This window comes from Paraburkholderia ginsengiterrae (genome assembly GCF_001645125.1).
Lineage (GTDB): Bacteria > Pseudomonadota > Gammaproteobacteria > Burkholderiales > Burkholderiaceae > Paraburkholderia > Paraburkholderia ginsengiterrae.
In genome coordinates this window covers 115112-169980 of the sequence record NZ_LXKA01000033.1, presented here as the reverse complement: position 1 = coordinate 169980, position 54869 = coordinate 115112, and the positions used below count along the sequence as shown (strand labels likewise).

General features: G+C 61.0%; 50 protein-coding genes, 2 pseudogenes and 1 riboswitch (1 of these 53 cut by a window edge). Of the genes and pseudogenes, 28 read left to right on the top strand and 24 right to left on the bottom strand.

Features of this window, described 5'->3' with window-relative positions:
- Window positions 1-481 precede the first annotated feature (481 nt).
- Together A6V37_RS02830 and A6V37_RS02825 are read right to left on the bottom strand one after the other, a co-directional pair.
- A complete protein-coding gene (locus A6V37_RS02830; RefSeq protein WP_064265822.1) occupies window positions 482-907 on the bottom strand; it encodes a VOC family protein in 426 nt (141 codons plus the stop codon).
- 57 nt (window positions 908-964) lie between these two features.
- Window positions 965-2692, bottom strand: coding sequence for an alpha-keto acid decarboxylase family protein (locus tag A6V37_RS02825; RefSeq protein WP_082902586.1), 1728 nt, complete (start codon window positions 2690-2692; stop codon window positions 965-967).
- Window positions 2693-3174: 482 nt separating this feature from the next.
- Here A6V37_RS02825 and A6V37_RS02820 point away from each other — a divergent pair, with 482 nt between their 5' ends.
- From A6V37_RS02820 to merB, 7 genes are all read left to right on the top strand, one after another.
- Window positions 3175-3852: a heavy metal response regulator transcription factor gene (locus tag A6V37_RS02820; RefSeq protein ID WP_064265823.1), complete on the top strand. Its 678-nt coding sequence runs from the start codon at window positions 3175-3177 to the stop codon at window positions 3850-3852.
- Window positions 3849-5279 carry a heavy metal sensor histidine kinase gene (locus tag A6V37_RS02815; protein WP_064265824.1) on the top strand — a complete coding sequence of 477 codons (1431 nt, stop codon included), beginning with the start codon at window positions 3849-3851 and terminating at the stop codon, window positions 5277-5279. The genes A6V37_RS02820 and A6V37_RS02815 overlap by 4 nt, the downstream gene beginning before the upstream one ends.
- A gap of 503 nt (window positions 5280-5782) precedes the next feature.
- A complete protein-coding gene (locus tag A6V37_RS02810; RefSeq protein ID WP_064265946.1) occupies window positions 5783-6067 on the top strand; it encodes a hypothetical protein in 285 nt (94 codons plus the stop codon).
- A gap of 38 nt (window positions 6068-6105) precedes the next feature.
- Window positions 6106-6339 carry a DUF6723 family protein gene (locus A6V37_RS02805; RefSeq protein ID WP_100249340.1) on the top strand — a complete coding sequence of 78 codons (234 nt, stop codon included), beginning with the start codon at window positions 6106-6108 and terminating at the stop codon, window positions 6337-6339.
- A 113-nt stretch (window positions 6340-6452) separates the two neighbouring features.
- Window positions 6453-6956 carry a lipocalin-like domain-containing protein gene (locus A6V37_RS02800; RefSeq protein WP_082902587.1) on the top strand — a complete coding sequence of 168 codons (504 nt, stop codon included), beginning with the start codon at window positions 6453-6455 and terminating at the stop codon, window positions 6954-6956.
- A gap of 277 nt (window positions 6957-7233) precedes the next feature.
- On the top strand, window positions 7234-8661 hold the full coding sequence (locus A6V37_RS02795) for a cytochrome P450 (protein ID WP_064265826.1): 1428 nt from the start codon (window positions 7234-7236) through the stop codon (window positions 8659-8661).
- Window positions 8654-9376 carry an organomercurial lyase gene (gene merB, locus A6V37_RS02790; RefSeq protein WP_165614401.1) on the top strand — a complete coding sequence of 241 codons (723 nt, stop codon included), beginning with the start codon at window positions 8654-8656 and terminating at the stop codon, window positions 9374-9376. The genes A6V37_RS02795 and merB overlap by 8 nt, the downstream gene beginning before the upstream one ends.
- Window positions 9377-9411: 35 nt before the next feature.
- Here merB and A6V37_RS02785 read toward each other — a convergent pair whose 3' ends face one another.
- Window positions 9412-10365: a carbon-nitrogen hydrolase family protein gene (locus A6V37_RS02785; RefSeq protein WP_064265827.1), complete on the bottom strand. Its 954-nt coding sequence runs from the start codon at window positions 10363-10365 to the stop codon at window positions 9412-9414.
- Window positions 10366-10781: 416 nt separating this feature from the next.
- Here A6V37_RS02785 and A6V37_RS02780 point away from each other — a divergent pair, with 416 nt between their 5' ends.
- Window positions 10782-11906 carry a porin gene (locus A6V37_RS02780; RefSeq protein ID WP_064265828.1) on the top strand — a complete coding sequence of 375 codons (1125 nt, stop codon included), beginning with the start codon at window positions 10782-10784 and terminating at the stop codon, window positions 11904-11906.
- A 21-nt stretch (window positions 11907-11927) separates the two neighbouring features.
- On the top strand, window positions 11928-12305 hold the full coding sequence (locus A6V37_RS02775) for a BON domain-containing protein (protein WP_064265829.1): 378 nt from the start codon (window positions 11928-11930) through the stop codon (window positions 12303-12305).
- A 75-nt stretch (window positions 12306-12380) separates the two neighbouring features.
- On the opposite strand, the pseudogene A6V37_RS43080 reads toward A6V37_RS02775, so the two are convergent.
- A pseudogene (locus A6V37_RS43080) lies at window positions 12381-12576 on the bottom strand (helix-turn-helix domain-containing protein); the annotation flags it as partial.
- A gap of 206 nt (window positions 12577-12782) precedes the next feature.
- Here A6V37_RS43080 and A6V37_RS02770 point away from each other — a divergent pair.
- The 3 genes from A6V37_RS02770 (at window position 12783) to A6V37_RS02760 (ending at window position 17087) form a co-directional block, all read left to right on the top strand.
- Entirely contained in the window at window positions 12783-13904 is a 1122-nt protein-coding gene (locus A6V37_RS02770; protein ID WP_064285758.1) for a polyamine ABC transporter substrate-binding protein, read from the top strand.
- A gap of 105 nt (window positions 13905-14009) precedes the next feature.
- Complete coding sequence (locus A6V37_RS02765) at window positions 14010-15572, top strand: DUF3138 family protein (protein ID WP_064265831.1); 1563 nt, start codon at window positions 14010-14012, stop codon at window positions 15570-15572.
- Window positions 15573-15656: 84 nt separating this feature from the next.
- On the top strand, window positions 15657-17087 hold the full coding sequence (locus A6V37_RS02760; protein WP_064285757.1) for an amidase family protein: 1431 nt from the start codon (window positions 15657-15659) through the stop codon (window positions 17085-17087).
- 300 nt (window positions 17088-17387) lie between these two features.
- Here A6V37_RS02760 and A6V37_RS02755 read toward each other — a convergent pair whose 3' ends face one another.
- The 5 genes from A6V37_RS02755 to A6V37_RS02735 form a co-directional block, all read right to left on the bottom strand.
- Window positions 17388-17978, bottom strand: a complete 591-nt coding sequence (locus A6V37_RS02755; protein ID WP_064265833.1) for a TMEM165/GDT1 family protein — start codon at window positions 17976-17978, stop codon at window positions 17388-17390.
- A gap of 16 nt (window positions 17979-17994) precedes the next feature.
- Window positions 17995-18174: riboswitch (yybP-ykoY riboswitch) on the bottom strand.
- An 86-nt stretch (window positions 18175-18260) separates the two neighbouring features.
- A complete protein-coding gene (locus tag A6V37_RS02750; protein WP_242665727.1) occupies window positions 18261-19418 on the bottom strand; it encodes an NHL repeat-containing protein in 1158 nt (385 codons plus the stop codon).
- 344 nt (window positions 19419-19762) lie between these two features.
- A complete protein-coding gene (locus A6V37_RS02745) occupies window positions 19763-20590 on the bottom strand; it encodes a class I SAM-dependent methyltransferase (protein ID WP_064265834.1) in 828 nt (275 codons plus the stop codon).
- Window positions 20591-20885: 295 nt separating this feature from the next.
- A complete protein-coding gene (locus tag A6V37_RS02740) occupies window positions 20886-21212 on the bottom strand; it encodes an antibiotic biosynthesis monooxygenase family protein (RefSeq protein WP_064265835.1) in 327 nt (108 codons plus the stop codon).
- Window positions 21213-21357: 145 nt separating this feature from the next.
- Entirely contained in the window at window positions 21358-21996 is a 639-nt protein-coding gene (locus A6V37_RS02735) for an FMN-binding negative transcriptional regulator (RefSeq protein WP_064265836.1), read from the bottom strand.
- Between the two features lie 126 nt (window positions 21997-22122).
- Here A6V37_RS02735 and pdxR point away from each other — a divergent pair, with 126 nt between their 5' ends.
- Window positions 22123-23661, top strand: coding sequence for a MocR-like pyridoxine biosynthesis transcription factor PdxR (gene pdxR, locus A6V37_RS02730; RefSeq protein ID WP_064265837.1), 1539 nt, complete (start codon window positions 22123-22125; stop codon window positions 23659-23661).
- 30 nt (window positions 23662-23691) lie between these two features.
- Here pdxR and A6V37_RS02725 read toward each other — a convergent pair.
- Window positions 23692-23895: pseudogene (locus tag A6V37_RS02725) on the bottom strand (Lrp/AsnC ligand binding domain-containing protein); the annotation flags it as partial.
- Between the two features lie 311 nt (window positions 23896-24206).
- Here A6V37_RS02725 and A6V37_RS02720 point away from each other — a divergent pair.
- Complete coding sequence (locus A6V37_RS02720) at window positions 24207-24581, top strand: VOC family protein (protein ID WP_064265838.1); 375 nt, start codon at window positions 24207-24209, stop codon at window positions 24579-24581.
- A 251-nt stretch (window positions 24582-24832) separates the two neighbouring features.
- Window positions 24833-26818 (top strand): SMP-30/gluconolactonase/LRE family protein, encoded by a 1986-nt coding sequence (locus tag A6V37_RS02715; protein WP_064265839.1) that lies wholly within the window; start codon window positions 24833-24835, stop codon window positions 26816-26818.
- 8 nt (window positions 26819-26826) lie between these two features.
- On the opposite strand, the gene A6V37_RS02710 is transcribed toward A6V37_RS02715, so the two are convergent.
- The 3 genes from A6V37_RS02710 to A6V37_RS02700 are packed head-to-tail and all read right to left on the bottom strand — an operon-like array spanning window position 26827 to window position 30081.
- Window positions 26827-28188, bottom strand: a complete 1362-nt coding sequence (locus tag A6V37_RS02710) for an MFS transporter (RefSeq protein ID WP_064265840.1) — start codon at window positions 28186-28188, stop codon at window positions 26827-26829.
- A gap of 54 nt (window positions 28189-28242) precedes the next feature.
- Window positions 28243-29106, bottom strand: a complete 864-nt coding sequence (locus tag A6V37_RS02705; RefSeq protein WP_064265841.1) for a VOC family protein — start codon at window positions 29104-29106, stop codon at window positions 28243-28245.
- 42 nt (window positions 29107-29148) lie between these two features.
- Entirely contained in the window at window positions 29149-30081 is a 933-nt protein-coding gene (locus tag A6V37_RS02700; RefSeq protein ID WP_064265842.1) for a LysR family transcriptional regulator, read from the bottom strand.
- A 151-nt stretch (window positions 30082-30232) separates the two neighbouring features.
- On the opposite strand from A6V37_RS02700, the gene A6V37_RS02695 reads away from it, so the two are divergent.
- Window positions 30233-31264, top strand: coding sequence for an NAD(P)H-quinone oxidoreductase (locus A6V37_RS02695; protein ID WP_064265843.1), 1032 nt, complete (start codon window positions 30233-30235; stop codon window positions 31262-31264).
- A 512-nt stretch (window positions 31265-31776) separates the two neighbouring features.
- Here A6V37_RS02695 and A6V37_RS02690 read toward each other — a convergent pair.
- Together A6V37_RS02690 and A6V37_RS02685 are read right to left on the bottom strand one after the other, a co-directional pair.
- Window positions 31777-32907: a polyamine ABC transporter substrate-binding protein gene (locus A6V37_RS02690; RefSeq protein WP_064265844.1), complete on the bottom strand. Its 1131-nt coding sequence runs from the start codon at window positions 32905-32907 to the stop codon at window positions 31777-31779.
- 68 nt (window positions 32908-32975) lie between these two features.
- Window positions 32976-34280 (bottom strand): NAD(P)/FAD-dependent oxidoreductase, encoded by a 1305-nt coding sequence (locus tag A6V37_RS02685; protein WP_207547576.1) that lies wholly within the window; start codon window positions 34278-34280, stop codon window positions 32976-32978.
- 154 nt (window positions 34281-34434) lie between these two features.
- Here A6V37_RS02685 and A6V37_RS02680 point away from each other — a divergent pair, with 154 nt between their 5' ends.
- The 3 genes from A6V37_RS02680 (at window position 34435) to A6V37_RS02670 (ending at window position 37047) form a co-directional block, all read left to right on the top strand.
- On the top strand, window positions 34435-35343 hold the full coding sequence (locus A6V37_RS02680) for a LysR substrate-binding domain-containing protein (RefSeq protein ID WP_064265845.1): 909 nt from the start codon (window positions 34435-34437) through the stop codon (window positions 35341-35343).
- Between the two features lie 110 nt (window positions 35344-35453).
- Window positions 35454-36245: a hypothetical protein gene (locus A6V37_RS02675; RefSeq protein WP_064265846.1), complete on the top strand. Its 792-nt coding sequence runs from the start codon at window positions 35454-35456 to the stop codon at window positions 36243-36245.
- Between the two features lie 238 nt (window positions 36246-36483).
- Window positions 36484-37047, top strand: a complete 564-nt coding sequence (locus tag A6V37_RS02670) for a hypothetical protein (protein WP_064265847.1) — start codon at window positions 36484-36486, stop codon at window positions 37045-37047.
- 319 nt (window positions 37048-37366) lie between these two features.
- Here A6V37_RS02670 and A6V37_RS02665 read toward each other — a convergent pair whose 3' ends face one another.
- From A6V37_RS02665 to A6V37_RS02650, 6 genes are all read right to left on the bottom strand, one after another.
- Entirely contained in the window at window positions 37367-38257 is an 891-nt protein-coding gene (locus A6V37_RS02665; protein WP_082902589.1) for a LytR/AlgR family response regulator transcription factor, read from the bottom strand.
- The gene (locus A6V37_RS02660; RefSeq protein ID WP_165614402.1) at window positions 38254-39384 is read right to left on the bottom strand and encodes a sensor histidine kinase; all 1131 of its coding nucleotides are present in this window, start codon (window positions 39382-39384) and stop codon (window positions 38254-38256) included. Before A6V37_RS02660 ends, A6V37_RS02665 begins: the two co-directional genes overlap by 4 nt.
- Complete coding sequence (locus tag A6V37_RS41190; protein WP_064265848.1) at window positions 39381-39758, bottom strand: DUF2306 domain-containing protein; 378 nt, start codon at window positions 39756-39758, stop codon at window positions 39381-39383. Before A6V37_RS41190 ends, A6V37_RS02660 begins: the two co-directional genes overlap by 4 nt.
- A 407-nt stretch (window positions 39759-40165) precedes the next feature.
- Window positions 40166-40963: a DUF2971 domain-containing protein gene (locus tag A6V37_RS38690; RefSeq protein WP_082902592.1), complete on the bottom strand. Its 798-nt coding sequence runs from the start codon at window positions 40961-40963 to the stop codon at window positions 40166-40168.
- A gap of 532 nt (window positions 40964-41495) precedes the next feature.
- Window positions 41496-41798 carry a DUF4148 domain-containing protein gene (locus A6V37_RS38685; protein WP_075643397.1) on the bottom strand — a complete coding sequence of 101 codons (303 nt, stop codon included), beginning with the start codon at window positions 41796-41798 and terminating at the stop codon, window positions 41496-41498.
- Window positions 41799-42088: 290 nt separating this feature from the next.
- The gene (locus tag A6V37_RS02650; protein ID WP_064265849.1) at window positions 42089-43003 is read right to left on the bottom strand and encodes a glutaminase; all 915 of its coding nucleotides are present in this window, start codon (window positions 43001-43003) and stop codon (window positions 42089-42091) included.
- Between the two features lie 159 nt (window positions 43004-43162).
- Here A6V37_RS02650 and A6V37_RS02645 point away from each other — a divergent pair, with 159 nt between their 5' ends.
- A complete protein-coding gene (locus tag A6V37_RS02645) occupies window positions 43163-43912 on the top strand; it encodes an AraC family transcriptional regulator (RefSeq protein WP_064285764.1) in 750 nt (249 codons plus the stop codon).
- A gap of 119 nt (window positions 43913-44031) precedes the next feature.
- Here A6V37_RS02645 and A6V37_RS02640 read toward each other — a convergent pair whose 3' ends face one another.
- Window positions 44032-45555 carry a DHA2 family efflux MFS transporter permease subunit gene (locus tag A6V37_RS02640; RefSeq protein WP_075643396.1) on the bottom strand — a complete coding sequence of 508 codons (1524 nt, stop codon included), beginning with the start codon at window positions 45553-45555 and terminating at the stop codon, window positions 44032-44034.
- A gap of 350 nt (window positions 45556-45905) precedes the next feature.
- On the opposite strand from A6V37_RS02640, the gene A6V37_RS02635 reads away from it, so the two are divergent.
- The 3 genes from A6V37_RS02635 (at window position 45906) to A6V37_RS02625 (ending at window position 48897) form a co-directional block, all read left to right on the top strand.
- Window positions 45906-46565, top strand: coding sequence for an alpha/beta hydrolase (locus A6V37_RS02635; protein ID WP_064265954.1), 660 nt, complete (start codon window positions 45906-45908; stop codon window positions 46563-46565).
- A 191-nt stretch (window positions 46566-46756) separates the two neighbouring features.
- A complete protein-coding gene (gene mreB / locus A6V37_RS02630) occupies window positions 46757-47809 on the top strand; it encodes a rod shape-determining protein (RefSeq protein ID WP_064265851.1) in 1053 nt (350 codons plus the stop codon).
- A 299-nt stretch (window positions 47810-48108) separates the two neighbouring features.
- Window positions 48109-48897 (top strand): alpha/beta fold hydrolase, encoded by a 789-nt coding sequence (locus A6V37_RS02625; RefSeq protein WP_064265852.1) that lies wholly within the window; start codon window positions 48109-48111, stop codon window positions 48895-48897.
- 49 nt (window positions 48898-48946) lie between these two features.
- On the opposite strand, the gene A6V37_RS02620 is transcribed toward A6V37_RS02625, so the two are convergent.
- A complete protein-coding gene (locus tag A6V37_RS02620; RefSeq protein ID WP_064285756.1) occupies window positions 48947-49381 on the bottom strand; it encodes a hypothetical protein in 435 nt (144 codons plus the stop codon).
- 441 nt (window positions 49382-49822) lie between these two features.
- Between A6V37_RS02620 and gltA the strand changes: the two genes are divergently transcribed.
- The 5 genes from gltA (at window position 49823) to A6V37_RS38580 (ending at window position 54743) form a co-directional block, all read left to right on the top strand.
- Window positions 49823-51121, top strand: a complete 1299-nt coding sequence (gene gltA, locus A6V37_RS02615; RefSeq protein ID WP_064265854.1) for a citrate synthase — start codon at window positions 49823-49825, stop codon at window positions 51119-51121.
- Between the two features lie 223 nt (window positions 51122-51344).
- Window positions 51345-53624: an amylo-alpha-1,6-glucosidase gene (locus tag A6V37_RS02610; RefSeq protein WP_064285755.1), complete on the top strand. Its 2280-nt coding sequence runs from the start codon at window positions 51345-51347 to the stop codon at window positions 53622-53624.
- 238 nt (window positions 53625-53862) lie between these two features.
- A complete protein-coding gene (locus A6V37_RS38680) occupies window positions 53863-54138 on the top strand; it encodes a hypothetical protein (RefSeq protein WP_075643395.1) in 276 nt (91 codons plus the stop codon).
- 56 nt (window positions 54139-54194) lie between these two features.
- Window positions 54195-54557, top strand: a complete 363-nt coding sequence (locus A6V37_RS02605) for a superinfection immunity protein (RefSeq protein WP_064265955.1) — start codon at window positions 54195-54197, stop codon at window positions 54555-54557.
- Window positions 54558-54596: 39 nt separating this feature from the next.
- Window positions 54597-54743, top strand: a complete 147-nt coding sequence (locus A6V37_RS38580) for a DUF2934 domain-containing protein (RefSeq protein WP_064506451.1) — start codon at window positions 54597-54599, stop codon at window positions 54741-54743.
- 60 nt (window positions 54744-54803) lie between these two features.
- On the opposite strand, the gene A6V37_RS02600 is transcribed toward A6V37_RS38580, so the two are convergent.
- On the bottom strand, window positions 54804-54869 hold the final stretch of the coding sequence (locus A6V37_RS02600; RefSeq protein ID WP_064265856.1) for a LysR substrate-binding domain-containing protein. It continues 594 nt past the right edge of the window; the window shows 66 of its 660 coding nt (coding positions 595-660); the start codon falls outside the window, past its right edge; its stop codon occupies window positions 54804-54806.

The following is a 54869-nucleotide window of genomic DNA, read 5'->3' as shown; positions in this document are numbered from 1 at the left end:
GCATGGGGTGAGGCGCTGGTCCGAACGGCAAAGAAGCAACCCGAAGCTTCCCTACAAGTGCCGACAGTCAAACGTCGGCTTAGGCCAACAACCGGTCAGCAGGGCCAGCAGCAAACGACCGCTGTGCCTCATGACGATACGTGGCGTCGGTCGCGTCGATCCTGCCTATGCTGTGATAAGCCGCATTATCACGGCAATAGTTTCTCGACGGTAATTTGGAGCAGGAGGCGAGGGGAGCCACCTGCCCGCAGATCGGCCACAGCCCACGGTCGTGCGTCGAACCGGATATGCCGGCTTACTGCGGCTCACCGGTCGTTCGTCCAGGGCCACCGGCGAACGACCGCTACCGAGTTCAATGAATGGGTAGTTCATCGACCCGTTTCGGTCAATCGCACTTCCGCAAAGCAGGCATCTATTCGTTGCAGGATTGTCCAAATCTTGTGCGAATGGCGACAACGCCGTCGTATCAAAAGGATTCCTATTAATGTCGCTTGGGGTTCCACGCTTTGTGTACGAACTCAAGACGGTTGCCGTCGAAGTCGGCAACGTTGGCGGCGTAGTAGCCGCGAGCGAAGTAGGTGCGATCCGCAGGCTTTCCCTCGTCGATACCGCCGGCTTTGATTGCAGCCGCGTAGGCGGCGTCGACCAGTTCATTGGTGTCGCAGACGATCCCGAGGTACAGCCCGGTCTCGCCGGGCTTGCGTTGACGTAGCCAGATGCTTGATCCAACCGCCTTTCCCTTGCCGTACGTGTCGTCACCGATGCCGTAAAGATCGGGGACGCCCTCGGGGCCCGAAGCGGAGTCGTAGTTACCGAAAATGCTCCAGCCGAGTGGCTTCAAGGCTTCGGAGTAGAAGGCCAGTGACTTGTCGATGTCGGTGACTGAGATGTAAACGTGGTCGATCATTTTGACGCCTTCGATGTGGATGAGTAGTGTTTGTTCATAACTATATTAGACAGCTGACTACATTGTGCTGGACCGGAGCTGCAGGCCCTCGCGGTGCTGCGGGCCGCGAGGCCCGTAGTCGAGCTCGGCGCCCAGGTTGCTGCTCCTTGTGATCGCGGCGGGTGCGTCGCAGGGGTCCATGATCGACTCGACGAAAACCAGCCTGTCGTTCGGCGTTCCGAGGGCATCTTGCAGATCCCCACAGGTCCTGACCACGAACGATTGCGCCGTGGTACCGGGATGGAGCGCTTTCGGCAGATCGGCGTAGGCCCAGTTGGCGATATCGTTGTACGGCTCGGTCTTGCCGAGGTAGCCGCGTTCGATGGTGTATCCGCCGTTGTTGATCAGGAGGATCACCGGCTTGTGATCGTGACGCAAGATGGTCGAAAGCTCCTGTGCCGTGACCTGGAAGGAGCCATCGCCCACGAGCAAAATGTGACGACGCTCTGGCGCCGCAGTCAGGGCGCCGAGGAGGGCGCCGACCGAATAGCCGATCGATCCCCAGTTGATCGACCCGATGAAGGTGCAGTTCGGCGGGAGCTTCAGGCCGAGAATGGAAAATGACGTGCCATTGTCGACGTACACGACGTCACCGGGCCGCAGGTAGTCCTGGATGGCCTGCCAGTAGGCTGCCTGAGTCAGCGTGGCGGAACTGTCGGCCTGCGTGCCAGGCATTGCTGCGGGCACAGACCGCGGAGCTCGGTTCGTCACCTGAGGGACCGCATCGATGACGCCGCGCAGCACTTCCTTGAGCGTCACCGCCTGATAGTTGTCTTGGCCGACGTCCACTGCGTGCCCGCGGGCGTGGATCGTGCCGGCGGGCAGCGTTGCCGTGAAGTCACCCGTGGTCACCTCGATCGGTCGATAGCCAATGGCGAGCAGGCAGTCACTGCTCTCGATCGTTTCACGTACGCCAGGCTCGCTGCCCCTGCCGGCGTAAATGCCAATGTACCGGGCGAACGACTCGTCGATTACGCTTTTGGCTGCATTGATCACAGCCACTGGAGCCTGCATCTTCTGAGCCAGTTCCATGAGCAGGGGGGCGACGTCAAACCGGTCCGCGTCAGCATCCACGAGGATCGCCGGCGAAGTGGCGGCCGCCAGCCGTTGCGCGACCGCGGCGATGCACGAGCTCAGTCGCTCTGGATCACTCGGGTGCTGCGTGAGGACGAGCGGCGTCGCGGGCACCTCAATCTCGAGATAAGCGATGTCCGACGGCAACTCCATGTACACCGGGAGCTTCTCGCGCCAGGCGGTGAGAATCAGGCGATCAATCTCGATAGCCGCGTTGCGCGGGGTGATCCTGACCTGCGCGGCGGTCACCGGCACATAGGCGCGAAGGAAGTGATCAAAGTTTCCGTCGGCCATGGTGTGGTGCATCCCCAGGCCGCGATCGATGGACCTGAGCGGTATCGAACCGCAGATGCAGATGGTCGGGACATGCTCGGCGTAGGAGCCGGCGACACCGTTGAGCGCGCTCAGGGCGCCAACCCCGTTCGTGACGAGCAGCGCGCCCAGGCCATTGAGCCGTGCATAACCGTCCGCCGCATAGGAGGAGGTCAGCTCGCCGGTATTGCCGACCCATTCCAGCGCACCGCCATCCTGGAGTTGCTGCAACAGCGCGAGGTTGTAGTCGCCGGGAACGCCGAACAGGTGCCGAATGCCGGCTTCCTCGAGACGGCGAAGCAGGAAGTCGCCGATCGTCATGCGTTGTGTGAGGCTGCCCGTTGTTTGCTTGCTTTCCATGATGGACTCCTAATCTGATGCGAATGCGAGGTAACGTGCTGGACCGAACGCCGCAGAGCTGTAGGCTTTTCGATGCCTTACAACCAGGGCAGGGTTTTCTACGCAGCGGATTCATAAATGGCACTGCGTCAAGCGATTTGCGGAACAGCATGACGGCAAGTCTAGGCACCTGGATCCCACGAGGAAGTGACCCAGTCATTACAAAATAATGTCAAGCGGGTGGGGATCAGTCGGTCGTCGCCGCGTCCGTCATTTACTTGTAATGATTGGGTAACGACCGTGTTCGAGCGCGCTTCGTAGACTGCTATTCCGCTGTAGCCAAACGCTTCTTCTCGATGCCCATCGAGGTGCATCATTCATGCAGGGCCCCATCGTGTTCTTGCTCTCTTGCCCGTTCGGTCGACATCGAAGGCGCAAGTCATTCTGTAGACGAATCGCATCCAAAGGAAGCCGAGGCTCTGATATTGCATGGATTGGACGATATGAGAATCCTGGTCATCGAAGACGAAACCAAGACGGGCGAGTACCTGCAGAACGGATTGACGGAAGCCGGATATGTGGTGGACGTGGCCGCGAACGGCATCGACGGGCTCCACCTCGCGCAGGAAATGCGCTACGACCTGATCCTGCTCGACGTAATGATGCCGGCGATGGATGGCTGGACCGTCATGCAGAAGCTCGGTGGCCGCAGCCAGACGCCAGTCCTGTTTCTGAGCGCGCGCGGCACGCTCGAGGACCGGCTGAAGGGACTCGATCTTGGCGCTGACGATTACCTTGTCAAACCTTTCTCGTTCGCCGAACTGCTGGCGCGCATCCGCATCATTTTGCGCCGCGGTCAGCCTCAGAAGCAGGAGGAAGAGGTTTTCGAAGTTGGGGACCTGCGTGTCGATGTGCCAAAGCGGCGAATCGAGCGGGCCGGCGTGCGCATTACGCTCACCAACAAGGAATTCAACCTGCTGCAATTCTTCGTGCAACATCAAGGGCAGGTGCTTTCCCGTGCCTTGATCGCCTCTCGCGTGTGGGATATGAATTTCGATAGCGACAGCAACGTCGTCGATGTCGCGGTGCGCCGGTTACGGCAGAAAATCGACGACCCTTTCCCCGTTCGCCTGATCCATACGGTTCACGGCGTGGGCTACCGATTCGAGCACGAAGCATGAAGCGCCTTTCGCTCACCACGCGCCTTGCATTGCTATACGCCCTGATCGTATTTACCTCGATGGCGCTGGTCGGCACGCTCCTGTATCGAGATCTGGAGCGGGAGCTGAGCGTGCGCGACGACGGCGCACTCGTGACCCGGGTCGATCAACTTCGCACGCTGATGAAAGATGTCGACGTGCGCAAGCTCATTCATGACAAACCTCGTCTATTCGGCAACATGCTCGGCAATACGGAATCCCTGCTGATCGTGCGTTTTCCAGGTGAAGCACCACTCATTACGGTCAACCCCGGCAACCGGGTAGTACCCAACATGACGCCCGTGCCGGCGGATGCCCCGCTCACGCTCGACACTGTTCGACACACCCGCATGGCCGACGGCACTGCGTTCATCTACGTCGTCGCTGCGGCACACGACATAACTGGGCCACATGACTTGCAGATCATCTCCGGCCGTTTGATGCTCGGGCGCACACAGTTGCTGCAGCAGTACCGGAGCCAGATACTGCTTTGGTCCTCTACGGTAGCAGTCGCCGTCGCATTGCTTGCCTTCGCTCTCGCGCGCCGCAGCCTGCGACCGTTGCGGCTGCTCGCCGCGAAAACCGGGGCTATCGGCATCAGCACCCTTTCGACCCGCATCGAACAGCGCGCCACACCGCCGGAGCTCGACGCGCTGATCGCGGCATTCAACGGCATGCTCGATCGTCTCGAACGCGGCTTCACGCAATTGAAGCAGGTGTCAGCCGACATGGCCCATGACCTGCGCACGCCCATTGGCAACCTGTTAGGGCAGACCGAAGTCGGCTTGAGCCAGACGCGCGACGTCGCGTACTACCAGCGCCTTCTCGGCTCGAATTACGAGGAGCTGCAACGCATGTCGAAGATGATCGACAACATGCTGTTTCTGGCACGCACCGAACAGGCCGACAATGCCATCGAGCGCAAGGACGTGCTGCTTGCCGACGAGTTCGAACTCCTGCAGGAGTATTTCGAGGGCATAGCGGACGAGCGCAACGTCAGGCTTGAGTGGCGCGGCGAAGGCTGTGTTTCGGCGGACCCGCTGCTGCTGCGCCGCGCGTTGGGAAACCTGCTGGCGAATGCGTTGAGGTATGCGGAGCCAGGAACGGCAATTTCGACAGTGGCGGAGCAGGAACCCGATCGAACGACGCTCCATGTCGAGAATCGCGGACCGACGATCGAACCGCATCATCTCGAGCGGATCTTCGATCGGTTCTATCGGGCGGATGCATCGCGACATCGATCATCGGAGTCGAGCGGACTGGGACTCTCGATCGTGCGCAGCATCATGTCGCTCCACGGCGGAACGTGCCATGCGTCGAGCGAGAACGGCGTGACGCGCTTTACGCTCGTGTTTCCCCAGCCTGAGCCGACGGGTGCGGGTATCCGCTCAACTGTGTCGCGCTCCTAGCCCGGATTCGGTACAAACGTAACGTGATCGCTACTCGCACCCGTTAGTCTCGCCAACGCCAGAAAGAGAAGCGATAGGGGTTTGGGGCAATGCATTTGCCCCTTAAGGAAATGGAGAGAGTCGCTTTGATCTGACAAATTTTAGTTCGGCCGCACAGGGGCGGCCTGACGCTTGATAAAAAGAGCGGCCCACTACAACGCCGGGTGGTACACTCATTGCATCGCTTTCAGTATTCTTTCATGTCTGTCGTCCATCGGAGTTTGCGTTCACGGGCGGCACCCGTTTCCCGTCTACTGCCTGGCTAGCTCTCTCCCCCTTCCAGAGAAAGCGATATTCCGTCTACGGACGCCGATTCCGCCAGCTGCGCCGCTGCGATTGTTGCTCCATCCCGATCGGTGCGGCGCGCTGTGCATCGCCATTTCGTTTGCGGCCATCGCCCACTTGCCACACGCTGGGCGGTTCCCGGCTCCCTCCCGTTATGGCCCACACCTTTGGACTACATCATGAGCGAGTACGTCAGAACTTACAGAGGGTTGGAGATTTATCCCCTCGTCTATCCTCATAATCCCCGGAGTGCCACTGGATCATACGACTACGACGCCGGCTTCGACGCTGCTGTCAGGATATGCCGCCGAGGCGCCAACGACACACTGACGGCCAGCCGCGTATTTCGCGTCCCGCATCCTGCGCCGTTTGGCAAGGCGGGCGAGGCGCGCAAGGCATCGAGCAACTATGCGGAGCGGCTGATTGATGGACAAGTCGACGGGCAGACAGTGCGCGATCTCTGAGCGGGCCGCAAGACCGTGCAATCGACCAGGAGATGCAAATGCAGCAACGTAAGTTTGGGGCGGAGAACTATGAGGTCGCCGCCTCGTTTCGCCGGACGATGAGCGGCTCTGTTCCAACCTTGAAGGTGATCCGCCTTTCCGACAAGCGGGTCATTTATCCGTTTCGTGGCTGCCCAGACATGCCACTATGCGAGGATCCAGACAGCGCGAGGAACTTCGCCGAGGTCTACGGCCGGCAACTCGTCAATGGCGATATTGCGGTTCCGGAATAGTCTATTACGATCATTGCGGCGTACGCTCATCGGGCTGCATTCGCCTGTGGCCCTGACCCAGGCCGCAAAGTGCTTGTGCTCTTGCTCATTGCTGGAAGGCGGGGAGAGGTGAGATGAAAGGCACTGCTGTCGTAGCGTGTTGCATGCTGTGTGCCGCAAGCGTGCAAGCGATCGGGCAAGAGCGGCAGAACTGCACCGGCCCACAGCTAGGAACATGGTCGCTCAAATCAAACACGACCGAAGACCTGGCTACCGGCGAGAAGACCGAGTTGTTCGGCGCACATCCAAGCGGTTATATCAGCTATGGCGCCGACTGCCGGATGTCGGTCATCCTGATCAAGGAAGGGCGAAAGGCGCCTAACAGCTTTGTACCAACCGATGCCGAACGTGTCGAGCTCTACAATGGGTTAGTCGCATATGCAGGGACCTACAGCATTGAGGGTGACAAGGTTAGTCACCATATTGATGCTTCGTGGAACCAGTCATGGACCGGCACGACTCAAGTGCGTCAGTTTCGCGTTGAGGGCAATACCTTGTACATAAAGACGCTGCCCGCCAGGAACCCACTTACCGGCAAGACAAGCTCGTCGGTGTTGATCCTCGTTAAGGTCGAGTAGGCATGTATTCGCAGGCCTCGCGCATCCACAGCTGGTGGAGTGCTTGGCCCAGCTGCCGCTGGACAAGGGCGCCTCGTCAAGCGGCAACGGGGATCGGATTCCCGACCTTGGAATCCAGCTCGACGCACCAGATTTGAGCGCCTAAAGGTAGTGCTACGCGGCCAACCGCGAATATTTCATCGGGTGCATTTGCGATTGACGACTTCGATTGCAAGTCATGACCTATGCTCTACAAGAGCGTTCTTCACGTAGCGTGGCATGCGAGGCAGAGAAGCGTATGGCGGACCTTCAAGTCGACGCCAACAAGATTTTGCGCACTGTCGCAGATCTGCCATGCCCGAAAGGATTGCCCCTGCTGGGGAATCTGTTCCAGATGGCGCCGGCGAAAATTCACCTGGTTCTGGAACAATGGGCGAGGCAATTTGGTTCGCCATTCAGAGTCCAACTCGGCACGACTCCTCTAACAGTGTGGACGCAGGCGGAACTGTTCCAGACGGTCATGCGCGAACGCCCGCACCTGTATCGACGGTTTACGCCGATAGAATCTGTTATGGCAGAGCTTGGCGGAAACGGACTATTCTCAGCCGAAGGTTCGGCTTGGGAACCTCAGCGTCGGCTTGTCATGCGAGCACTGTCTTTTTCCAACATTAGGGCTTTTTATCCGACTCTGTCGACCATTACCGAGCGTTTTCTCGCTCGTCTGCAAGAGTCGGCGAGGGAGCATAGAACGCTCGAAATGACGGAAGAACTTAAGCGCTACACCGTTGACGTGACGAGTACGCTTGCCTTCGGCGAAGACCCGCATACGCTCGAGCAGGAACAGGGTGTAATCCAGGAACAGCTTGCTCTTATACCCCCGGCGCTAATGAGGCGCATCACGGCCCTCTTTCCCTACTGGCATTACGTCGCGCTTCCCCAGGACCGGAGTCTCGCGCGGGCGATGGTGGCGGTGCACAGCTATATTCAGAAAATGATTGGGCGGGCGCGCGAGCGCATGCGCCAATCGCCCGATGCACCGCCGCGCAACCTGCTTGAAGCCATGCTTGCAGCGCACGACGAACCCGATTCAACAGTTACCGATGAACAGATCTCGGCGAACGTCCTCACGCTTCTGGTTGCAGGAGAGGACACGACGGCTAATGCGATTGCGTGGGGAATCATGTACATCGCTGCGGATTCGCATCTGCAGGACCGGTTATTTGAGCAGTCGCGTACGGCATTTGGCGAGTCGAAAATCTGTCCGGACTACGACGCATTAAAGCACCTCGACCTATGTGAAGCGGTATGCAGTGAGGCGCTGCGACTGAGGCCGGTTGCTCCAATATTTATGTTCGAGCCACTGACTGACGTGTGTCTAGGAGGCGTTGCGATTCCGGCAGGGACACAGATGTTTTTTCTCACGCGTCCAAGCATGCTTGACCCCCGTCATTTCGGGCATCCAGAAACGTTTGACCCTGACCGTTGGAAGCATCCGCGGGACCCCTCGGAAGGCGCGCATGACCAGAAGGCCTACCTGACATTTGGTGCAGGGCCGAGAGTGTGCCCGGGCCGTTATCTCGCAGCGGTCGAAATGAGACTGGTTGTGTCGATGTTGATGAGGCACTTCAGGATTGAACTGGCGGTCGATCCGGCCGCGATTGAAGAGGTTTCCGCGTTCACGATGGTGCCGAACCAAATGCCTGTGAGACTTAAGCGCCGTGACTGATTTGGGCGGCATTGCCGCAACGACCATGAACCAGCAGCAATTCGATTCGCTACTTCACCACCATATCGTTACGACCTTCATTCATGAAGGCTTTGCTCCAACCAACGAGCGACTGGCACAGAAAGTTGCATCGAGCGTCGACGATGTACACGCAGGGCTGTTGCGCCTTCAGGCTTCTCACGGCGTAGTGCTTCATCCGGGCCGGTGCGACGTATGGGTGATACATCCGTTTTCGTCATCGCCTACCCACACGTGGGTGCAAGCGGGACAGAAAGGATGGTGGGCTCCGTGCATGTGGTGTGCACTGGGCATAGCGGCCCTTGTTAAGGGAAAACTGACTGTGCATACCCGGCTCGGAGGCGAAGCGGAGCCAGTACAAATAGATGTCGAAGACGCTGTTCCGCTGCAAACGGAACTGTTCGTTCATTTTGCCGAGCCGCCACGCAGGGCTTGGGACAACGTTCACCACTTTTGCGCGCGCGTTCTTCCATTTCGGTCCCCAGAAGATGTTGACGAATGGGGAAGTCGACATCAACTTCCATTAGGCGAAGTCATGCCGATTACACAATTGGCGGACTTGGCCCGGCGTTGGTATTCGCACCACGCCGACTCGGACTGGGAGAAATGGACACCAGTTCAAGCCATGGAGATATTCCGCTCGGCGGGTCTGGTGGGGGATTTTTGGAAGCTCGATACCTCGGTTGGGCGCTACTGAATGCACCGGTGATTCGCTCGATGCTGCATTGATCTTCAGGAGCCGTTGCCAAAGCCGTTTTTCTCGAACACGACGGGGGGCATCGCCGCTTCGTTGACATGCAGACGGAAGACGTCCGGGCGCGAGTAGTGACCCGCGACGTCAAAGTCATACTTCGCCCGGGCAAGGTCGTTGAGGTCGAGGTCGGCCACGAGCAATGCATCCTGCTCGAAGATCGGGCCGGCAATGAACGAGCCGAGCGGGCCGACGATGCAGCTTCCACCGCTCATCAACACGGTGGACGGATCGTTACCCTGGATGGCGGCATAGTCGATTGGACAATCCGATCGGCGCAGGTGCTGACAGGCCGATAAAACAAAGCAACGCCCCTCCAGGGCGATATGCTGCATGGAGGAAGCCCATGTCGGCCGGCTGTCAGCGGTGGGCGCGCAGTAAATCTGAACACCCTTGGCGTACATTGCCATGCGCATTAATGGCATGTAGTTTTCCCAGCAAATGACTGCGCCGAGTCTGCCGAATGGCGTGTCGAAAACCGGGAGCGTCGATCCATCGCCATAGCCCCAGATCAGCCTCTCGCCGCCGGTTGGCATCAGCTTGCGATGCTTGCCGAGCATCGTACCGTCCGGACCGTAAAACAACGCGGCGCAATACAACGTGCCGCGGTCCCGCTCGATTACGCCGATCACGATGTATTGTTTGTGGTCGGCGGCAATCTCGCCCAACCGCCGAGTGCCGGGACCTGGCACGTCGACCGCGCTGTCGTAATAGCGGCGATAGTCGTCGCGCCCGGCCGCGGTTCTTCCACCAATTGTCGAGCCGAAATCGAGCCCCTTTGGATAGGCTGACACAAACGCCTCGGGAAATACGATAAGTTGAGTGTCTTGTCGCTCGGCATCGGCGCTGATCGTCGCGACTTTATCGATAGTTCTGTCGGCATCGAAAACGACAGATCCCGATTGTGCAACCGCGGCACGTAATCTTTGTTGCATCACAATTCTCCACTAGATGTAAGGGCGTGCAATTGAAAACGCTTCAACTTGGTCGCGGGTAATGTGTCCGCTCCTTGCTAACTCAATCGCAGATCAAGGGAGCTGGTAGATTCGCGCATTGCGAATGCGGCCGGCGGGGATCGTGCCCAGCACAAGTATAGGTTCCCAAAAGGCACAACCTGATGCCTGCGCGTCGGGATTGAGCGAAGCGCCAGACGATCAGTTGCTCAGGCTTCGGCGGCAATTCTCTGTCGCGCACCCCTATTTGGTGCGATGCAGTACTGCATAGAAGTGTCCCTTTTAAATGTCACCTTCGTATGCCTTAATGGATGGCGGTACCGCAGACTTTGCCGTTTCTCTATAGCGAAGGTACAGTGCCAGGCGGGGCGGGCGTGAGGGATCGGGAGCGAGACATAATGAAACTGAAAAAGAGCAGCCTGGCTGGACTCGCAGTGCTGGCCGGCGCAGCGCACGCGCAGTCGTCGGTGACGCTGTTTGGCGCCATCGATACCGGCTTGTATTACCAGAGCACGTCTGCCGCGACCTTCGCGCCGACTGCGAAAAACACCGGGCACGTCTACGCCCTGAAGGACGCCGGCATTTATTCGAGCTTCTGGGGCATCAAGGGGACCGAGGACATCGGCGGCGGCTACAAGGTCAACTTCAGGCTGCAGGGCGTGTTCAACAGCGGCAACGGCAAGCTCGGCCTGGCTGACACGACGGGCGTCAGCGCGATCTTCAACCAGCAGTCGACAATCGGCGTATCCGGCCCGTTCGGCGCGATCGACGCGGGCCGCCAGTACACGCCGATGATTTACGCCATGGCGGAGACCGACGTCCGCGCGGCGCAGTACTTCGGCAGCATTCTGAGCGCATGGCTCGGCGCGAATCAGGCGGCCGGCTGGGCCGGCACGAATTCGAACGTGCCGATCGGCGCGCTGTACGATAGCAATGCGATCGTTTACCAGTCGCCAAAGTTCTACGGTGCGTCGGTCGCGCTGGAATACGCGCCGGGCGGCGTGCCGGGGCAGCTACAGGGCGGCACACGCGAGTCGGCGGTACTCAGGTATTCGAACTACGGCCTCAATCTTGCCGCGGTCTACTACAACGGGCACGACACGAACCTGTCCGCGACGACACCCGCAACCGGCGTCGACAACAACCGCTTCTACTACTTCGGCGCGAAGTACACGTTCCATGGCCTGTCTGCTTCGGCATCCTACGGAATCGGAAAGAATCCGGCAAACCCGAACCGCGCCGACTATGAACTCATTTCGGGCGGCCTTGGCTATCAGTTCAACCAGTTCTTCAAAGTGACGTCCGGCTATTACTACGTGAAAGACCGGAACTATTCAGCGAATCATTCGAGCGAATACGCGCTTGGCGCGGAATACGGCCTGTCCACGCGCACCTTGCTGTATGCCCAGGTTGGCTATGCCGCGAACCGCGGCACGATGAACCAGTTGATCGGCTATGGCGAGCCCGTCGCGCCAGGCGTCTCGACCACGGCCGCGATGATCGGCATTCGACACAACTTCTGACTTCGTGAAGCGGAGCTGACAATGAACAACCTACGGGTTCTCTCCATCGCCGTTGGTGTGCTGCTCGCGGCGGCGTCCGTGAGCGCATGGGCGCAGGGCGGCGGCACGGCAAGCGGATCGGCGGCGCCGGCGTTGACGGCAGCTTCCGGTGTGCCAACGGGCAAAGCGGCGAGACAGGCGAACCGCGCGCTAAGCCGCAAGGTGTACGCCGCGCTCGCGAAGCACAAGGAGATTGAAGCGGGGAACATCAGTGTTGTCGCGAGAGACGGTGCGGTGACGCTCAACGGCACGGTGACTGAAGCATCCCAGATCGACACGGTGGCCGCGATTGCGAAGGGCGTGCCCGGCGTGACCTCTGTGGCGAACCGGCTCTCGGTTCAGCGGCCCCTAGGCGAGTAGCGAGGAGCGGTCGCTGCCGGAGCGTTCGCCGTCCCGGTGGACGCAATTTCCTGCTGGAAGATTTCCGCGAGCTTTTTGTCAGTATGAAGCCGCGCGAACTGGGCAGGATTAACGATGCGCCGAGATCCTGTTCCAACTCCCGTATGGCTTTGATCACCGCAGCCTGGCTCAGGTGCAGATGGCCGGCGGCGCCACGAATGCTGCCCGTTTCGACCAGGACAAGCCAGGCGTTCAGTTGATGGTCTTCCGCGACGCGTCTACCACGAAAAATTTCGCCAGCCTACCGAGGAATCCCCGCGAAACGCCGGCGCATGCGTGGTTGGGTGTCCCGGCTTTCCGGGACAGAAGTTGTGTTTTTCGAGCGCTAGAGTGTGGCATGTAACGGCAGCGCGCCGGCAGCAAGACTGTCGATGACGACGCGCCTGCGGCAGGCGCACGACGCGGCGCCGCGAAAAAACACCCACAGGAGACTTTGCCATGCACGCCCGGATTCGCCGTCATGCTATCGCTGCCGCAACACTCGCCGTCACGATCGGACTCATGTCCCTTGCCAACCCGTCAGCCTATGCCGGGGATACGGAACTGAACGTCTACAACTGGTCGGAGTACATCGCAAAGGACACGGTGCCGAACTTCCAGAAGCTGACCGGCATTCACGTGCGCTACGACAGCTATGACAGCGACGACACGCTGCAGACCAAACTGCTGGCGGGCAGCTCGGGATACGACATCGTCGTGCCCACGTCGAACTTCATGGCCCGGCAGATTCAGGCCGGCGTCTATCAGAAGCTCGACAAATCGAAGATTCCGAACCTCGCCAACCTCGATCCGGTGCTGATGAGCAAGATCGCCGACGCGGATCCGGGCAACCAGTACGGCGTCCCATGGGCCTGGGGCACTGACGGCATAGGCTATAACATTCAGGCCATCAAGAAGCGGCTCGGCGACAACGCGCCGGTGGACAGCTGGGCGCTGCTGTTCGACCCCGAGAATCTGGCGAAGCTCAAGGGCTGCGGCGTGTCGTTCCTCGACGCGCCGGACGACGCGTTTTCGGCGGCGTTGCAGTACATGGGCCGGGACCCGAACAGCAGCAACCCCGGCGACTATCACGCGGCCTTCGAGGTGCTGAAGAAGATCCGCCCATACATCACACAGTTCAACTCGACGGCCTACGCCGACGACCTCGCGAACAACGACGTCTGCATCGCGCTCGGCTGGTCGGGCGACGTGGGTGTCGCGCGCCGGCGCACCCAGGACGCCGGGAAGTCTTATGAGATCCGCTTCGTGAACCCGAAGGAGGGCGGTCTGCTGTGGTTCGACGTCATGGCGGTGCCGAAGGATGCGGCGCATGCCGAGGCGGCGATCCAGTGGATCAACTACATCGAGGATCCGAAGGTGAATGCCGCGATCACCAATGAGATCTTCTACCCAACCGCCAACAAGCCCGCACGTGCGTTCGTGACGCCGGGCATCGCGCACGATCCGAACGTCTACATTCCGGACGACGTGATGAACAGGATGACGCTGGCGAAACCCCGCACCGCGGAAATCTCGCGCCTCGAAAACCGTCTGTGGCTGCAACTCAAGTCGGGCGGCTGACGGGAAGCCTGGCGTTTCGGCTGGCAGCGATATCGTAATGCGGACCGACACAATGCAGGTTGTCTGAAGTGGTAAGTAAGGATAACGAATGAATAGGGGGTGGTTATGAAGAAGAAGTTGATCTGCTTGCTGGTGGCCGGGGCGATGCCCGGGCTGGCGGCAGCGGACGCGACCGGCGACCAGATCAAAGCGGTGCAGGCGCAACTGGAAGCCTTGCAGAAAGAAGTCAAAGTTCTGAAGTCCCAGCTCGCCGCGCGGCCCGCGGCGAAGAGCGCGCCCGCCACGGTGGCGGCCGCCGCGCCGCCGATAGTGGACGTGTCGTCGCCCGAGTACGGCAAGGCGCCGGCGCAACTGACCAATGACGACGTGGTTCAGATCAAGCAGCAGATCGCCAACCAGCAGCTGAAGGTGGACACGCTCACCGATGCGGCGAACACCGGTCCGATTGCGGGTCTGTCGATTACGGGCTACATCGATCCGACGTATATCTACAACCGTGCGGCGGGCACGTCGTCATTCCTCTTCGCGAATCACGACAACGCCTACAACTATTTCAACAGCACGATTGGCGACGTGTATCTCGACATCAAGAAGACCTTCGGCGTGGGGCCGACGGCGCCGTCCGCCGAAGTCACGCTCATGCCTAATCGCGGTGCCGGCATGTATGTGATGAACGAGCACAGCGAGAGCGGGCTCAACATCCTGAATACGGCGGTCGTGACCGTGCCCTTCACGGAAACGACCGCGTTCGTGACTGGCCTCATGCCGGCGCTGGGAGGCTATGAGTCGCAGCCGTCGAACCAGATGCTGACGCTCACTCACAACATGCTTTATGACTTCTCCGACCCGGGCAGCTATATCGGGGCGGGTGTCAATTACACGGGTGACCACTGGGCCTGGAAGTTCCTGCTGGGCAACGAGCAGCTGCGCACGAACGGCGCCATCACGCAGACGGGCGTGAACGCGCTGGGCGATCCGATCACGACCAGCAACAAGGTGCCGACCTTTACCGCGCGCGTCGATTACCTGCACGGCAGCCAGCTCGATATTGGCGGCTCGTTCAACGTCGGCAGGCAGACGCTGCCTAGCGGGGTCAATCCGGCCACCGGCACCGTTGTGTACGGCTCGGGTGGCCAGGCACCGAGCGCTTACGGCACGTTTTTCTTCAGCGAGATGGACCTGACCTATCAGCTCGCCGACGTGCAGTACAACGCCGAGGTCGATTACGGCCAGCAGCAGCATGCGGCCTTCAACGGTGGCCTCGCGCAGTGGTACGGCCTGTCGCTGCTCGCGCATCGCAAGTTCAACATGCCGATGGTGGGTCATATGGGCGCAACCGTTCGCTACGACCTGCTCGTCGACAGCAAGAACGGCGGCGGGGGCGGTGGCATCGGTCTGAACGGCAACGGCATGGATCCGTACAACGGCTTCGGCATCAGCGCGGACTGTCTCGCGAACTCGAAGGCGGGCGGTGGCTTCGGTTTCGAATGCAAGGGTTCGACGCGCCAGGACGTCGCGCTCGATCTGCTGTTCTATCCAACCCGGCAGATCATCGTCAAGGTCGAGTATCGGCATGACTGGGCAAACAACAGGGTGTTCCTGCGCAGCGACGGTTCATATTCGAAGTCGAACGACCTGATGGCGGCGCAGTTTATCTACACGTTCTAACGCAAGGGCGGTGGCTTGCGGTCCGGTCACGCACGCGGCGGACCGAGCCGACGCCGGAGACATGAGTACTTAGGAGGAGCAGAAATGAGTCAGGAATTGTGGCGCCTGAGCGCAACTGAAATGGCGGCTCTCGTCGCTCATCGCGACGTGTCGTCGAAAGAGCTCGTTCAGCGCACTCTGAAGCGGATGGAGGAGGTCAATCCGTACCTCAACGCCGTCGTGGATGTGCTCGCCGAGAGCGCACTCGCGGCAGCCGAAGCCTGCGACGTCGCCGTTGGCCGCGGCGAAGCGCGCGGTCCGCTGCACGGCGTGCCGGTGACGGTCAAGGTGAACGGCGACATGGCCGGCTATGCGACGTCCAACGGCATCGTGGCCTTCAAGGACCTGGTCGCGCGCGACGACAGTCCGGTCGTGGCGAATCTGCGCAAGGCCGGTGCGGTGATTGTCGGCCGTACTAATGCGCCGGCGTTTTCGTACCGCTGGTTTACCGACAACGATCTGTACGGCCGCACGCTGAATCCGTGGGATGCCGGCCTGACGCCGGGCGGTTCCAGCGGCGGCGCGTCGGCGGCGGTGGCGGCCGGCATCGGCGCGATCGCGCACGGCAACGATCTGGGCGGTTCGATCCGGTACCCCGCCTATGCGTGCGGCGTGGCCGGCCTGCGCCCCACGAGCGGCCGCGTGCCGGCCTATAACGCGACGCAAAGCCGCGACCGCACGCTCGCGGTGCAACTCGCGTCGGTGCAAGGGCCGCTGGCGCGCAAGGTCGGGGACCTGCGGCTGGCGCTCGCCGCGATGGAGGGCGAGGATTCGCGTGACGCATGGTGGATGCCGGTGGCGCGGACTGGTAGCGAAGTGAAGTTCCCCACACGTGTGGCGGTCTGCGCGCGGCTGCCTGGCATTCCTACCGATGACGCGGTGGTGGACGCCATCCACCAGGCCGCGCGCTGGCTGGAGGAGGCCGGCTGCGTCGTGGAAGAAGTCGTGCCGCCGCGCTTTGACGAGGCGTGCGAACTGTGGCTGAAGCTGGTCACGAACGAATCGCTGAGCGGGCTCGAGGAGTCCATTCAGGCTTACGGCGACGCGGCGCTTCGAACCGCGTTTGCCAGCCAGCGCCGCATCGCGCCGCCGCTCGACCTGGTCGGCTACATGAATGGCCTTTCGCAACGCACGGGCTTGCTGCGCGAATGGCAGGCCTTCCTCGCACGGTATCCGCTGCTGCTGATGCCCGTGTCGTGCCAGCGTCCGTTCGCCGTCGACGCCGACCAGAAGGGCGACGACGCCATGCGTCGCATCCTGCAGGCACAGGGTCCGCTGCTGTCCACGGCCATTCTTGGGCTGCCGGGGCTTTCCGTGCCGATGCCCGCGCGCGATGGTGTGCCGTCGGGCGTGCAACTCGTCGCGGGGCGCTTTGGCGAGGCACTGTGTCTCGCCGCGGGCGAGGCGATCGAGGCGCGCGCGGGCGTGTTCACGCCGATCGATCCGGTCTCGACTGCCGCACGGCGCGCCGGCTGATCCCATGATCAAGCTCCTGATCGGTCTCGGCTTGCCCTATGTAGGCGTTCTGGGGCTCTTGCTATCGCCGGCGTCAATCCGGGCCTGCTTTGCCTTGTGGTCAACGTCGTGGTGGCGGCAGCGGTGAATTATTCGCTGCGGGAAACTGGGGCGCGCGGGGTATTGCGTCCTTGAACGGCGGTGGGCGTCGCAGCAGTGACGTCGTTGCACTGGTGGAGCGTTCAAAAGACAAGCTGTCTTTTGAACGCGGATGCTCAACAGTGATCGCAGAGGTCGTGCCGCGGTGTGGGCCAAAACGCTTTAGAACATCGGGTGGGCATCGGGATAAAGCGCCGTTCGGAGTGCGAAGCCGCCCAGCACGACGAAGATGACGGCCGCCAGCGCGTGCACGACTTTGGTCGGCAACCGGTCAGCGAATTTGTGACCAAGATAAATGGCCGGGACATTGGCGAGCATCATCCCCAAGGTTGTACCGGCAACGACCCCATAAAACTCATGGAAGCGTGCGGCCAGGGCGATCGTCACGATCTGCGTCTTGTCGCCCATCTCGGCGAGAAAGAATGCCACGACAGTGGTGCCGAATACGCCGAAATGGCTCTTTGTGGCGAGCGCTTCCTCCTCGTCGAGCTTGTCGGGAATCAGAATCCACACGGCCATGAGCGCGAACGACGCAACGACTGCCCAGTTCATGACATTGGGGTGGATAACGCTGGCGAGCCATGCGCCGAGCGCACCCGAGGCTGCGTGATTCACGAGCGTCGCGACCAGGACACCGAGTACGATTGGAATCGGCTTGCGATAACGAGCGGCGAGAACGAGTGAGAGTAGTTGCGTCTTGTCGCCAATTTCGGCAAGACCCACAACGCTGGTCGATACGAGGAAGGATTCCATGGGGATTGTTGTAACCGGGCCGCGCAGTCAGAACACGATGACACGCATTCCCGCGACCCGGTTAGGTAGGAATGGGCGTCATCGGTCTTGCCAGGCTTATGCTGCACACGCCATGTCGCCAGAAGGTGGACAAGTATGTTGACGTGTGCCTCCAGACATCGCGTCTGGAGCGGCTACTCCCCGAAGAGTGCGCCGATTATAAATGCATGGCGTCGCGCCATGCAAGTGAATCTTGGATCGGCGCACAGACAGGCAATGACCGCATAAAGGTCACGAACTGGGTTAGTTCTGGTCGTCCGAGCGTAACTTCCAGATGGTCGCCGTATTCGTGGCGTCGTCTACCGTAGCGAACTCTAAATGACGTTTGCTATCGAGGCCAAACGCGAGGCCGAACGCGGATCCAGGCGCGGGATCGACCGACATTTGCGCAATGAATTGTCCGTCCACGGTGAATTCAACGATCTCGCTCGGTCGTTTTGGATCGGGATTGACCGCGTCGCCGTTGGCGGTGACGAGGTGTCCGTTGGGGGCGAGCGCAAGCGCGAGCGGACCGTGAAGGTGAACGTTGTCCTGATAGATCATCCGGCCGGGTCCGCCGTCATGATTCCTGGCTGCCGCGCCGTAGATGGCGAACACCGCGTTGTCAGCGGTCGAGGCGACGTAGAGCACATCATGCTGCGCGTCATAGGCGAGCCCCGTTGGCCCTACCACGAGCGCGTTGGAGTCGCTGCGATGCATGTATCCCGACGCGATGATGGTCGAGCCCGGCAGCACCGACACGCCGTTATCCCCGATCTCCAGGTCGAGCCGTGCAACCGTTCCATTCAGTACGTCCGAGACGAAGACCTTGACGAATTGTCCTGCGTCGATCACAGCAAGGTCCCAGGGGCCATCCAGCAGCCTGGTATCCTTCAACTCCTTGATCAATCCACCCTGCGGATTGATGACGAGGAGTGAGCCCGGCGGGACGATGGTCTTGCCGTCGGTAGTCGGCACATTGCCAACCAGTACGACGCCGCTTCTTAGCACAGCAAGCGCGGTTGTGAGACCCAGATTTTGTCCCTGAAAGAACGTGATGGGGTCGCCGTTAGGGACGATCTTGACGATCGTCGTACCTGTGCCCTGCAGATTGGATTGCGCGTTGAAATTCGATACCACGACATCGCCGGGTTTGAGCATGCCCCAGGATGGAACACCGGCCGGTACGAAGGCGATACCGTACGGGTTGACGTCGCCGTTGCCCGGCACGGTCGACGAGGTCGTGGATTGTGGCGGCAGAATGGTTTCCTGCTCTGCGCCAAGGACAGTTCCCAATGAAAAGACGAAGAGTCCGGTTCCGCACACTGCATGACGCACGAAGTGAGACGCCCGGGTCGCTCTCGCCGGATCGCGGAAGCCAATGTATGAACTGAATGCAGACAACGAACGCGTAGCATCCATTTGACACCTCCTTATTGCACGGACGGTCCGATCAGCCAGCACGAATCGCGCAGCTAAAGACGCAGCATTGCTTCGCGCGACTCGCGTGCTGCGTAAACGAATAAGCCGCTCGCTTATTCCCAAAAGATTTGTGTCGTCTGTGTGACGCTGAAGGAGGCGGTCTTTCAATAGCGCCACAAGGATTGGCGGTATCCAGTTCGCAACGGGCGGATGCCCGGACAGAGGTCTGGAAAGACGGGCGAAATTGTGGGCTTTCCAGCAGGCGAGGGCAGGAGCTTGATGATCGGAAACTGCAGGTTAGCCGTGCCGGACGCCATGGGCCCGCAGCTATCGTTCTGTCATCCTTATTGTATTGGGATCTTGCGCGCGACAAAGTGGAACCATGAATCATTCGTCAGGTCGTCACCCTTCTGCAGGCGCTTCCCGGCCGAACTGCCGAATACCGCCTCGGTGTGCAGACCCACTTCGTCAAGCTGGCGGCACTGCGTGTCCATGTCGGTGTACATAATCACAATGCCGAATTCGTGCGCGGCGCAAACGCGGATCGCGTAACCGTCGAATTCACGATTGAGCGGCGAGTAACGAACATAATTGAGGGTGCCCATTGTCAGCGAATACGCGACCCTCGCAACATCGATACAGGTTGAAATCGGATTGACCGAGAGTTCTGGCATGCGCAGCAGATGCAGCGGCTTCTCCCGGTAGCTGGGGCCGTCCAGGTTGTGGGCAGAAAACAGGACCAGGCCGCCTGGCTTCAACACGCGGGAGAACTCGCGCAAGATGGCGCGGCGGCCTGGGTAATCCACCGCGTCGATACCGTTGTAGCTGAATACGACCAGCGCAAAACTTTCGTCCGGAAAGGCCGACATGTCGCGGGCGTCCATCTGTTGCACGCGGATGCCCGGATGGTTATGCCGGCAAATCGCGACCAGTTCGGGCGTGTAGTCGACCGCCGTGTAGTCGTCGCTCACAGCTGTTAGGAGGGCTACGGTTCTGCCACCGCCTACGCCTACGTCGAGAACGGGCTGGTGTTGCACCTGCTGGGTCACCCAGGCGAGTGCCGCCGCCTCGCCGGAATCGGTCCAGCCGCTGGCTACGGCAAACCCTTTCCGTCCACTGCGGCTGCTCCACGCGGCCTGGTTAATCCGATCTTGTGTATTGGTGGTTGCCACGTCATGTCCCGATCAGGATGCCTTCCGAATAAGCTACACCTGGCGGGGACCCGCTTGTGTGCGGCAACTCACCGTCGGGACTTCTATTTAACGTTTTCAAACTTCACGATTTATTACGTGCCGGGCGTGAGTTTCGGATTTGCGTAGCACTGCGCTCCGGCAACGGGACTGGTTTCGGTACTCAAGTCAGGGTTACCCGCTAGGGGTAATTGCTCGAAGTGGGTTCGCGAATTGCCAGGTAGCCCTTAGAAGATGGTTTGCACAGCCTCGGCGGCGAACCTCGGCGCGCAGTGGGTCACGCGGGGCGAATCTCATGCGGCTGGGCCACGCCGCCATCGCCATATTGGCGGATCACTTTTGAAATGATGACCCGGTAGCCGTCAAGCCAGCGCGCCTGCTTCGATTTTGCCTCTTGATGAACCGGATGACTGATCAACTGCTGAAGCGCTTCTTCCGACTCCCAGTAGTAAACATTCTGGATCAACCCGGCACCCGGATTCTCCCAGGTTTCTTCACCTGCATAACCAGGTATGGAGCGAGCCGCCTCCGCAATTTGCTGATCGAGGCGATGAAATTCTTCGTCGTACTGGCCGGCTCGGAAGATAAAGGTGGAAGCGAACATAGGGTGTTTCCGGATGAGACAAAGAACCCTCCGCATTTCGCGTGTTCACGCGTGCATGCGACGGTACGCAAAGTATTGGCGGCGTGATTTTTCGATGAGCATCAAGGCGTAAAACGCACGATGCAAATGTCGTGTCGAGCCCGCCTTATTCCTGTTTTTGTTGGGCGCAGGCCAACATTGCGTCGCCGATTTCGTGACTATCGCGAGCCCTAAGCGTTTCAGCCGCACCGCGGATATCGCGTTCTTCCTTGTTCTGGCTCAGCTTGCGTTTGCCGACAAGCCGCGTGATTTCGATTTCGAGGCCTACGATCGCCGCGAGCAATCCTTCCAGGTAGTCGGCCGGGGCATCGCCCATCTTCCACGGCGTTGGCTCGCTCGCCTCGTGGGTGCGCGTAAGTTGCGCCACCAGACCGCGTACGAACTTCTCGTCGTCCCGGATGCGGATACGCCCGTGCGCATGCACGACCACGTAGTTCCACGTGGGCACCTGCTTGTGGTGCTCGTGCTTGCTCGGATACCAGGTGGGCGAGATGTAGGCGTCGCCCGCACGGAAGATGGCGAGCACCTCGTCGCCGTCCGCCACGTCCTGCCAGAGTGGATTCGCCCGTGCCACGTGCGCCTGCAGCGTGTCGGGCGTGCCGTCGCCGGTGATTAACCGGAATGGAATGTGATTCGCGTCCAGCCCGCTCTTGCCGCTCGTGACGAGCGTGCCGAACGGGTGCTCCATGATGAGCGCATGCAGGACTTCGGGGTTGGATTCGCTGAAATGGGCGGGCACGTACATCGTGGGATCACTCGCTGGCAAGTTGACGGAAAGGGTCGTGGACTCGACCTTCGCATGCGGCCATTGTTACTGTAATCTGGTTTATCCTACAGAGCCAGTTTAGACATATTTCGCAGGACCAGAATCATGGCGAGAACAACCCGTGTCGTGGAGATTCCGTCGATCGGCACATTGGATCGGGCTGCCGGCAACCTGAGCCGGCAGCTCGCGCAGGCGTTACGCGACGCGGTTCGCGAGGGCGCAATCCAGCCGGGCGACCCCTTGCCGTCCACCCGGCTGCTCGCCAGCTCGTTGCAAATCGGCCGCGGGACGGTGGTGGAAGCGTACGAGCAGTTGATCGCCGAAGGCTTTCTGGAGTCGAAGGGCAGGGGCGGAACGCGTGTGGCGCACGCGCTCGCCGAGCCGCCGCCGGCACGTGCCCGTCAACCGGGGCGGCGGGAAGACGTCCGCGCCGAACTGCCGGAACGGGCCGGCATGTTTGCCCGGATTGCGCGCGAGTTCCAGCCGCTGCCGGCGGTGCCGTTCGCGATCTCCGTGCCGATCGGCGTGACTGCGCCCGCCGACATCTGGCGCCGGCTCGGCAACCGGCTGCGTGCCCGCGGTCCAGGCGCCCCCGCCGGCTACGCTGATCCGTTCGGGGCATGGCCGCTGCGGCAAGCGATTGCCGACTACGTCCGCAAATCGCGGTCGGTACGCTGCGAGCCCCATCAGGTCATCGTGACCAGCGGCACGCAGCAGGGACTTTTTCTCGCCTGCCAGGTATTGCTCAGCGGGCGCGACAAGGTGTGGGTCGAAAATCCCGCTTATCGCGGAGTCACCGCGATACTCGAAAGCGCGGGGCATCGCGAGACGATGATCCGTGTTCCCGTCGACGCCGAAGGCATGGACGTCGAAGCAGGCGTGCGCATGGCGCCCGACGCACGCGCAGCATTCGTTACGCCGTCTCATCAATATCCGCTAGGCATGCCGTTGAGCATGGCGCGGCGCAACACGTTGCTCGCATGGGCACGCTCGAACCGCGCATGGGTCATCGAAGACGACTATGACAGCGAGCTACGTTACGAGGGCTATCCGTTTCCCTCGCTTCAGGGCCAGGATCCGGACAGGGTGGTTTATCTCGGCACCTTCAGCAAGGTCCTGTTTCCTTCGCTGCGCCTTGGCTTCGTGATTGCTCCCGACGCCCTGGTCGATTCCTTCTGCGGCGCGCGCGTGCTGATGGATCGTCATCCGCCGAATGCGGATCAGCATGTGCTCGCCGCCTTCATGGCTGAGGGCCATCTGGAGCGGCACATTCGCAAGGTGCGCAAGGTGTACGCCGATCACCGGCAGCAGTTGATCGCGACGCTCGGCGCTCTGCTCCCAAGGGAGCTTGCCTGGCTCGAACCGGGTGACCAGGGCATGCATCTCGTTCTGTGGCTGGCGCGGGGTTTGGACGATCGCGCTATCGCCGAACGGTCGGCACAGGAAGGCGTTGCGGTGCGGGCGGTGTCGCCGATGTATGCAGCCGGGACGGAACGGCCGGGCCTCGTATTGGGATTTGGCGGATTTACTCAGGCGCAAATGCGCGCGGCCGCGGAGCGCCTTGCCATTGTTATCGGCGAGGCGGCAAGACTGGCTGGGCGGAAACGCGCTGCGGCCTTTCAGAGAGTGCACACGGGTGGATGAATCCGTTGCGCGATGACGCGCGGCACGATGTCAGCCTTCGTCCAGATCGATCGGGACTTCCAGTCCAACTTTCACGCGGCTCATGCTCACCAACGTCTTGAACCGCTTGACGTTGTTGTTTGAAAAGAAGAGCTCGCGCGTAAGTTCGGTGTACTGATCCATGTCGCGAACGGCGAGAATCAGGACAAAGTCCCATTCGCCGGCCACGTAATAGCACTGCTGGAGACCGGCGCACGGAATTTTTGCGGAGATCCCCCGTCTGGAGTTGCCTGGCCGTTAAGGTCGGACTTTGACTGGCGCGATTTCGCCTGCAGCGTCATCTCACGCGCCGCAGCGCTATTACGTTTTCGGGCCGGTACGTTCGGGATGCGGTCGGTCGAGTTGCTGCCTTGCCCGCCGCCGGGCAACGGGTGTCCGCCATGCAGATGGCATAGTCCGCTCGCCGCCGCTGGCGACTTGTGGCGGCTGGTCGCTGTGTGGCAACATCGCGGTCATCTCTCAATCACGTTGGGCCTCGCGCAGGCCCACGCACTTCAGGAGAACCCATGTTTGACCACGTCAAATTCGGCGTCACCGACTATGCAGTGAGCAAGGCGTTCTTCCTCAAGGCGCTGGAGCCGATCGGCGTAGCAATTGTCGGGGAGGGGCCGCCGGAGTACGGTGTCGAGCTTAGCCCGCCGAACAAGCCTTCGTTGTGTCTGTTCCAGACCGGGGAGAAGCCGGCGCATCTTCACCTGGCTTTCACGGCCGACAATCGCCAGCAAGTCGACGCTTTCTATCGCGCGGCGCTCGAGGCGGGCGGCAAAGACCATGGCGCACCTGGCCTGCGCCCGAATTACCACGCGAACTACTATGCCGCCTTTGTAATCGGTCCGGACGGGCACAACATCGAGGTGGTTTGCCACCAGCCCGAGGCGTAATTTTTTTGTCACGCTAACTCGCGCCCCCGCTCGCGGCGCCCCCATCACAGCCCAGTTGTAAATTCGCTCAACTCGCGCCGCGCATCGCCGTTAACCCTGACGACATCCCACGCCAATTCGATGCTTGACGTCGCGCGCCGCGCGGCGCACGGCTTCGAATCGTCAGGGTTCGGACTGCAAGTTGCCAGGGCTGGCAACACCGTACTAAGGACGCCTGTACTGCACGGCGTGCGATCGAAGAAACCTCTCTCATGTTCGTCAAAGGACTGTGTTCCGCGCTCGTCGCGGTGATGCTGAACGCAGCGGCTGTGTCCGTTTGCGAAGCGCAATACTCCACCGGCTGGATCGCCAACACGCATGGCACCGCGACGACGCGGGTCGGCAACGTGGCCCGCTCCATGTGGGTGGCACCGGAAGGGGTGATCTATACCGCATCGATGTGGGACGAAGACGAAGGCGGCATCGCGATCTATCAGAACGCACGCAACCTCGGTTCGATCGGCTCGCACGCCGAGTTTCAGGGCGGCGCGATCACCGGCAACTCGACCTCGCTGTTCGCCGCGCTGCAGTTCAATGCCACGTATGGAAGCGGTAAGGTTGGCCGATACAACCGGACGAGCCGCATGCGCGACCTGCTCATCACGGTAAGCGACACGACCACCGAACGTCTCGCGGATGTGGTCACCGGACTCGCGACCTCCGGCTCGCTGCTCTACGCGAGTGATTTCCCGGGCAACCGCGTGCGCGTGTTCACGACCTCAGGTGTTTGGCTGCGCGACATCAGCGTGGCCGCGCCGGGCGCGCTGGCGGTGGACGCGGCCGGCAACCTCTGGGTCGCGCAACAAAGCATGGGCGCCGTGATCGAGTTCGGCCCGACCGGTGTGCGCGGAAACACCATCCAGTTGCCGGCCAGGGCGCAACCGTCGTCCCTGTATTTCGACGCGATCAGCGGACAGTTATGGATCGGCGACGAGGGTCCGGATATGAACATCAAGATCTATGATGTGTCCGGCGCACCCTATGCTGCCGGCACGTTTGGGGTTCAGGGCGGCTACCTCAATACGGTCACCGGCATCAAGGGGCAGGTGGGCGACCGGCGCTTTACGCGTGTGACCGGGCTCGGCAGGGATGCCGCGCGCAACCTTTATGTCCTGAACAACCCGTGGGGCGGGTCGTGGGATCTCGGCCGCAACGGCGGCACCGACATTCACGGGTACGACGCCAGCGGAGTCCTGCGCTGGCAGCTCCAGTCGGTGAACTTTGAAGGCAACGCGGCACCGGACCCAGCCACCGACGGAGCGATCTTCTACGGCGGAATGAACATCTATTCGGGCACCGTGGGCGGCACCTACATCGCTAACACGATCGATCCGATCACCTATCCGTCCGATCCGCGCATCAATCTCGCCGACCACGAGCGCGGCGAACATTTCGCGCAGCTTGCCAGTGTGGGCGGACACCGGATACTCGTCGCGGGGAGCCAGAATCCCGATACGTTCTACTTTTTCCACTTCAGCCCGGCGAGCGGGTACATCGCGATTCCCGATAGCACGTTGCCGGGAGCGTCCTTCGGGACGATGGCGAAAGTGCGCAACGGTTTCTGCCTCGATAGCAAGGGCGATATCTGGGCGGGGCTCGACAAAACCAATGTCATTTCTCACTATCCGCTGACCGGCTTCGATGCGAAGGGCAAACCGGTCTGGGGCACGGCGATCGCGATGCCGCTTCCGCCCACGATCTCGCAACTGACGCGGATCGTCTACCTGCCCGAGAGCGACACGATGATACTCACGCAAGGGCCGGCCGGAAGCACGGACTGGACCGCGGTCGGATCGCGTGTCGAGGTGTATCACGGCTGGCTGGCCGGCAACCGGACCACGCCGAACCCGGTGATCAACATCACGAGCGCGAATGCCAAATCGATTGTGGCCGCCGGCAATTATCTGTTTGTGGGCTACGTGCATACCGTGCCGAATGTCGATGCATTCAACCTCACCACGGGCAAGCTCGACATCACGTTCGTCAATAGCAATCCGAACGCAGTCGATGTCGGCAACGACGTGGACTCCATGTACGGACTTCGGGCGTATCGGCGCTCGACTGGCGAATATGAAGTCACGAAGGACAACTACAACGACGCGAGCGTTGTGGTGTATCGCTGGACGCCGCCGGTATCGACTGGCAGCGGGGTGGGGGCGGTGAAGTCGATGGTGGTGTCGCCCTTTGCCGTGAAGTGAAGGGGTGCCTAAGGTTGGACGGAACCATGGGGCGTTCGGGCAACTTCAGACGATCTGAGCGCGGCCTCGTGACGCCCCATCCCAAACATGCTGAGTGCGGCGACGATAGCGGGAATCGCGACCAGGACAAACATAATGGGCAGGCCTAGATGCATCGCTAACAGCACGCCGCCGATCATCGATCCCACGATCGAACCCACCCGGCCAATGCCAAGTGCCCAACTCACACCGGAGACGCGGTTTGCGGTTGGATAGTAGGCCGCCGCGAGTGCATTGGCGCCGGTCTGCGCGCCGCCTGTCGCAAAACCCGCCCCAAAGACTGCGACCACCAGCATCGGCAACGACGATGCGACGCCGATCAGCAGGATAAACATGGCGGCTATCAAGTAGGAACCTGCGAGCACCAGATAGGGACTGTGCCGGTCCATCAGGCGGCCGATCAGCACAGCGCCGACCGTGCTACCCAGTGGCAGCGCCGCGGCGACCAGTGCAGTCTTGCCCAGAGGGATGCCTGTGCTGTTAATGACGGTCGGCAGCCAGCTGGTGAGCAGGTAGTACACCATCAGACTCATGAAGAAGGTGAGCCAAAGGCAGACGGTGCCGGCGATCACGTCGTTGCCGAAAAGGTTGCGCACCGGAGAACCCTTGGCCTTGTTCTCGGGAACGGTGAACGTTGCATGGTCGAGTGCCTCTTGCGGCGCTATGCGCTGGAGTGTGCGCGCGACTTGCTCGCGCTTGCGGCCGTTCAACGCGAGGTACCGGACCGACTCGGGCAGAAGCCATGCCAGAACCGGCACCAGCAGCAACGGCATTGTTCCACCGAATAACAGCACGCCCTGCCAGCCATGCAGGGGCATGATCTGCGAGGCAACCAGGCCCCCGGATGCCCCGCCTAACGTGAAGCCACAGAACATGCTCGTCACCAGAAGCGAGCGCTGTTTCTCGGGACCGAACTCGGATGTCATCGCAATGGCCGTTGGCATGGCTCCGCCAAGACCCAGACCTGTCAGGAATCGCAAGAGTATGAGTTCGCGCAGGGAAGTCGCGTAGGCAGACCACAGGCACAGGACGCCGAAAAGTGCGACTGAAACGCAAAGTATGGGCTTGCGCCCAAACCGGTCGGCCAGCGGACCGAACAGAAGCGCACCTATCATCAGGCCAAACAGGCCGCCGCCGAACACAGGTGCCAACTGAAGCGCGCTCAATGCCCATTGCTTCCTGATGGCAGGCGCAATAAAGCCGATGCTTGCCGTATCGAAACCATCGAACGCGACTGCCAGGAAGCACAGCGCGACGATCATGAGCTGATACGTCGTCAGCTTGTGCGAGTTGATGAAGTCCTGAACATCGACTGTTCTGATCGTCGCCATGGCGCTCTCCCTGCCGTCGCGAAAGCGGAGCCGTGTACCTGGGTTGTTCCTGCGTCAGGTTTGAAATTCTGGAATGTCGGGTTTGGCGCCCCACATGCAAAAACCGGTCGGATCGAACGGGAACTGGCGGGGGCAGTAAGTCGCCTCCTCGTCGTTCCTGATCAGACGAACGCCTGTCGAATATTCGTAAGTCATTCCGTCTGGGCCCTCGAAGTAGAGAAAGATAGCGCCCGAGGTAGGATGCCGCCCCGGTCCGAACCGGATGGGTATGCCCTTTTCACGCAGGGTGTACCAGGCACGCATGACATCGTCGATGCTCTCAACCTGGTGATTGATATGTTGAATGCCGGCGAATGATGACGGAAAGAGGGCGATCCGGTGATGCACCTCGTCGATTCTCAGCAGCGGCGCAGATCCGATCCGGTCGCTCACGCGCGCATTGCACAGTTTGGTCCAGAAGATCTCGTCGCGCCGGGGATCGCTGCTGCGCAGACCCACGTGGCTGAAGCCGGTGATTCCGGCGTCGCGCGATGGGAAATAGCGGCGGCCGCTATGCAAGGCGCCAAACACCAGTTCGATGCGGTTGCCCGACGGGTCCTTGAAACTGATGAAGGCGCGTACGCGCCGTTGATCGCACTCGTCGCGACTGCCGGCGTGGACGCTAAAACCGTTCTGCTCCAATACCGCGCCCGCATCCTCGAGCGCCTCGTTCGTGACGACATCGAAGGCGACCGTATGGTCAGCTGGATCGCCTTCGAAGTAGACCAGCGTGTGATCGCGTTCATCGGAGCGCAGGTAGACCCAGCCACTCTCGCGGCGCACCAGCTGCAATCCGAGGATATTGGCCGCATACTTCGCCGCGGCGTCGAGGTCGCCGGTACCGAGCCGAACATACCGGAGTTCGTGCAGATTGATCATGAGCGTCACCCTGCGATTCCCCTATCACCAAGGATAGTTGCGTTACCGCTGTGGGTGCCCAATTTTTGTGGATGCCGGGTCCTTCTGCGACACCTTTGTGTGCGTCGTGTGACCTTCGAACGCGGCGACGATGCCGTCGATCATGGCTGTGATGCGCGCGGTATGCCGAAGGTCCTGATGCGTGACGAGCCAGATTTCGTAGACTGCTCCACGTGCGGGTTCCGGCCATAGCTGCACAAGGCCGTCGTGTTCGGCCAGATGGATCGGAAGCTCGCCGATGCCAAGGCCGGCCTTTACCGCGGTGCGTAGCATGAGGCTGGAATTGAAGGTCGATACGATTCGCCCCGCATGTATCGGTTCGCCAGCCAGAGTCTGAGATCCATTGCCGGTCCAGTTTCCCTGATAGACAACAAGATCATGGCCCGCGAATGCGGAGCCCGCTGCAGGTTTGCCGTGCTGCTCGAGGTACGCATTTGATGCAAAGAGCGCCATGGGCCAGCGAGCGAGGCGCCGCGCGACCAGATCGGGATTGTCCGGTCTGACGGAGCGGACCGCGATATCCGCTTCGCGCTTTGCCAGACTCAACATGCGCGTCGACGTATCCAGCAGGACGCGCACGTCCGGATGCGCGGCATGCATGCGTTCGATGGCGGGAAGCAGGAATTCGAGCGCAATCGAGTCGGTGCTGGTGACCCTGACGTCCCCCGCAAGCCGTGTGTCCGTGCCTTGAGTTCGTCTGACGAGTTCGTGGGCGGAGTGTTCCATTTTCTCCGCCGATCTCAGCGCCGCCTCGCCTGCGGCGGTCAACGCGTAACCCTCGGAGGTGCGCAGGAAGAGCGTTGCACGCAGCGCGTGCTCCAGTGCCGCGATCCGTCTGCCGACTGTCGCCTGATCGAGATTGAGCGTCCTGGCCGCACCACGGAGCGTTTTTTCGCGCTCCACCGCGAGAAACACGCGTGCGTCATCCCAGTTCATCGTGCCACCCTCCTGATGCAAATTTGCATCCCAGAACGTGAATATTGCTGCATTTGTTCATCAATGTCGATGCCTATACTGAGCGCAAGAGTTCCTCGTTCACTGATCCGCCCGGATCAATCGAGCCTCATCAATTGAAGGAGTGGTAGCCATGTCTGCTTCAACTTATCGTGTGCCGTCGTCCATGACGGCGATTGAAATCAAAGAGCCTGGTGGTCCTGAGGTGCTGGTGCCGACTACGCGCCCGGTGCCGGCACCGGCGGCCGATCAGGTTCTGATCCGCATTCACGCGGCGGCCGTGAACGGCCCGGACGTTTTCCAGCGCAAGGGGCTGTACGATCCGCCCCCCGGTGCCTCGGACATTCCGGGACTGGAAGTGGCAGGCCAAGTGGTTGCCATTGGCGCCGACGTGTCCCAATTCCGGGTCGGCGACGTGGTCTGTGCATTGATTCCCGGTGGCGGTTACGCGGAATATGCCGTCGCGTACGCCAGCAACACCATGCGTATCCCTAAAGGCTTGACGCTGGTGGAAGCGGGGGCCATGCCCGAAACGTTCATGACGGTATGGCTGAACCTGTTCCAGCGCGGCAAACTGGTTGCTGGCGAATCGGTGCTGATCCATGGTGGTGCGTCAGGTATCGGCACCACGGCGACCATGCTGGCGAAGGCATTCGGCGCGGCGAAAATCATCACGACAGTTGGCTCGCAGGCGCATGGGGAGGCCAGCCGGGCGCTAGGCGCAGACGTCGCGATTGACTACCGCGAGGACGATTTCGTCGCCGAAACGAAGCGCATTACCGATGGAAAAGGCGTCGACGTGATCCTCGACATTATCGCTGGCGACTACGTGGCCAGAAACTACGACGCCGCTGCCATGGACGGACGGATCCTCCAGGTGGGCGTGATCAAGGGGCCGGCGAAAGATCTCAACATCGTGCCGATGCTGACCAAACGTCTGACGCATATGGGCTCGACGCTGCGTTCGCGCACATCCGCGGACAAGGCGACCATCATCAACGAACTGGAGCAGCATGTCTGGCCGCATATCGAGAGCGGCAAGGTCAAACCGGTTGTCTACAAGACCTTTGCGCTTGCCGACGCTCGCGGCGCGCACGAGCTGATCGATTCCGGCACGCACTTTGGAAAGATTGTCCTCACGACGGGTGCTGAACTCATTGACTGAAGGCTGCGTTACCGGCAAAGCGGGCGAGGTAAGCCTTTTTGCCGGTAGCTATCCGCACCCGCGAGATCAAAAAATCGACTGCCCCGTATGCGTCGTCAACCACGCGAGCGCGAGCACATCTGCGCTCAGCAAAAATAAAGTGTGTTGACCCTGCTGATACGGTTTTCGGCCGAGCGCGTGTGTTTGATAGCGCTGCGGAGGGGCAAATTGTGTGACCGGCCGGAGCCGGTCATGAAGGAACGTTGGTCTTCGCCTTTACGTGGACACTCGAATGTCAGGCAGAAGCCGGGCAGCAGACATTCGACTAAATGGTCGCTCAGCCGGTCGGACGAAGTCGTAACGGGCGGGCAATACCGGTGCTGCAACGCATGCTGTGACATGAAATGTCCCCGCCCCGGCTATTCGCGCCGCACATCGTCCGATTCACGCAAGCCGTCTCGGTTCGAAAGCCGCACTGCGCCCATCGAACGGGCAGCCCATTGGGTCCAGCCTCACTCTGGAATCTTCCGCTATCAATGAACGGTTTTCAGTTGCGTCCACAGCCGGTTTTCGAGCCGAAGAATCTCGACAGGCTTCGGTTTCATCAACGTCATTTTCTTGAATACATCGTCCGGTGGATAGACTGACAAATCCTGCGCGATCGTAGGTGTCACGAATTTGCGCGCCGGCACGTTTGCGGTTGGGTAATACACTTCGTTGGTGATTGCGGCGTTCACCTTCGGATCCTCGATGTAGTTGATCCACTGGAGCGCCGCCTCCGGATGCGGTGCGTCTTTCGGAATCGCCATCATGTCAAAGGCGACCAGGCCGCCCTCCTTGACGTTCGAGAATCTGATGTCATACGGACGTTTCGCATCCGCACTGCGCCGATGCGCGATGCCGACATCGCCGGCAAAGCCGATGGAGACGCAAACGTCATTGTTGGCGAGATCGTTGATGTAGCCCGACGAGTTGAACTCGGTTACATAGGGCCGGACTTTCTTCAGCATTTCAAATGCGGCCTGATAATCGGCCGGATTCGTGCTGTTCGGATCCTTGTGCATGTATTGCAGCGCCGCCGCAAAGACGTCGATCGATTCGTCGAGGAAGGAAACGCCGCAACCTTTGAGCTTCGCGAGATTTGCAGGATCGAACACCAGCGCCCAGCCGTCGACGGGCGGGTTTGCGCCGAGCAGCTTCTGCACGGCCTGCGCGTTGTAGCCGATACCGATTACCGCAAACGCCCAAGGCACGCCATACTGATTGCCCGGGTCGGCGCCCGCGACCATCTGCATCAGCGTCGGGCTCAGGTTCTTCAGGTTCGGCAGCTTCGACTTGTCGAGCTTCTGATACACGCCGGCCTGGATCTGCGCGCCCATGTAGTTCGACGTCGGCACGACGATATCGTAGCCCGAGTTGCCAGTGAGCAATTTGGCCTGCAATGTATCGTTGCTGTCATAGTTGTCGTATCGAACGTGAATGCCGGTCTGCTTTTCGAAGTTCGGGATCGTGTCTTTCGCAATGTAGTCCGACCAGTTGTACACATTCAACTCGGCATCCGCCGCGCGGGCGAGCGGTGCCATCCATGCGGCCACGGCAGCCGTCATGAAGAGGCTCGCGAAGACCGCTCGCCTGAATCGAGGTCCAGAGTGGGAAACGCTCATCATGCTGTCCTTTTTTGGGGCATGTTAGGGGAGTAGAGAAAGGGGATCGTCCGAGGCAACCGTTGCGCTCACGATTCGGTTTCGGCGCGATGCGCTTCGTACTTCAAACGGATTGCGGCGCCGATATCGAGGAAAGGGCTCGGGGGTACCCAGCCTGGCCTGGCGTGGTCGAGGACGGCGGTCAGCAACGCCGACTGGCCTCCAGATGCCATTTCCGCCAGCAGTCGTCCCCACAGGGTGCCGCGCGCCACACCGGAACCATTGCATCCGGCAGCGGCATAGACGCCACGTTCGAGCTTCGCGAACCGCGGCTCCCCGGATCGTGTCGCGCTCAGGTGGCCGGTCCAGGTGAATTGCAGGTGTTCGCTGGTGACCCACGGGAACCGGCGCTGCAATCCTCGCAGATGACGGTCCCGCCGAACCTCGAGCGAGCGGCCCGCGAGATCTCGATGGCGATACTCCACCGTGTTGCGAATCATGAGGCGCTGGTCGGGCGTCAGACGCACCGTGGCGCCGGCAACCCGGGTCGATAGCACGCCCCACGGGGCCGCGTTCCCCAGCCGGGCCTGCTCCTCTTCGTTCAGCGGCCGGGTGAGCGAGGCACTCAGTTCGAGCGGAAACACCGCGCGGTCTCTCACCCCGACTCTTTGCAGAAAGGCGCCGACACAAATGATGACCTGCCCAGCTTCGATGTCCACGTCGTGCGACCGCGCGCGAATCTTGCCGCCATTCATCCGCTCCAGGCTGACGATCTCCGTGTTCTCACAGAGCCATACGTTCTCGGGCAATGTGTCCCGCAACCCTTTGGCGTACCTGGCCGGTTGCAGCAGGCCATTGCCGCCGCCGCACCATATTCCGGCCTGGTAGAAAGACGGCCCCAATCGCTGCGACAACGCCGGGCCGTCCAGTAGTTCGGCACTTGCCCCGGCTTCCCGCAGGGTTCGCACCTGGGCTTCCGCCTGATCGAGTTTCGCCGGATCACGGACGGCAAAGAAGTAGCCGTCGCGGCTCAGATCGCATTCGATGCCGAGGGTCGTCACGCGTCGGCTTACCTCGTCGCTTGCCGCTTTGCCGATTGCCGTCACGCGACGGTATTGGTCATTGAGTGGCTGGCCGATCAGTTCTTCGGGTTCGGGCCGCTCGTACGCGACCACGAAACCGGAGTTGCGCGCCGAAGCGCCCTGAGCCGCGCGCTGCCGGTCGACGATAACGATGCGCGATTGCGGGTGCAGTTCGGCGAGCGTATGCGCAGCAGCCAATCCGGTGAAGCCGCCCCCGATCACCAGCCAGTCGGCTTGCTGAGTTCCTTTCAGGGTCGCACCGGCCGGCGAGCTGCCAGCCTGCGCAATCCAGCCGCAAATATTTTCGATCAAAGCACGTCTCCTACCACGAAGCGCGGGGATGCAATTGTCAGAAGTATGAATAATTGGCATTCTTGCGTGAGAATGCCTTGTGGTTTGTGCAAATATATTGGGAGCTGGGTGGGTTATCCAGCGTTATTAATTCATTCAAGAATTCCAAAAACGCATGGATAAGATTTATCGTCCACCCTCTCTCCAGGCCCTTCAGGCACTCGCGCTCGTGGCGGAGTCGGCCAGCTTTACCGAAGTGGCGGAAAAGCTGCATCTGACCCAAAGCGCGGTAAGCAGGAAGATTCAGCAACTGGAAAGCCATTACGGCGCGCCGCTGCTAGTTCGCAACAGCCGAAGCATGCAGCTGACAGAGCACGGAAAGGCGGTGCTCGACGTTGCGCGCAAGGTGCTCGGCGAGTTGCGGATGCTCAATGAGCAACTCACGCGACGGGACAGGCCTTTCCGCATCCGCATATTCGTTTCGGTGGCGGTCCGCTGGTTGTTGCCGCGGATGGTCGACTTCTATGCGCAATGCTCCGATTTGTCACTGTCGATAGAGACGGTGGCGACCGAGATGGTCGATCCATCGGGTGAGTGCGATGCCTACATCCTTTACCTTCCCGAAATGCGCAGAGACCCGGCATTCCTCACGCTCTTCGACGAGTTTCTCGTGCCGGTGTGCGCGCCCTCCCTGGTCGACGGCAAACTGCCTCCAGCCACGCTGGAGGATTTAGATCAGCACACCCTGATTCACGGCTCGACCGGCCACCACGAGTGGAAGCGCTGGCTTCAGGCGCGGGGAAAAGCGGACGACGCCGACTACCGGCACATGACGTTCAACCTGGACGAACTGGCAATGGATGCAGCCAGCCGCGGATTGGGTGTCGCCATGACGGATCTGACTTTGGCGCAGGAAGCGATCGGCCGCGGCAAGCTGATCGTTCCCTTCGGCACACCGTTAAAGACCACCGGAGTCTATGTGCTTTGGCTGCAAACTGCCGGGGCCTTGCATCCGGCGCGCCAACGCATCCTCCAATGGTTTGCTCAACAGGCAGCGGGAGATGTCCGTGACAGCCAGCGATAACCCTAGCCTGATTCGAGAGGGCCGACCCACCAGTGAGATTTAATACCCGGCCCCCTCCCAAATAGAGCAAGCGGTCACGTGGATCTATACTGGAGCACCAGGAGACTCCAATGGCCAATCACGACCGGCTGCATCCGCTACGTCCGCTCCTCAAAAATTGGATCTGGGAGCATGGCCGAATCGGCACTCGATATCTGGACTGCACCGACGGCGAAATCAAGTTTGACGAAGGGAAGAAGTCGCGCTTCGCGGCCGAAGAATACATTTACGTGCCGCTAGACAAGGATGCTAACGACGATGCGTCTGTGGAAGGTCCTGCGATCCAGGAGGCGGGGCTTGCCCGGTTTTTGAGGGCAGCGCAGTTAGGCAAGCCCGAGGAAGCAGGCACTATCGTGGAGGTCCAGCGCGCTGCGCAGGACTGCATGGAGCTCGGCCTGTTCAGCGCATATCAGTTGAGTGCCCAGGAAGCCTTCGCACGCTATGCACAGGAACCCATGTTCGAGGATGAAATCCGCGCTGCAGTTGTCGACGATATCCGGCGTATCTACACGGGCATGCGCGAGCAATTGGCGCTGTACGATTTCAGTGTGCTTTACGGCCTACCCATGCCCCTGCTCATCAGCGAGACGCCGTTCATCGACTGGCGCGTGCGCGCTAGTCCGGCCCTTCCGTTTGTCTCACTTCCTCTCGGGCCATATTGCCTGCTGGTGGGTGCGCCGTCGGGCAGGAGCAGCCGAATTGGCCCCGTGGTCTGGAAGTCCGCTGCGGCAATGGGCCCGTTGAAGGACCACAACCGCCAAATCGCGGAGCACGCACGGTTGTGGCTGGTGGCAACCACCGATGACCAACTCATCGCGGTACAAAGCCGCTTTGCTGAGGCCAAGGAGGGCCCCAAGCCATAGGATGCCGGGCCCGACTAAAGCAGGCACGAAACGCGCGGTGGGCAGCGCCCGAATCATGCGAGGTAGATGTGTCGTAAGCAGGGACGGGACCGCCCGAGTGTTCGTGCTGGCCGAACTACTACGATGCGGCCACGTCTCGGTGCGGCCACTTTGGGACATTCGACGAAGCGCCGTAGATCGTCGACAATCGCCGAAATTTAGCAAGACACTGCCGCCTTAGGACCACGGACATCGATCAATGTTATTCGGTGCGAAATCTGAATTTGCAATAGAAGCCATGATCGAGCCTGGTCTGGCGCCTCCGTCCGCGGTCTATGGGCGGATGCAGGTATGGTGCGCAAACACTGCAGTGGGCGACTTCACCAATCCTCGATGCTCCTTGTATCCGGCGTATTTAGGTTTTACGAAACTTGGCACGGCCCTACCGAATCTTTGGCTCAGTGAGCTCGACGGTCTGAGCGATGAACAGCTAATCGATCGTATTGATAGGTTGCTGTATGGGGCTAGAGGAGATCAATTACTCGAACGAGACAATCGGACTGCTCTTGAGTGCGAGCACGATTGGGAAAAATATGGGATTTTCAATTTCTTGACAAACTGGGGGGAGCAGTTCGACCGCGAAGGTAAGTCTTTCATTTTCTCCCCTCCAGCGCAGCCGGTAAAGGTACTTATTCGGCCGCGCGCCACGGCGAGAGTTGTGTCGTTGCACGCGTCGGCGCCCGCTGTCACGGACGCGATCGGCAAATTCCTTCGGTGGTTCGATGAGTCAGCAGCGTTTCTTTCCCGCCAAAGCCCAACCTGACTTGTGGCGTTAGCAACTTGGTCGGAGGCTCTCGAATGAATGTTCCGAATCGTTGTTCGCGACCGTCCGCTTACGAGAACGCTGAATGTCCGTTCAGGGTGGCGGATTCAACCGGTGGATGCAACACACTGGAAGCTGCGTGAGCGGCAGGAGTGTTGCCCGGGAACGGTCATTCGTCGCCGCTCGCCCATTCGAGACGGTCGGCGCACCTGCGGACGCGAGCGCGCAAACAACGCTGCTGTTGCGATAGTCGGCCTAATCGCAATTACGACCTTTCCGACGTAACTGCGGCGAAGCAATTCGCTCCGCATGTGCCGCTTCACATCTGCCGGAAGATGTGTGCGTATTGTTTGCTCACTGCGATCGCGCCGTCGTGGCCGCGCAGCTTCAGCGACATTTTCCCTAGCGCGCTGACGGATGCGCTCTCCACCTGGTCGACGTTCACCACGGTGCTTCGGTGCACCTGCCAGAAGCGCGCCGGGTCCAGTTGCGAACACAACTCCTTGAGGCTCGTGCGGATCAGCAGTTCTCCCGTACGCGTCGTGACGACGACATACTTGTCTGCAGCCTCGAAGTACAACACCTCTTCCACCGGCACTATCCTGATGTCGCTCCCGCTGGATGCGCGCAGATAGCGTAGCGGCGCGCTGCGGCCGCTGTCCTGCGCGCGATTTTCCAACTGGGCGCTGCGCGTGATCTGCTCCAGCTGGTAGAGCAGTCGTTGCAGATGAGCCTGCATCTGGGCACGCGGCATCGCATCCGTTGGCGCGCGCGCAAGCTGAACGCGTAACCTGTCGATCGTGCGCGCGAGCCGCGTGGCATCGACGGGCTTCAGAAGATAGTCGATCGCGGCGGCATCGAACGCGTCCAACGCGTATTGATCGTAGGCGGTCACGAACACGATCTGCGGCGGCGCCGCGAGATTCGTGCACGCGCGCGCAACGTCGAGACCGGTCGAGCCCGGCATTGAAATGTCGAGGAACGCGACATCCGGCTGCAAGGCGACGATGCGCTCGATGGCAACCTGGCCGTTACCGACCGTCGCGAGAATCTGCAACTCCGGCCAGGCCACCATCAGCTCCCGCTGAAGCGCGGCTGCGATGAGCGGTTCGTCCTCGGCGATCAGCGCGGTCGGCGCGTGAGACACCTCCGGCGAAAAGGTCTTGCCGCTATCGTTCTGTGCCGCTGGGCCGGGCCGGCGAATCTTCATGGCCTCGCACCCTCTTGCGGATGACGGGCATTGTCCACCGGAAGCAGGATTTTCGCGATGGTACCTTGCGGCACGTTCTCGACGAGCGTCAGTGAAGCGCGCTCGCCATAGAGTGCTGCAAGGCGGTCCCGGACGTTCGCCAGTCCGATGCCCGTGCCCTGCGTCGCTGACGTCGCACCGAAGCCTGGCCCCGTGTCGGCGACGATGAGCTCGACGTGCTGTTTGTCGCGCTTTGCTCTTACCTCGATCCGCCCACCTGTCACCGTAACCTGAACACCATGCTTCAGCGCGTTTTCGACGAGCGGCTGAAGCAGCATCGGCGGCACCGCGAGGTTCGCGCAATCGACAGGGAGATCGAGCGCATAGGCGAGTCTCGGGCCGAGGCGTATTGCGTGCACGGCAAGCATCGAATCCAGCACCGCAAACTGATCCGTGAGCGTCTCGCTTTCGGCTCGCGACGCTTCCAGCGTTGCCCGCAAAAAGCGGTTGAGGCTCCCGAGCAGTTCGCGTGCGCGCGGTGGATCGGACACGATCAGGCTATCCAGGGTCGCCAGCGTGTTGAAAAGAAAATGTGGTTCGATCTGCGCCTGCAATGCCTGCAAGCGAGCGCGCAACGCGGTTTTTTCGTCAGCTTCCCGCAGCCATGCAGTTCGGGCCACCTGTTCACTCAGACCGGCGATCCGGGCTCGCGACCAGCCATACCAGGTCACCAGCAGCGTCGCGACCAGCGCGATCCAGCCCGTCGTGGCGAGGTCTTTGGGGGCGAACGTCTTGCCGATGTCGAGGCCCAGCAGGGCGCTCGCGATCACCCGTCCGATCGCGGCGCCAGCGATGATTGCGCTAACCATCACGACGGCAAGCCTTGGCGCGGTGAGTGCGTTCTTCCGCTGAAGACGAAAGCGGCCAACGTGGAGCAGCAGCATGATTGACAGTCCGATCGCCTCGCTGAAGACGAGGTTTTCGCCAAGGCCTTTCCCCATGCCGACCGCGGTCAAGCCCACCGCAATCAATGCGTTGCCGATGACGACGAGCACGGCCTCGCGCGCATATTCGGCCAGCAGTTGTTTTGCCGGGACGGGTAACCCGGCGGACGCATCGAAGAGTTTGGCGTTACTGCCACGAATCATGCGATCCATCCCATCACAATGAGATTCAGCAGGCGGTGCGGTGTAGCCACTGCGGCGATACCGGCTATGGCGAGACCGATGAACGACCCGCGCATCGCGAGCTGGTGACCACGCACGTTGCCTTGCCGGATCGCCCAGATCGCCCGCCCGACGCTGACGATTGTAAGCAACGACAGTGCGTGCACCCAGGAAAAATGTCCCGGGTTCAGTTCCCGAATGTCGAACGAACTGAGCGCCGTAGCGAACATCGTCACTGCCCAGAGTCGACCGAGCCACTTGTGGCGCGGCGTCCCCTTTTCGGCCAGAAGCACGGCTGTTCCGAGTATGACAGAAAGAGTTGCAGTGGCGATGTGCGCGGCGATGATGGCAGGCATGCTGGCTCTCCAGGCAGGACGAGCGGACTCGATGGCTGCAGTTTGTGCGGCGCATGGACTGTTTTCGAGGAGCATGCGACGAACCCCGCGGATTGCGTCGCGAGTGGTGCTTATTGCAGCGCGAGACGAAGATCGGTCGGGGAACTCCCGCGGGGTATTCGGGTGCGCGTGCGATAGGTCAAGGGCTGGTGTGGCCAAGTGGCGCGAATCCGTTACCCAAATGAGATGTGCAAAATGCATTGGGCAGCGCCCGGCCAGGAAGCGACGGTCCTTCGACAGCAACAAATGGCTGAAATTCGACAAGTTTCGGCCATTCAACCCGCTTGGCATCGGTTAGAGGGCTATGCGGACATCGGACAAAACAACGCCCCTCCGCCGATAGGCGAACAGCGGGTAAATCGCCGGATCTAACCTCGATACGGCGATTTAGAATTCTGAACATGAGCATGCGGAATTTCATTTCTCACGCAAAATTGCTTTACGAGATGTTGAGCCGAAACATTAGGATGATCTGGATTGCGAGGGCCGATCCAAATCTCTTTGATCGCATCAGGCGGAAAGCAAAATTCATAGTAAGGAGCGAGCCCGTTTCGCGACGCACGCCAATGCAACGGATCAAGATCACTAGCGCGCAAAGGTTCGTCATTCGACGTATCAACCATTTGAGCTAGCGTCAATCCTTCTGGAGTATGGGTCAATCTGTATTCGACTTCGTGGCTAAACCCGGCATCCTTGGTAATCGAATCGAACCATGCGGTAGTCTGGGCGATGGTGTAATAATGAAGCTCACTTTCGTCCTTGGTCGCATCGATTTTTTTAAGTTGATTGGAAATCAACTGCATTATTTTAGATCTGTTTTTATCTGTAAAATATATCACGGGGCCTAGTTTTATTTTATTTGTTTCGCGGAGCTTTTTTGTGTTGGTTTTGAAGTGCGATTCAAGCGTATCAATGCTTGAGCTATCAGGGTGTCGTGATGGAAATCTTTCGGTATCGAATCCGATGGCGAAGCCTTTTCCAGAATCCGCGTAACTCATCCACTGGACAGTGGAATCACCTTCACTAGAAAAGCAGCACGCGTAAATCTCATCTTTAAAAACCTTAATATAAGGATCAATTTCCTCAGGAATGAGTTTATCCATGGGTCTGCTTAGGCGATATCTGACAGCGGTTTCAACAACTGCCCCCTCCTTGACATCATTCATTTTTGTGGTGCTACTCAGCCACAATTTTTTTTAACGATCGAAAGAAAGGCATTAGCGTCGCAATAGTGATAGATGGTCGGCATAAGTGATCCTGCTCCAATCAAGGCGAAGTTGCGGGGGTAGGATTTGAACGTACGACTTACGGATAATAAGCCCGACGGACTGGCAGTACGCTCCATCCTGGTGCACAGAGCGTACCGGTTCTTGCGATTACAGCGCTGCATGCGAACGTCTCATGTCGGCGAGACAGTGGATCAATGCCAATGCTGAATTGGCGACTCGAATGGGTCGATTCTGTTGAAAAAGTCGCTGCCTGATTTTTTCAGTTCCCCCGCGAGAAAATCAACCCCTCAGATCGGTCTACAAACCGCTGGCGCACATCGGTCAAGGGTAAGAAAACCCCTGAAAACCAAGCGAGAAAGACCGTCGGCGACTTTTTCAACAGTATCGGCCACAAACGGTCTTTCGAATGTGCCGTCGCGAGGTACGAAAAGGCCGCCAATGCCGATCTGGTGGGGTCACCTGGGCGATTTCAGTAGGGCTTGCAGTCCGTTTCGAACCATTGGTCGACCAGGCGCTGCGCCGCATGCAGATTTGCTGGGTAGTGTGGGTCGTTGTGCCAAGGTGACGGGTTGTAGCCCGCTTTCCTCAGGGCTGAAAGCTCGCTTCGGTGTTGCGACTTCGTCGGAGGCGCGTTGCTTTTAAGCGCGGCAAGGTCACGGCACTCCGTTGGGCTCAGATGTGGCTCGCTTTGTGGCACGCCGGCGGCGGCATATCCAGTCAGCAGGAACGCCAACGCAGCAAGCGCCGAGCAGTATCTCGTGGGGGTTTCCATTGCACGTCTCCACGCGTCTGATTGGCGCAACGCGAGCGGTGCGATGCCGCCGGTCGCGCGCGACGTCCGCATTTATTTTGCCTTAGTCCAGTCACCGGAAGAAGGCGCATAGAAAAACGAGAAGAAAGTCAGGCGCCAGCGCCTCGAATGACCATCGTACTTCCAAAACGAGAAATACTCCCACCGGTTGTCGAGCGTCCGAGAAGGGTCGCCTTCTTCCGGAGGAAAAATTTGCCATCGGTCACGTTTGTGCCCGGTCTATGTCAACCGATGGCCTTTATCATCCTCGCTTAAAAAATCGACTGCCCGGTAAGTGTGGTCAGCATTTCGAGCGCCTTTGCGCCAGCAAGTGAGTTGCCGTTCGAGTCGAGGCCGGGCGACCAGACGCAAACCGCCATCTCGCCGGGCAGCACCGCGACAATGCCGCCCCCGACGCCGCTTTTCGCCGGCAAGCCGACCCGGTAGACGAAGTCGCCCGCGGCGTCATAGGTGCCGCAGGTCAGCATCAGGGCCGACAGACGCTTGGTCGAACTGCTGTCGAGGATGCGCTCGCCAGTCGAGGGCACGACGCCGCCATTACTCAGAAATAGGGCCGCTTTCGCCAGTTCCACGCAGCTCATTGAAATTGCGCACTGCCGGCAATACGCATCCACTACCGAGTGCACAGGCATTTCCATATTGCCGAAGCTCGCGATGAAATGCGCCATCGCCTGGTTGCGATCCGCGTGTTGCAACTCCGACTGCGCGACGCGCAAATCGTAGTTGATAGTCGCGTCGCCGGTTAGCCGCCGCATAAATTCCACCAACGCGGTCTCCGCCTGCACGAAGCGGCGGCACAGCACATCGGTGACGACGAGCGCTCCGGCGTTGATAAACGGATTGCGCGGCTTGCCTTGCTCCGCTTCGAGTTGCACCAGTGAATTGAACGGCGTGCCCGACGGCTCGCGGCCGACGCGCTGCCATAGTTCATCGCCGAGCAGCCGGAAAGCCATGGTGCAGGCAAATAGCTTGGAAATACTCTGGATCGAAAAGCGGGTATCGGCCTGGCCGGTGCGAAAGACCTCGCCAGCAGGCGTGACGATGGCCATGCCAAAGCTGTTGGCCGGGACTCTTGCCAGTTCGGGAATGTAGTCGGCGACCTTGCCGGTACCCAGATAAGGCTGCAGATCGCCGTGGATCTGTTCGAGGATGGATGCGTAGTTCATTGGGCTCGGACCGTTGACGCCGCGATTCTACTGGCAAGTTGAGGCAAATGGTTCGCACCGCCGGCCGCACCAACTGCATGCCGCCTTCGCGGGCAAGTTGAGCATCCTATGCTAATCTTGCTGCCTTTCTGTCAACAACCGGGCAAAACAGACACCATCATGGAAGATTTCGATCCAGACGGCGTCGGGCAACCGGTCTTCGTGACTGGCGAGGGCTATGAGACGCTGGACGAGCCGTGGCGCGCGTATCGCCGTGCGCGCCTGATTCACGTGCAGACGGGCGTGCTGGTCGTCCGCAGTGAGACTGAGCGTTGGGTCGTGCCGTCGGGGCACGCGGTCTGGCTGCTCGCCGGTGTGCTGCATCGTCTGGCGGCCGTCGCGCCGGTGCGCTTCTTTTCGTTGTTTGCCGACGGGGACGCCGCGCCGCTTCCGCCGCAGGGCGGCGCCGTCGTGCCCGACCGGCTGGTGGAAGCCCTGCTGATGGCCGCAGCGGATCTGCCGCTCGACCAGCCGTTCGACGAACCGGCCACGCGCCTCGTGCAAGTGCTGCTGGACCGGCTGCCGGGCTTGCCGGCCGCGCCGCTGGGATTGAACTGGCCACGCGATCCGCGCGCCCAGCGAATTGCCGATGCGTTGAGCGCCAATCCGGCCGACTCAGGGATACTCGATGACCTCGCCGCGGCGGCCGGCGTGACGGGCCGCACGGCGGCGCGACTGTTCGTCAAGGAAACCGGGCAGACCTTCGGCCAGTGGCGCCAGCAATTGCGTTTGCTGGTGGCGCTGGAGCACCTGGGCGGCGGCGCGAGCGTCACGCAGGTGGCGCTCGACGTCGGCTATAACGACGTGTCGTCGTTCATCGCCGTGTTCCGCGACGCGTTCGGCGATACGCCCGCGCGGTATTTCCGCTGACATAACGCCGCCGCTGTCACCACCGCTGTCAGCATTACGCTCACCGCGGTTGTCGTGCGATCGCGGACACCGCTGCCAGGCGCATCAAGTCAACGCCAGCCGAATGCCATGCCGCGCGATCAGTGCGCGCCCGCCGCGTCCGATCCGCCGCCGCCTTTGCCCGGCCGCGTAATCCAGATCAGCGGAACGATCAGAATGAAGATGACGGCCGACACGAAAAAGATGTCGTTCAGCCCCATCATCGCGGCTTGCGTATTCACGGTGAAATCGAACAGCGCATGCGCCGATTGCTGATTCAGATTCAACAGCGTCTGCGTTGAATCGATCTGCTGGTTGAACACCGGGTTATTGATGGTGGCCTGCTCGGTGAGCCGTTCGTGATGCAGCGCGATACGGTTGTTCCACTCGTTGCCCGCGATCGACGTGCCGACCGCGCCGCAAAACACGCGCACGAAATTCGACAGACCCGCTGCGGCCGGAATCTTGCTCGGCGGCTGGCCGGACAGAATGATCGCGGTCAGCGGCACGAAGAACAAGGCCATTGGAATACCTTGCAGCAGGGTAGGCAGCACCAGATGCCAGGTGTCGATTTCAATGACGTATTTCGAGCGCATATAAAACACGCCGGCGAAGCCGAAAAACGCCAGCGTGGCAATCACGCGCGCGTCCGAGCGCGGCAGCACGCGGCCCATCACCGGCGCGAGCAGCACCGCGAACACGCCGAGCGGTGCGGTCACGAGGCCGGCATCCACGGAGCGGTAGTTCAGATATTCCTGCATCCATTGCGGCAACAGCACGAGGTTGCCGAAGAACACGCCATACGCAACCGAAATCGCAATCGTGCCGCCGAGAAAATTGCGCTGCTGGAAGAGCCTCAAATCGACGATCGGATGCTCCTCGGTCAACTCCCACACGAGGAAAAACGCAAAACTGATCAGCGCGGTGATGCCGAGCACCACGATCACCGGCGAGTTGAACCAGTCGAGATCCTTGCCCTTGTCGAGCATGATCTGCAGCGAGGCGACCCACGCGATCAGGAGGCCCAGCCCGACCACGTCGATGGGCGGCTTGCGGGTCGGCGATTCACGGGTGCGGTAGATCATCCATGTCACACCAGCCGCAAATATCCCGACCGGAATGTTGATGTAGAAGATCCACGACCAGCTGTAACTGTCCGTGATCCAGCCGCCGAGGGCAGGGCCCGCAATCGGGCCGACGGTTGCAGTCATGGCCCACAACGAGAGTGCGGTGGACGATTTCTCTTTTGGATACGAACCGAGCAGAATGGCTTGCGACAGCGGAATCAGCGGGCCGGCCACGGCGCCCTGAAAGATCCGCGCGAGCAGCAGGATGGGCAGCGTCGGCGCCACGCCGCACAGCCACGAAGCCAGCACGAACATCAGAATCGCGCTGACGAAGAGCTTCACCTGGCCGATGCGCTGCGTGAGCCAGCCGGTGAGCGGAATCGACACGGCATTGGCCGCGGCGAACACGGTGATGACCCATGTGCCTTCGTCGACCGAAACGCCCAGGTTGCCGGAAATGGTTGGGATCGCAACGTTCGCGATCGACGTGTCGAGCACGTTCATGAACGTCGCTAGCGCAACGGCGATGGTAGCCAGAACGAGGCGGCCGCCCTGCAACGGGGGCGGTGGAGGGGGCGGCGCGGAAGCGGGCGCGGAAGGGGGCGCAGAAGCGGGCTGGCTAAAACGGTTCTCAGGATCGGTAGGCCGCGGACGGTCCGCGTCGAGAGCGACTCGCTGCCCGCGCGAGGCGTGGGGCCGCAAAGTCCGCTGAATGCTCACAAAAGAATACCTGCAATCGCGATTTGGCGTCGTCGGCGCATGCAAGGGCTGGGGCGAAAACGCATCCGGCAGCGTATGCTCCCGGCTAAGACCGTATGGGGCGGCACGACGCGCTGCGACATGTGCACCGCGCTGCCTTGCGCATACGGATATTCGAACCGCAAATCAATAACCAGAAGGAAAAGGATATGGCCTGGGAGCAATTCGAACATGGCTGGCGGCGCGCGCCGGTGAGCGCGCCGGCCACGGGGCTCGTGGTGCTGATGCACGGCGTCGGCAGCAATGCGCGTGATCTGATGCCGCTCGCGGATATCTGGAGCCAAAGCCTGCCGGATGTGGCGTTCACCTCGCTCGAGGGCACCGACGCTTTCGATGGCGGCTTTGGCGGGCGTCAGTGGTTCAGCCTGCGCGACGTCGACGTGAGCAATCGCGAGGCGCGCGTTGCCGCGGCCTATCCGGCGATGCGGCGCATGCTCGAGGCGGAACTGGCGCATTGGCAATTGCCTTTCGAGCGACTTGCGTTAGTCGGGTTTTCGCAAGGTTCGATCATGGCGATGCATCATGTGGCGGCCAGCGCGGAAGGCGCGGCCGGTGTGGTCGCGTATTCGGGGCGGCTCGCCTCGGCCATCGTCGCGCACAACGGCACACCGCTCACGCTGATTCACGGTGAAGACGACGAGGTGATTCCGGTGCGGGAGCTCGAAGCCGCCGCGGACGCCTTCAGCGAGGCCGGCTACAGCGTCGACGCCTATGCCTTGCCGGGCGTCGGCCACACCATCAACGCCGACGGTGTCGCGCTCGGCCACGAGGCGCTGGAACGTGCGCTGGGCGCGCTGTCGCGCGGCTGACACGGCCCTCATTGAAAACTGGCTCTAAAGGTTCCGATCTGCTTGCCGTTATCTGGTCATAAGCATGAAAATCACCCCCGCCGCGCGGAGCGCGTAACGTCCTCAAGGGCGTGCCGAGCGGCTCGGGTGACCGGGGGCGCATTTTCCAGACTGCCTGGCAAGGGCAGATAACGACACATCAGAGCCTTCTTATGGCCAGACCGACGCCGCATTACCCGCTTTTCGATCGCTTGTTCCGTCATGCCGTGGCGGTGGACCTCGGCACGGCCAATACCCTCATTTACACCGACAACGGCGGCATCGTGCTGAATCAGCCGTCGGTCGTGTGCTTCCAGAAAGACACCTCGGACCGGCCGAAACGCGTTGCGGCAGTCGGCACCGAGGCGCGTCAGCTGCTGGGCCGCACACCGGGCAACCTTGAGGCCGTGCGGCCGATGCGCCACGGCGTGATCGCCAATTTCTCCGCCGCCGAGCACATGATCCGGCAATTCATCGGCATGGCGCGTCCGCAGCCGCTGTTCAGCCGCCGCGCTGCGTTCACCCTGTGCGTGCCGGCCGGCGCGACCCAGGTCGAGCGCCGCGCGATCAAGGAAGCGGCCGTGGCGGCCGGCGCGTGGAAAGTGAGCCTGATCGGCGAATCGCTGGCGTCGGCGGTCGGCGCGGGTTTGCCGGTCTCGGAGCCGACCGGTTCGATGGTCGTCGATATTGGCGGCGGCACGACTGAAGTCGGTGTGATCGCGCTGGGCGGCATGGCGTACAGCGGCTCTGTGCGCGTAGGCGGTGACAGTTTCGATTCGGCGATCGTGAGCTACGTGCGCAATCTGTACGGCGTGCTGCTCGGCGAGCAGACCGCTGAACACGTCAAAAAGACCATCGGCTCGGCCATGCGCGACGTGCCGTTCGAACACATCAACGCGACCGGGCGCAGCGTCGACGACGGCCTGCCGCGCACGGTCCAGTTGAGCAACCACGACATTGCCGATGCAATCGAAGGGCCGCTGCGCCAGGTGATCGGCGCCGTGAAGCGCGGGCTCGAAGAGGCGCCGGCCGAACTGGTGACGGACATCGCCAATCACGGCATCGTGCTGACGGGCGGCGGTGCGCTGCTCGGCAACCTGAGCCGCCGGTTGAGCAACGAGATCGGCCTCGAGGTCCGCGTCGCGGACGAACCGCTGACCTGCGCGGTGCGAGGCGCCGGCGCGGCAGCCGCCGCTGGCTTGCTCGGCGAAAGCGCCTACGAATGATCCGGCACGGCACGCTCTGCGTTGCCGTTGCAAGCGCCGTCCGGCGGCAATCCATCAGTCCGGGCGGCAACCGTGGCGCGAAGCCGGCCTGCCACGCGCATTGGCCGGCCGTGTGACAATACGCCTTCACGTCCCAATTGCAGGGATGTGTAAGCGCTTCTTTTCCCCTATCGTTTCTCGTGCGCGCCGCAGTATTCGGGCGTCGCCGCACTGTCCGCGAACCACTCGTGAATCAATCTGTTTCCGCTTCGCCTCCGCCGTCGTCTTTCTCTTTCATCGAACTGCAAAGCGGTTTGCGCATGCCTTACGTGGAAGCCGGTGAGGGTGAACTGCTGCTGTTCGTGCATGGGTCGTTGTGCGACTACCGCTATTGGCAACCGCAACTCGCGGGACTGTCGAAACATTACCGTTGTGTCGCGGTGAGTCTCACGCACTACTGGCCGGTGACCGATACCGGGCCCGGCCTGCCGTTCAGCTGGAGCCAGCATGCGGACGAAGTGGCGGAATTCATCGAGCGCTTCGGCGCGGGGCCGGCGCATGTGGTGGGACATTCACGCGGCGGTTGCGTGGCGTTTCATTTCGCGCGGCGCCATCTCCAGCACGTGCGCACGTTGACGCTCGCCGATCCGGGCGGCCCCTTGCAAATCGCGGGCCGCCCGGCTGCGCGTTTACCGGAGACGGTCAACGCACTGCGCGCGAAGGCGGCGCAACTGATCGAAAGTGGTGAAGTGGAAGCGGGTTTGCAACTGTTCGTGGATTCGGTCAGCCGGCCCGGCTTCTGGGCCATGAGCACGCCGGGCTTTCGCCAGATGGCGACCGACAACGCGCACACGCTCGCGCGGCAGTTCCGCGATCCGCTGCCCGCGTATGAGCCCGAGGAAGCCGCCGAGGTGCGCTGCCCGGTTCTGCTGATCGACGGCGAGAAGAGCCCCGACATGTTCCGCCGTACCGCGGCCGCGCTGCAAACGTGGTTGCCGGAAGCGCGCCGCGAAACGGTGCGCGGCGCGTCGCACGGAATGAACCTCGCGCATCCGTCGGCGTTCAATCGCTATGTCGACGAGTTTATTCGCGCCATGAGCGCGTCATGAACGCAGCATCAGCGCACCATCAGCGCGCCGTGAATACAGCATGAGCGCGTCATGAACGCGCCACGAGATCCAACTCAGGATCTCGGGCCTTGCGGTGCGCGTCTTTATCGAGCGCGCGCTCGGCCGCTTCGCCGACGAGGCCGTGGTAATACAGGTGCACGCCGATCGCGAGCGAGTCGTTGCGAATTTCGTGGAAGGTTTTCCACGCCTTCGCGGGATCCTTGAACAGCAGGTAGTGCGCCTCTGCGGCGATCAGATCCGCGACTTCATGCAGCCCGTGACCGTGCAGCACGTTCACCAGCGTATCGAGGCTGCGGTGAGTGCGCGCGTCGGTACGCGGGTAGAGCATATGCAACACCGCCACGTCTTGCGTCTTGAGCGCCGCGGACAACGCAACCACGATGTCCTGGTGATTCAGCGCGGTGACGTTGTTGTCCTCGGTGTGGACATGATCCGGAAACAGCGTTTCGAGAGAGGCATTCATTGGGTCCATCCTGTTCTTCTGGCTGATTAAAAAAGGCCCGCCGTAGCATGGCGGGCCAAAAACAGCATGTGTTCGCAGGGGAAGCAAAACACGAAGCCAGTATCGCAGATGCCTTCATGCCGGCGCAGCCTGGCTGCCGCAAAACATTGTTGCTCCAGACGATTCAACTTTCATTTTGCTGTCATTGACCGCTCGCCTGCGGCGTCTTTCCACGTGGCCTGTTTACGCGCGTTTCAGGTCAACGGCCGGCACATTTGGGCACGTTCAGGCAAATGAATGTTGCGTCTGCCGAGATGGATTGTTGCTGGTACCTATCACAATCCACGGGTGTGCGGACCGTAGAATGCGAAGCGGAGCCTGAGCATGCCAACGAGCCATATCACGTTATGACGATCGAGCATGCCGGCATGTGTGCGACGTGAAAGTAAAAGGAATGTGGTGATGAATTCGAAGACACACGCAACGCTGAGCTTCTCCGACAGCGTCCAGACTATTGACTTGCCGATTTACCAGGGCTCGCTCGGCCCGGACGTGATCGACATTCGCAAGCTATACAGCCAGACCGGCAAGTTCACGTATGACCCGGGTTTCATGTCGACGGCGGCGTGCAACTCCGAAATCACTTATATCGACGGCGACAAGGGCGAGCTGCTGTACCGCGGTTATCCGATCGACAATCTGGCGCAGAACGCCGACTTCCTCGAAACCTGCTACCTGCTGCTCAAGGGTGAGCTGCCGAACGCGCAGCAAAAAGAAGAGTTCGTGAAGCACGTCACGAATCACACGATGGTGCACGATCAGATGCACTTCTTCTTCCGCGGTTTCCGTCGCGACGCACACCCGATGGCGATTCTGGTCGCCGCGGTCGGCGCGCTATCGGCGTTCTATCACGACTCGCTCGACATCACGAACGAACAGCACCGTGACATCTCCGCGATCCGCATGATCGCGAAGCTGCCGACGCTGGTCGCGATGGCCTACAAATACACCGTGGGCCAGCCGTTCGTTTATCCGAAGAACGACCTCTCGTACAGCGCGAACTTCATGCGCATGATGTTCGCCAATCCGGCGGAAGAGTACGAAGTCAACGACGTGCTGGTGCGCGCGCTCGACCGTATCCTGATCCTGCATGCGGACCACGAGCAGAATGCGTCGACCTCGACCGTGCGTCTGGCCGGTTCGTCGGGCGCGAATCCGTTCGCGTGTATCGCAGCCGGTATCGCGTGTCTGTGGGGCCCGGCGCACGGCGGTGCGAACGAAGCCGCGCTGAATATGCTGGAAGAAATCGGCTCGGTCGACAACATCCCCGAGTTCATTGCCAAGGTGAAGGACAAGAACTCCGGCGTGAAGCTGATGGGCTTCGGTCACCGCGTCTACAAGAACTACGATCCGCGTGCGAAGCTGATGCGCGAAACCTGCCACGAAGTGCTGGAAGAACTGGGCCTGCACGACGACCCGCTGTTCAAGCTGGCCATGGCACTGGAAAAGATCGCGCTGGAAGACGAGTACTTCGTGTCGCGCAAGCTGTACCCGAACGTCGACTTCTATTCGGGCATCGTGCAGCGCGCGCTGGGCATCCCGACCTCGATGTTCACGTGCATCTTCGCGATGGCGCGTACGGTGGGCTGGATTGCACAGTGGAACGAAATGATCGCCGATCCGGAACAGAAGATCGGCCGCCCGCGTCAGCTGTTCGTGGGTGCAACGCAACGCGAAGCCAAACCCCTGGCCCAACGTTAAAGCGTCGAGGCTGCCACCCGCCTCACGCCCGCGCGGCGCTCCCACGAGGGGCGCCGCGCCCCCGTCTCTGCACGTCCTGTGCCACGGTAAAAAACCGAAACTCTCCTGTGATAAGTTCGTCTGACGCGCACAGACCCTCTACAATCGGAAGCGGCCGGGCAGTGCCCCCGCGGCGGCCGGAAGAGATACTGTACGCACACGCGAACCCATAGGAGCGACCCTGATGCAGCAGCCAGAAGCCCTCGGCGGCCTGTCCCACTCGGGCGGAATCGATCACCGCGAACCCGAGCCGGACGGCGTATTCATCCCGACGGAAAATCTCAACGTTGCGAGCGCCACCCAGCATGTGCTGAAGTCTGGCGACACGTTTATCGTCAACGATCCCCTTGGCGATATCACCGGCCACGACGACGGCCTGTTCGTCAACGACACCCGCGTTCTCTCGCAACTGCGCCTGACCTTCGGCGGGCGCGCGCCGTCGCTGCTGTCGGGCAGCGTCAGCAGCGACAACACTTCGTTCACCGCGCATCTGACCAACCGCCCGTTGCCGCCGCTAGGCGGCAACAGCACCCCCGAAGGCGTGATTCACGTCGAGCGCGTGCGCGTGCTGTCGGGCACGGTGCTCAACGAAGCCATCGAACTCACCAACTACGGCACGAGCGACGCCGTCGTGCCGCTGTCCATCTCCTTTGCCAGCGACTTCCGCGACATGTTCGAAGTGCGCGGCCTGAAACGCGACAAGCAGGGCCGAATTGAACCGGCGCGCGTCGAGCATGGCGAAGTGCTGCTCGGCTATATCGGCCTCGACGACGTGGCGCGCAATGTGCGCATTGCCTTCTCGCCGGAACCGGACAAACTCTTTGCCGACCGCGCCGACTACTCCGTCAACCTGCCGGCGCAAGCGTGCGTGTCGATCTATCTGTCGGTGGCCGTGCAGGTGGTCCCGCAGACGGACAAGCCCCGTGCTGGCGTTTCCCAGCCCATGCACGCTTTGAGCGAGTCCCACCTGTCGCAAATCGACGCGGAGCGCCCTCGGGTTGGCCGCGCGGCCGTGCGCGCCGCGCTCGTCGACGCTCACCTCGTGATGCGCGAGCGCCGTCGCGTCACCGCGCGCGTGCGTTCGAGCAATCCGCTCTTCAATGCGTGGATCGACCGGTCGCTCGCCGACCTCGGCCTGCTGACCACCGACCTCGCGACCGGCCCGTATCCCTACGCGGGCATTCCGTGGTTCTCGACCCCGTTTGGCCGCGACGCGGTCATCACGTCGCTGCAGACGCTGTGGCTGCAGCCGCAACTCGCGGCGGGCGTGCTGCGCTTTCTTGCCGAACATCAGGCGCGCGAGAGCATGCCGTTTCGCGACGCCGCGCCGGGCAAGATCATGCACGAGATGCGCAAGGGCGAAATGGCCGCCACCGCGGAAGTGCCGTTCGCGCTGTACTACGGCGGCGTCGATACCACGCCGTTGTTCATCGTGCTGGCCGGCGCCTACGCGGCGCGCACGGGCGACCTCGCGCTGATCGACGAACTGTGGCCGGCGCTCGAGCGCGCGGCGCAGTGGGTGGCCGGCGTGTGCGACAAGAACCGTTACGGCCTGCTCGATTACCAGCGCGAATCGGCGGGCGGTCTTGCCAATCAGGGCTGGAAGGACAGCCACGATTCGGTGTTTCATGCCGACGGTCATTTCCCCGACGGTCCGATCGCGCTTGTCGAAGTGCAGGCTTACGCGAGCGCCGCTTTCGACACCATGGCCCGCTTCGCCAAACTGCGCGGCCTGCACGACGCGGCCAAGAAATACAGCGAGCGCTCGAAGCACATCAAGCAGTGCGTCGAAGAAAAGTACTGGATGGACGAAGCGGGTTTCTATGGCATCGCGCTCGACGGCCATGGTGAGCTGTGCCGTGTGATGGCCTCGAATGCGGGCCACTTGCTGGCCTTCGGATTGCCTTCGCGCGAACGTGGCGAAGCGGTGGTGCGCGCACTCGACTCCGCGCTGTTCCACACCGGCTGGGGTGTGCGCACGCTGGCCGCGAGCCAGTCGCGCTTCAACCCCATGGCGTATCACAACGGCTCGGTCTGGCCGCACGACAACGCGCTGTGCGCGCGCGGCCTGTCGCGCTACGGCGGCAAGGCGTCGGCCGTGCGCCTTCTGCAGGCGCTGTTCCAGGCGGCGGTCAATTTCGACATGCGTTTGCCGGAACTGTTCTGCGGTTTTCCGCGGCGGCGCGGCGAGCCGCCTACCGCCTACCCGGTCGCCTGTCTGCCGCAGGCCTGGGCGGCGGGCTCGCCGTTCATGATGCTCGAAGCATGTCTGGGCATCACGATCGACGCCGAGCGGCGCGAAGTGCTGATCGAGCAGCCGATGCTGCCCGAAGGCATCGACTGGCTCGAAGTCGGCGATCTGCGGGTGGGGGATTCGTCGGTGTCGATCACGTTCCGCCGGATTGGCGAGAAGGTGGTTGCCTCAGCTGAACAAGGGGATGTGCGGGTGGTTGCGCTGCTCTGACTCGGGGTTTCAAGCGCCGGTAACGCGCAATCTTTAGCGGCACGAAAAAAGGACTGTCCATCTGGATGGTCCTTTTTTTTGCGGGAGGCAGGGCGCAGGGAATTGTTTGGCTTGCAGCAATAGTGATTTCACGCTATCGGCATAGAAAAAAGATAGGTCGCGCCTAAACTGGTTCTTGTCGGCGGCGCGTGCCTTACTCAATTCGCGACGCTCCTGCAAATGTGTCGGAGATTGAATCATGAAAAACAAACTGATTGCGGCATTGCTCCTTGCAGCGGCCACTTCTATCGCGGCACCTGCATTTGCCAGCGGCTACGGCCCGGCACCTTCTTATCGGCCTTCAGTAGGCGCGCCTGCGTCGCAGCGAGGACAAAGCGCGCAAACCGTTGCGGCCGAACGCAGCAATGCGGTTGGTTCCGTGAATGATTCGTACGGTGGCGTGGTTGCTTCTTCGTCGGAGTCCGGCAGCCCGCAAGTTGCAGGAGCCGTTGGTCGTTTGTACGCCGGTCACTAAGGCGGCAACTAAGGCGGCAGTGCGTTGATGATCGTAACTGCAAAGGAATGACGAACATGTTGAAGATTATTGAAGTTGCTGCGGGAGTGGGTGCGCTGATCCTGTATCTTGTGCCCTCGATGATTGCCGACGCCAGAGACCGCAAAGACGCCTTTGCGGTGACCATCGTCAATATCCTGCTCGGATGGACGGTGATCGGCTGGTTTGCTGCGTTGTTGTGGGCACAGCATCCGGTCGGAGAGCGTCGCCGGTTGACGCATTTTGCGAGGCGGGCCCAACGCGCGGTTGCAAAGGTGACCATTGACGCACTCGTTGCCCGAGTGGAAGGTCGCGCCAATGCAATCCCCGTGTTGAACCCTCACCTGGTGCCCATCGTCGCGCGTATTGCGGCGAGCACCCGCCACCATCACAAAGCTTAATTGTCCTGACGGACCAAGATTGAATTCTGGAGATTGAAAATGAATATGCCCGTTACTGAAGAACAAGTTCAAACGCTCGCGTTTTATCTGTGGGAGCAAGATGGAAGTCCCGATGGACGCGCTCAGGATTATCTGGAGAAAGCCTTGCGCCAGCTAGGTGTAGCCGATACCACCGTCGCGGCATAAGCGTTGATGGCAGCAGTACGAGAAGTCAGCGGCGAGAAAGCGGCGGCGGGCAGGGGGTGCTTAAACGGTGTTGATTTGCACGGAATCCTGACCCACCCTTCGCAGTCTCGGGACACAGAACTCGAT

Coding starts and splice junctions, on each gene's coding strand:
- A6V37_RS02665 (WP_082902589.1), bottom strand. CDS start 38,257: ATGAAGATTCGCCGGCCCGGCCCAGCGGCACAGAACGATAGCGGCAAG.
- A6V37_RS02625 (WP_064265852.1), top strand. CDS start 48,109: ATGCCTTACGTGGAAGCCGGTGAGGGTGAACTGCTGCTGTTCGTGCAT.
- A6V37_RS02645 (WP_064285764.1), top strand. CDS start 43,163: ATGGAAGATTTCGATCCAGACGGCGTCGGGCAACCGGTCTTCGTGACT.
- A6V37_RS38685 (WP_075643397.1), bottom strand. CDS start 41,798: ATGGAAACCCCCACGAGATACTGCTCGGCGCTTGCTGCGTTGGCGTTC.
- A6V37_RS02720 (WP_064265838.1), top strand. CDS start 24,207: ATGTTTGACCACGTCAAATTCGGCGTCACCGACTATGCAGTGAGCAAG.
- A6V37_RS38690 (WP_082902592.1), bottom strand. CDS start 40,963: ATGAATGATGTCAAGGAGGGGGCAGTTGTTGAAACCGCTGTCAGATAT.
- A6V37_RS02755 (WP_064265833.1), bottom strand. CDS start 17,978: ATGGAATCCTTCCTCGTATCGACCAGCGTTGTGGGTCTTGCCGAAATT.
- A6V37_RS02610 (WP_064285755.1), top strand. CDS start 51,345: ATGCAGCAGCCAGAAGCCCTCGGCGGCCTGTCCCACTCGGGCGGAATC.
- A6V37_RS02795 (WP_064265826.1), top strand. CDS start 7,234: ATGGCGGACCTTCAAGTCGACGCCAACAAGATTTTGCGCACTGTCGCA.
- A6V37_RS02740 (WP_064265835.1), bottom strand. CDS start 21,212: ATGTTCGCTTCCACCTTTATCTTCCGAGCCGGCCAGTACGACGAAGAA.
- A6V37_RS02690 (WP_064265844.1), bottom strand. CDS start 32,907: ATGAGCGTTTCCCACTCTGGACCTCGATTCAGGCGAGCGGTCTTCGCG.
- A6V37_RS02805 (WP_100249340.1), top strand. CDS start 6,106: ATGCAGCAACGTAAGTTTGGGGCGGAGAACTATGAGGTCGCCGCCTCG.
- A6V37_RS02770 (WP_064285758.1), top strand. CDS start 12,783: ATGCACGCCCGGATTCGCCGTCATGCTATCGCTGCCGCAACACTCGCC.
- A6V37_RS02785 (WP_064265827.1), bottom strand. CDS start 10,365: ATGCAACAAAGATTACGTGCCGCGGTTGCACAATCGGGATCTGTCGTT.
- A6V37_RS02660 (WP_165614402.1), bottom strand. CDS start 39,384: ATGATTCGTGGCAGTAACGCCAAACTCTTCGATGCGTCCGCCGGGTTA.
- A6V37_RS02765 (WP_064265831.1), top strand. CDS start 14,010: ATGAAGAAGAAGTTGATCTGCTTGCTGGTGGCCGGGGCGATGCCCGGG.
- A6V37_RS38580 (WP_064506451.1), top strand. CDS start 54,597: ATGAATATGCCCGTTACTGAAGAACAAGTTCAAACGCTCGCGTTTTAT.
- A6V37_RS02650 (WP_064265849.1), bottom strand. CDS start 43,003: ATGAACTACGCATCCATCCTCGAACAGATCCACGGCGATCTGCAGCCT.
- A6V37_RS02635 (WP_064265954.1), top strand. CDS start 45,906: ATGGCCTGGGAGCAATTCGAACATGGCTGGCGGCGCGCGCCGGTGAGC.
- A6V37_RS02675 (WP_064265846.1), top strand. CDS start 35,454: ATGGCCAATCACGACCGGCTGCATCCGCTACGTCCGCTCCTCAAAAAT.
- A6V37_RS02670 (WP_064265847.1), top strand. CDS start 36,484: ATGTTATTCGGTGCGAAATCTGAATTTGCAATAGAAGCCATGATCGAG.
- A6V37_RS38680 (WP_075643395.1), top strand. CDS start 53,863: ATGAAAAACAAACTGATTGCGGCATTGCTCCTTGCAGCGGCCACTTCT.
- A6V37_RS02605 (WP_064265955.1), top strand. CDS start 54,195: ATGTTGAAGATTATTGAAGTTGCTGCGGGAGTGGGTGCGCTGATCCTG.
- A6V37_RS02820 (WP_064265823.1), top strand. CDS start 3,175: ATGAGAATCCTGGTCATCGAAGACGAAACCAAGACGGGCGAGTACCTG.
- A6V37_RS02810 (WP_064265946.1), top strand. CDS start 5,783: ATGAGCGAGTACGTCAGAACTTACAGAGGGTTGGAGATTTATCCCCTC.
- A6V37_RS02815 (WP_064265824.1), top strand. CDS start 3,849: ATGAAGCGCCTTTCGCTCACCACGCGCCTTGCATTGCTATACGCCCTG.
- A6V37_RS41190 (WP_064265848.1), bottom strand. CDS start 39,758: ATGCCTGCCATCATCGCCGCGCACATCGCCACTGCAACTCTTTCTGTC.
- A6V37_RS02695 (WP_064265843.1), top strand. CDS start 30,233: ATGTCTGCTTCAACTTATCGTGTGCCGTCGTCCATGACGGCGATTGAA.
- A6V37_RS02775 (WP_064265829.1), top strand. CDS start 11,928: ATGAACAACCTACGGGTTCTCTCCATCGCCGTTGGTGTGCTGCTCGCG.
- gltA (WP_064265854.1), top strand. CDS start 49,823: ATGAATTCGAAGACACACGCAACGCTGAGCTTCTCCGACAGCGTCCAG.
- A6V37_RS02710 (WP_064265840.1), bottom strand. CDS start 28,188: ATGGCGACGATCAGAACAGTCGATGTTCAGGACTTCATCAACTCGCAC.
- A6V37_RS02700 (WP_064265842.1), bottom strand. CDS start 30,081: ATGAACTGGGATGACGCACGCGTGTTTCTCGCGGTGGAGCGCGAAAAA.
- A6V37_RS02760 (WP_064285757.1), top strand. CDS start 15,657: ATGAGTCAGGAATTGTGGCGCCTGAGCGCAACTGAAATGGCGGCTCTC.
- A6V37_RS02680 (WP_064265845.1), top strand. CDS start 34,435: ATGGATAAGATTTATCGTCCACCCTCTCTCCAGGCCCTTCAGGCACTC.
- pdxR (WP_064265837.1), top strand. CDS start 22,123: ATGGCGAGAACAACCCGTGTCGTGGAGATTCCGTCGATCGGCACATTG.
- A6V37_RS02830 (WP_064265822.1), bottom strand. CDS start 907: ATGATCGACCACGTTTACATCTCAGTCACCGACATCGACAAGTCACTG.
- A6V37_RS02735 (WP_064265836.1), bottom strand. CDS start 21,996: ATGTACGTGCCCGCCCATTTCAGCGAATCCAACCCCGAAGTCCTGCAT.
- A6V37_RS02715 (WP_064265839.1), top strand. CDS start 24,833: ATGTTCGTCAAAGGACTGTGTTCCGCGCTCGTCGCGGTGATGCTGAAC.
- A6V37_RS02800 (WP_082902587.1), top strand. CDS start 6,453: ATGAAAGGCACTGCTGTCGTAGCGTGTTGCATGCTGTGTGCCGCAAGC.
- A6V37_RS02705 (WP_064265841.1), bottom strand. CDS start 29,106: ATGATCAATCTGCACGAACTCCGGTATGTTCGGCTCGGTACCGGCGAC.
- mreB (WP_064265851.1), top strand. CDS start 46,757: ATGGCCAGACCGACGCCGCATTACCCGCTTTTCGATCGCTTGTTCCGT.
- A6V37_RS02780 (WP_064265828.1), top strand. CDS start 10,782: ATGAAACTGAAAAAGAGCAGCCTGGCTGGACTCGCAGTGCTGGCCGGC.
- A6V37_RS02620 (WP_064285756.1), bottom strand. CDS start 49,381: ATGAATGCCTCTCTCGAAACGCTGTTTCCGGATCATGTCCACACCGAG.
- A6V37_RS02825 (WP_082902586.1), bottom strand. CDS start 2,692: ATGGAAAGCAAGCAAACAACGGGCAGCCTCACACAACGCATGACGATC.
- A6V37_RS02750 (WP_242665727.1), bottom strand. CDS start 19,418: ATGGATGCTACGCGTTCGTTGTCTGCATTCAGTTCATACATTGGCTTC.